This window comes from Betaproteobacteria bacterium (assembly GCA_016713305.1).
Classification (GTDB): domain Bacteria; phylum Pseudomonadota; class Gammaproteobacteria; order Burkholderiales.
Map to the genome: position 1 here is coordinate 1 of JADJPK010000031.1, position 57,671 is coordinate 57,671.

The 57,671-nt window shown below is 68.6% G+C and carries 47 protein-coding genes and 8 pseudogenes (1 of these 55 running past the window's edge); 30 read left to right on the forward strand and 25 right to left on the reverse strand.

Annotation, left to right across the window (positions count from 1 at the left end; all coding sequences use genetic code 11):
* Window positions 1-166: 166 nt before the first annotated feature.
* On the forward strand, window positions 167-2,080 hold the full coding sequence (locus IPK20_22100) for a cytochrome c/FTR1 family iron permease (GenBank protein MBK8019109.1): 1,914 nt from the start codon (window positions 167-169) through the stop codon (window positions 2,078-2,080).
* A gap of 216 nt (window positions 2,081-2,296) precedes the next feature.
* A pseudogene (locus IPK20_22105) lies at window positions 2,297-3,329 on the forward strand (extracellular solute-binding protein).
* 21 nt (window positions 3,330-3,350) lie between these two features.
* Here IPK20_22105 and IPK20_22110 read toward each other — a convergent pair.
* Window positions 3,351-4,979: an iron ABC transporter permease gene (locus IPK20_22110; protein MBK8019110.1), complete on the reverse strand. Its 1,629-nt coding sequence runs from the start codon at window positions 4,977-4,979 to the stop codon at window positions 3,351-3,353.
* 100 nt (window positions 4,980-5,079) lie between these two features.
* On the opposite strand from IPK20_22110, the pseudogene IPK20_22115 reads away from it, so the two are divergent.
* Window positions 5,080-6,117 (forward strand): annotated as a pseudogene (locus IPK20_22115) (ABC transporter ATP-binding protein).
* A 1,123-nt stretch (window positions 6,118-7,240) separates the two neighbouring features.
* Here IPK20_22115 and IPK20_22120 read toward each other — a convergent pair.
* A complete protein-coding gene (locus IPK20_22120; GenBank protein MBK8019111.1) occupies window positions 7,241-8,293 on the reverse strand; it encodes an SDR family oxidoreductase in 1,053 nt (350 codons plus the stop codon).
* A 179-nt stretch (window positions 8,294-8,472) separates the two neighbouring features.
* On the opposite strand from IPK20_22120, the gene IPK20_22125 reads away from it, so the two are divergent.
* Window positions 8,473-8,862, forward strand: coding sequence for a RidA family protein (locus IPK20_22125; protein MBK8019112.1), 390 nt, complete (start codon window positions 8,473-8,475; stop codon window positions 8,860-8,862).
* 55 nt (window positions 8,863-8,917) lie between these two features.
* Here IPK20_22125 and IPK20_22130 read toward each other — a convergent pair whose 3' ends face one another.
* Window positions 8,918-9,919: a ketopantoate reductase family protein gene (locus tag IPK20_22130; GenBank protein MBK8019113.1), complete on the reverse strand. Its 1,002-nt coding sequence runs from the start codon at window positions 9,917-9,919 to the stop codon at window positions 8,918-8,920.
* 105 nt (window positions 9,920-10,024) lie between these two features.
* Entirely contained in the window at window positions 10,025-10,492 is a 468-nt protein-coding gene (locus IPK20_22135; GenBank protein MBK8019114.1) for a methylated-DNA--[protein]-cysteine S-methyltransferase, read from the reverse strand.
* Between the two features lie 124 nt (window positions 10,493-10,616).
* Between IPK20_22135 and IPK20_22140 the strand changes: the two are divergent.
* A pseudogene (locus tag IPK20_22140) lies at window positions 10,617-12,225 on the forward strand (FAD-binding oxidoreductase).
* Between the two features lie 152 nt (window positions 12,226-12,377).
* Here the strand turns inward: IPK20_22140 and IPK20_22145 are convergent.
* Genes IPK20_22145 through IPK20_22155 form a run of 3 tightly spaced genes read right to left on the reverse strand, consistent with a single transcriptional unit; the run spans window position 12,378 to window position 14,725 of the window.
* The gene (locus IPK20_22145; GenBank protein MBK8019115.1) at window positions 12,378-12,749 is read right to left on the reverse strand and encodes a DUF4124 domain-containing protein; all 372 of its coding nucleotides are present in this window, start codon (window positions 12,747-12,749) and stop codon (window positions 12,378-12,380) included.
* Between the two features lie 9 nt (window positions 12,750-12,758).
* Entirely contained in the window at window positions 12,759-13,061 is a 303-nt protein-coding gene (locus IPK20_22150) for a DUF4124 domain-containing protein (protein MBK8019116.1), read from the reverse strand.
* Between the two features lie 41 nt (window positions 13,062-13,102).
* Window positions 13,103-14,725: a fatty-acid--CoA ligase gene (locus IPK20_22155; GenBank protein ID MBK8019117.1), complete on the reverse strand. Its 1,623-nt coding sequence runs from the start codon at window positions 14,723-14,725 to the stop codon at window positions 13,103-13,105.
* Window positions 14,726-15,072: 347 nt separating this feature from the next.
* On the opposite strand from IPK20_22155, the gene IPK20_22160 reads away from it, so the two are divergent.
* The 6 genes from IPK20_22160 (at window position 15,073) to IPK20_22185 (ending at window position 20,525) form a co-directional block, all read left to right on the forward strand.
* Entirely contained in the window at window positions 15,073-16,326 is a 1,254-nt protein-coding gene (locus IPK20_22160) for a branched-chain amino acid ABC transporter substrate-binding protein (protein MBK8019118.1), read from the forward strand.
* 77 nt (window positions 16,327-16,403) lie between these two features.
* Window positions 16,404-17,351, forward strand: coding sequence for a branched-chain amino acid ABC transporter permease (locus tag IPK20_22165; GenBank protein MBK8019119.1), 948 nt, complete (start codon window positions 16,404-16,406; stop codon window positions 17,349-17,351).
* Between the two features lie 19 nt (window positions 17,352-17,370).
* Window positions 17,371-18,645 carry a branched-chain amino acid ABC transporter permease gene (locus IPK20_22170; GenBank protein ID MBK8019120.1) on the forward strand — a complete coding sequence of 425 codons (1,275 nt, stop codon included), beginning with the start codon at window positions 17,371-17,373 and terminating at the stop codon, window positions 18,643-18,645.
* Window positions 18,642-19,400: an ABC transporter ATP-binding protein gene (locus IPK20_22175; GenBank protein ID MBK8019121.1), complete on the forward strand. Its 759-nt coding sequence runs from the start codon at window positions 18,642-18,644 to the stop codon at window positions 19,398-19,400. Before IPK20_22170 ends, IPK20_22175 begins: the two co-directional genes overlap by 4 nt.
* Window positions 19,401-19,405: 5 nt before the next feature.
* Window positions 19,406-20,101 carry an ABC transporter ATP-binding protein gene (locus IPK20_22180; protein ID MBK8019122.1) on the forward strand — a complete coding sequence of 232 codons (696 nt, stop codon included), beginning with the start codon at window positions 19,406-19,408 and terminating at the stop codon, window positions 20,099-20,101.
* 79 nt (window positions 20,102-20,180) lie between these two features.
* On the forward strand, window positions 20,181-20,525 hold the full coding sequence (locus IPK20_22185) for an FKBP-type peptidyl-prolyl cis-trans isomerase (protein MBK8019123.1): 345 nt from the start codon (window positions 20,181-20,183) through the stop codon (window positions 20,523-20,525).
* Window positions 20,526-20,579: 54 nt separating this feature from the next.
* Here IPK20_22185 and IPK20_22190 read toward each other — a convergent pair whose 3' ends face one another.
* Window positions 20,580-21,971: a DUF560 domain-containing protein gene (locus IPK20_22190; GenBank protein ID MBK8019124.1), complete on the reverse strand. Its 1,392-nt coding sequence runs from the start codon at window positions 21,969-21,971 to the stop codon at window positions 20,580-20,582.
* A 291-nt stretch (window positions 21,972-22,262) separates the two neighbouring features.
* Between IPK20_22190 and IPK20_22195 the strand changes: the two genes are divergently transcribed.
* Window positions 22,263-24,002, forward strand: coding sequence for a pyruvate decarboxylase (locus tag IPK20_22195; GenBank protein MBK8019125.1), 1,740 nt, complete (start codon window positions 22,263-22,265; stop codon window positions 24,000-24,002).
* Window positions 24,003-24,081: 79 nt separating this feature from the next.
* Window positions 24,082-24,498, forward strand: a complete 417-nt coding sequence (locus IPK20_22200) for a heme-binding protein (protein MBK8019126.1) — start codon at window positions 24,082-24,084, stop codon at window positions 24,496-24,498.
* 10 nt (window positions 24,499-24,508) lie between these two features.
* Here IPK20_22200 and IPK20_22205 read toward each other — a convergent pair whose 3' ends face one another.
* The 7 genes and pseudogenes from IPK20_22205 to IPK20_22235 form a co-directional block, all read right to left on the reverse strand.
* On the reverse strand, window positions 24,509-25,828 hold the full coding sequence (locus IPK20_22205; GenBank protein ID MBK8019127.1) for a TRAP transporter large permease subunit: 1,320 nt from the start codon (window positions 25,826-25,828) through the stop codon (window positions 24,509-24,511).
* A 3-nt stretch (window positions 25,829-25,831) separates the two neighbouring features.
* Window positions 25,832-26,326 (reverse strand): TRAP transporter small permease, encoded by a 495-nt coding sequence (locus IPK20_22210; GenBank protein MBK8019128.1) that lies wholly within the window; start codon window positions 26,324-26,326, stop codon window positions 25,832-25,834.
* Window positions 26,327-26,381: 55 nt separating this feature from the next.
* Window positions 26,382-27,353 carry a TRAP transporter substrate-binding protein DctP gene (dctP, locus tag IPK20_22215; protein ID MBK8019129.1) on the reverse strand — a complete coding sequence of 324 codons (972 nt, stop codon included), beginning with the start codon at window positions 27,351-27,353 and terminating at the stop codon, window positions 26,382-26,384.
* Between the two features lie 171 nt (window positions 27,354-27,524).
* Complete coding sequence (gene soxZ, locus IPK20_22220; GenBank protein MBK8019130.1) at window positions 27,525-27,848, reverse strand: thiosulfate oxidation carrier complex protein SoxZ; 324 nt, start codon at window positions 27,846-27,848, stop codon at window positions 27,525-27,527.
* A 1-nt stretch (window position 27,849) separates the two neighbouring features.
* Window positions 27,850-28,203 (reverse strand): thiosulfate oxidation carrier protein SoxY, encoded by a 354-nt coding sequence (locus IPK20_22225; GenBank protein ID MBK8019131.1) that lies wholly within the window; start codon window positions 28,201-28,203, stop codon window positions 27,850-27,852.
* Window positions 28,204-28,328: 125 nt separating this feature from the next.
* Window positions 28,329-30,190: pseudogene (locus IPK20_22230) on the reverse strand (xanthine dehydrogenase family protein molybdopterin-binding subunit).
* A gap of 10 nt (window positions 30,191-30,200) precedes the next feature.
* Window positions 30,201-30,650: a (2Fe-2S)-binding protein gene (locus IPK20_22235; protein MBK8019132.1), complete on the reverse strand. Its 450-nt coding sequence runs from the start codon at window positions 30,648-30,650 to the stop codon at window positions 30,201-30,203.
* A 219-nt stretch (window positions 30,651-30,869) separates the two neighbouring features.
* Between IPK20_22235 and IPK20_22240 the strand changes: the two genes are divergently transcribed.
* Window positions 30,870-31,604 (forward strand): ethyl tert-butyl ether degradation protein EthD, encoded by a 735-nt coding sequence (locus IPK20_22240; protein MBK8019133.1) that lies wholly within the window; start codon window positions 30,870-30,872, stop codon window positions 31,602-31,604.
* Window positions 31,605-32,017: 413 nt separating this feature from the next.
* Here the strand turns inward: IPK20_22240 and IPK20_22245 are convergent, their stop codons facing one another.
* The 3 genes from IPK20_22245 to IPK20_22255 form a co-directional block, all read right to left on the reverse strand.
* Window positions 32,018-32,608 (reverse strand): aldehyde dehydrogenase, encoded by a 591-nt coding sequence (locus IPK20_22245; protein ID MBK8019134.1) that lies wholly within the window; start codon window positions 32,606-32,608, stop codon window positions 32,018-32,020.
* Window positions 32,605-33,135: a phosphonopyruvate decarboxylase gene (locus IPK20_22250; GenBank protein ID MBK8019135.1), complete on the reverse strand. Its 531-nt coding sequence runs from the start codon at window positions 33,133-33,135 to the stop codon at window positions 32,605-32,607. The genes IPK20_22245 and IPK20_22250 overlap by 4 nt, the downstream gene beginning before the upstream one ends.
* Window positions 33,136-33,245: 110 nt before the next feature.
* Entirely contained in the window at window positions 33,246-35,198 is a 1,953-nt protein-coding gene (locus IPK20_22255) for a VWA domain-containing protein (GenBank protein ID MBK8019136.1), read from the reverse strand.
* A 19-nt stretch (window positions 35,199-35,217) separates the two neighbouring features.
* Here IPK20_22255 and IPK20_22260 point away from each other — a divergent pair, with 19 nt between their 5' ends.
* Complete coding sequence (locus IPK20_22260; protein ID MBK8019137.1) at window positions 35,218-35,997, forward strand: hypothetical protein; 780 nt, start codon at window positions 35,218-35,220, stop codon at window positions 35,995-35,997.
* Here the strand turns inward: IPK20_22260 and IPK20_22265 are convergent.
* The 3 genes from IPK20_22265 to IPK20_22275 are packed head-to-tail and all read right to left on the reverse strand — an operon-like array spanning window position 35,987 to window position 38,160.
* Window positions 35,987-37,288, reverse strand: coding sequence for a hypothetical protein (locus tag IPK20_22265; protein ID MBK8019138.1), 1,302 nt, complete (start codon window positions 37,286-37,288; stop codon window positions 35,987-35,989). The genes IPK20_22260 and IPK20_22265 overlap by 11 nt on opposite strands.
* Window positions 37,282-37,749 (reverse strand): hypothetical protein, encoded by a 468-nt coding sequence (locus tag IPK20_22270; protein ID MBK8019139.1) that lies wholly within the window; start codon window positions 37,747-37,749, stop codon window positions 37,282-37,284. Before IPK20_22270 ends, IPK20_22265 begins: the two co-directional genes overlap by 7 nt.
* A gap of 12 nt (window positions 37,750-37,761) precedes the next feature.
* Entirely contained in the window at window positions 37,762-38,160 is a 399-nt protein-coding gene (locus IPK20_22275; protein MBK8019140.1) for a hypothetical protein, read from the reverse strand.
* A gap of 1,223 nt (window positions 38,161-39,383) precedes the next feature.
* Between IPK20_22275 and IPK20_22280 the strand changes: the two genes are divergently transcribed.
* Window positions 39,384-40,793: an arylsulfatase gene (locus tag IPK20_22280; GenBank protein MBK8019141.1), complete on the forward strand. Its 1,410-nt coding sequence runs from the start codon at window positions 39,384-39,386 to the stop codon at window positions 40,791-40,793.
* A gap of 8 nt (window positions 40,794-40,801) precedes the next feature.
* Here IPK20_22280 and IPK20_22285 read toward each other — a convergent pair whose 3' ends face one another.
* The 3 genes from IPK20_22285 to IPK20_22295 all read right to left on the reverse strand — a co-directional run bounded on the left by IPK20_22285 (window position 40,802) and on the right by IPK20_22295 (window position 44,070).
* A complete protein-coding gene (locus tag IPK20_22285; protein MBK8019142.1) occupies window positions 40,802-41,770 on the reverse strand; it encodes a hypothetical protein in 969 nt (322 codons plus the stop codon).
* 90 nt (window positions 41,771-41,860) lie between these two features.
* Window positions 41,861-42,238, reverse strand: coding sequence for a c-type cytochrome (locus IPK20_22290; protein ID MBK8019143.1), 378 nt, complete (start codon window positions 42,236-42,238; stop codon window positions 41,861-41,863).
* A 164-nt stretch (window positions 42,239-42,402) separates the two neighbouring features.
* Window positions 42,403-44,070 (reverse strand): PQQ-dependent dehydrogenase, methanol/ethanol family, encoded by a 1,668-nt coding sequence (locus IPK20_22295; protein ID MBK8019144.1) that lies wholly within the window; start codon window positions 44,068-44,070, stop codon window positions 42,403-42,405.
* A 505-nt stretch (window positions 44,071-44,575) separates the two neighbouring features.
* Here IPK20_22295 and IPK20_22300 point away from each other — a divergent pair.
* The 13 genes and pseudogenes from IPK20_22300 (at window position 44,576) to IPK20_22360 (ending at window position 56,289) form a co-directional block, all read left to right on the forward strand.
* Window positions 44,576-45,220: pseudogene (locus IPK20_22300) on the forward strand (GntR family transcriptional regulator).
* A gap of 65 nt (window positions 45,221-45,285) precedes the next feature.
* Window positions 45,286-46,120 (forward strand): annotated as a pseudogene (locus tag IPK20_22305) (alpha/beta hydrolase).
* Complete coding sequence (locus IPK20_22310; protein ID MBK8019145.1) at window positions 46,117-46,887, forward strand: SDR family NAD(P)-dependent oxidoreductase; 771 nt, start codon at window positions 46,117-46,119, stop codon at window positions 46,885-46,887. The pseudogene IPK20_22305 and the gene IPK20_22310 overlap by 4 nt, the downstream one beginning before the upstream one ends.
* A gap of 9 nt (window positions 46,888-46,896) precedes the next feature.
* Complete coding sequence (locus tag IPK20_22315) at window positions 46,897-48,246, forward strand: hypothetical protein (GenBank protein ID MBK8019146.1); 1,350 nt, start codon at window positions 46,897-46,899, stop codon at window positions 48,244-48,246.
* An 8-nt stretch (window positions 48,247-48,254) separates the two neighbouring features.
* Window positions 48,255-49,790: an AMP-binding protein gene (locus IPK20_22320; protein MBK8019147.1), complete on the forward strand. Its 1,536-nt coding sequence runs from the start codon at window positions 48,255-48,257 to the stop codon at window positions 49,788-49,790.
* A gap of 20 nt (window positions 49,791-49,810) precedes the next feature.
* The gene (locus IPK20_22325) at window positions 49,811-50,107 is read left to right on the forward strand and encodes a nucleotidyltransferase domain-containing protein (GenBank protein MBK8019148.1); all 297 of its coding nucleotides are present in this window, start codon (window positions 49,811-49,813) and stop codon (window positions 50,105-50,107) included.
* Window positions 50,108-50,349: 242 nt separating this feature from the next.
* Window positions 50,350-51,066, forward strand: a pseudogene (locus IPK20_22330) (fumarylacetoacetate hydrolase family protein).
* Between the two features lie 153 nt (window positions 51,067-51,219).
* A pseudogene (locus tag IPK20_22335) lies at window positions 51,220-52,004 on the forward strand (fumarylacetoacetate hydrolase family protein).
* Window positions 52,001-53,464, forward strand: coding sequence for a 5-carboxymethyl-2-hydroxymuconate semialdehyde dehydrogenase (hpaE, locus tag IPK20_22340; GenBank protein MBK8019149.1), 1,464 nt, complete (start codon window positions 52,001-52,003; stop codon window positions 53,462-53,464). The pseudogene IPK20_22335 and the gene hpaE overlap by 4 nt, the downstream one beginning before the upstream one ends.
* 106 nt (window positions 53,465-53,570) lie before the next feature.
* Complete coding sequence (gene hpaD, locus IPK20_22345) at window positions 53,571-54,431, forward strand: 3,4-dihydroxyphenylacetate 2,3-dioxygenase (GenBank protein MBK8019150.1); 861 nt, start codon at window positions 53,571-53,573, stop codon at window positions 54,429-54,431.
* 4 nt (window positions 54,432-54,435) lie between these two features.
* Window positions 54,436-54,840, forward strand: coding sequence for a 5-carboxymethyl-2-hydroxymuconate Delta-isomerase (locus tag IPK20_22350; GenBank protein ID MBK8019151.1), 405 nt, complete (start codon window positions 54,436-54,438; stop codon window positions 54,838-54,840).
* 2 nt (window positions 54,841-54,842) lie between these two features.
* A complete protein-coding gene (hpaH, locus tag IPK20_22355; GenBank protein ID MBK8019152.1) occupies window positions 54,843-55,661 on the forward strand; it encodes a 2-oxo-hepta-3-ene-1,7-dioic acid hydratase in 819 nt (272 codons plus the stop codon).
* 127 nt (window positions 55,662-55,788) lie between these two features.
* The gene (locus IPK20_22360) at window positions 55,789-56,289 is read left to right on the forward strand and encodes a fasciclin domain-containing protein (GenBank protein MBK8019153.1); all 501 of its coding nucleotides are present in this window, start codon (window positions 55,789-55,791) and stop codon (window positions 56,287-56,289) included.
* A 51-nt stretch (window positions 56,290-56,340) separates the two neighbouring features.
* Here IPK20_22360 and hpaR read toward each other — a convergent pair whose 3' ends face one another.
* Complete coding sequence (hpaR, locus tag IPK20_22365; protein ID MBK8019154.1) at window positions 56,341-56,814, reverse strand: homoprotocatechuate degradation operon regulator HpaR; 474 nt, start codon at window positions 56,812-56,814, stop codon at window positions 56,341-56,343.
* Between the two features lie 180 nt (window positions 56,815-56,994).
* Here hpaR and IPK20_22370 point away from each other — a divergent pair, with 180 nt between their 5' ends.
* Window positions 56,995-57,671 carry the start of an indolepyruvate ferredoxin oxidoreductase subunit alpha gene (locus IPK20_22370; GenBank protein MBK8019155.1) on the forward strand. The gene runs 1,477 nt beyond the window's last position, so the window shows 677 of its 2,154 coding nt (coding positions 1-677); the start codon lies at window positions 56,995-56,997; its stop codon lies beyond the right edge, outside the window.

Here is a 57,671-nt window from a genome sequence, read left to right on the forward strand (position 1 = left end):
CCTCCAGACGATAATTTCGATAATGATAATCGTTCTCATTTATAATGGCAATGGACCGTTCTGACCCGCCCGGTTTGTCCCATTCCGCCGCTCCGAACTTATTCCGGCGGCGGACTGCCAGAGGAAAGTCCTGTTTCACCACCCGCCGATTCGCGATGCCATCTCCATGTTGAACATCCGCACGCTGCTTTTCTCCTGCCTTCTGGCGATGTCGCTCGTCTGCGTTTCCCGGGCGGACACCAGCGAGCGCAGTCCCTCCGCCGCCCTCGGTCTGCTCGACTACATCGCCGTGGAATACCCGCAGTTCGTGCGGGACGGGCAGGTACTGGATGCCAACGAGTATTCCGAGCAGGTCGAGTTCAGCGCCCGTGTCGCCTCGCTGCTGCGGGAGCTGCCGGAGAACCCGCGCAAGGCGGAACTGCTCAAGGAGTCGGATTCGCTGGCCGCGGCCATCGCGGCCAAGGTGGAAGGATCGGCGGTGACCGAACAGGCCGGACGCATCAAGGCGGCACTGATCTCGGCGTACGGGATCACGGTGGCACCATCCGTTGCACCGGACCTGTCCCGCGCGAAGTCGCTCTTCAGCCAGCGCTGCGCGGCCTGTCACGGCGAGGAAGGCCGCGGCGACGGCCCTTCTGCCGCGCAACTCGACCCCCGCCCGACCAACTTTCACGACGCCGCCCGCCACGGACGGCGCAGCGTTCGGGGACTGTATTCCACGATCACGCAGGGAGTTGACGGAACGTCGATGCCTGCCTTCACGGATCTCCCGGAACCGGACCGGTGGGCACTGGCGTTCCATGCGAGCCGTCTCCTCTACCCGGCGCCCGTCATTGCGCAGGGCAAGTCACTATGGGAACGCGGCATCGGCAAGGCGCGCTTCACCGATCTCGACACGCTCGTCCTGGCCACACCCGACTCGATCCGGACGGCGGCCGGCGAAGACGGCTACGCGGTGCTGGCGTTCCTGCGCAGCGAACCTCGCGCACTCACACCGCCTGCGGCGTCCTCCCCTCTTGAACGCACGCGGGCACATCTCCAGCGAAGCCTCGCCGCATACGGCGAAGGCAACGCCTCGCAGGCCTACGAATTCGCGATCTCGGCCTATCTGGACGGATTCGAGCTGGCGGAAGCCCAGATCGACAGCATCGACCCGCCGGCGCGAACCCGGCTCGAGGGAGAGATGCTGGCATTCCGCAACGCCATCCGCGCGGGCGATCCCATCGACACGTTGCGCCAGCGGCACGACCGCATCGCCGATGGCCTCGCGCAGGTGGAGCGGCAGCTGCAGGCAGCGACTCCCTCGGCACGCGGGCAGTTCTTCTCTTCGTTCGTGATCATCGTCCGCGAAGGCCTCGAAGCGCTGCTAGTGCTCGCAGGCATGGCGGCCTTCCTGGTGCGAACCGGACGCCGGGATGGCCTGCGTTACCTGCATGGCGGCTGGATCGCGGCCATCGCGCTGGGCGTGCTCACGTGGTGGGTGGCCAGCCGCATCATCGACGTGAGCGGCGCCCAGCGTGAAGTCACCGAAGGCGTGACCGCCCTGCTGGCCTCGGTGGTGCTGCTGTACGTGGGCTTCTGGCTCCACTCGAAGAGCCACGGCCAGCGGTGGTCCGCCTTCATACGCAGCCAGGTCTCCGGAGCGCTGGGGCGCGGCACGCTGTGGGGCCTCGCCGTCATCTCGTTCCTGGCGGTGTACCGCGAAGTCTTCGAGACGGTGCTCTTCTATCAGGCGCTGCTCACCCAGGGCGATACCACGCCGGTGCTGACCGGCTTTGCCGCCGGTTGCGCGGTCCTGTTCGCCCTGGCCTTCATCATCGTGCGCACCAGTGCCAGGTTGCCCCTGGGGATCGTGTTCGGCGCCAGTTCCTTCCTGCTCGCCGCCTTCGCCGTGGTCTTCGCCGGCCGGGGCGTGGCCGCCCTCCAGGCGGCCGGAAAGCTTCCCGTCGATCCCTTGAGCGTGCCTGCCATACCCTGGCTCGGGATCTATCCGAACATCCAGAGCATCGGCTTGCAGGTGATCCTGGTGGCGCTCATCATCGCGATCTTTTTCAACAACGCCAGAGGCAGATCCGCCTGATGCGCGCGATCGCCACGGAGGCTTGCGCGGAAACGGAGGGCGCGAAGATCCCGACCGTCGCATCGCATGCCGGCGCGTTCGGAACCGTGGCCGGCATCATCGGGCGCCTTCCGTGGACCGTTCGTGCCGCTGCCCGGACGTGCGGAGCGACTCTCGCATCGGCATCACCCTGTCCACCCTTGTCGACCGACGACGATTTCCCGAACCGGAACACACATGACCCGATCTTCCATTGCCGCGGCACTGCTCGCCGCCCTGTCCTGTCTTGCTTCTCCGCTGCACGCCCAGGACAGCAAGGTGCTCAATCTCTACTCGGCACGTCACTACGATACCGACGAGGCGCTCTACGCCAATTTCACCAAGGCGACCGGCATCCGGATCAACCGGATCGAGGCAGGAGACGAAGCGCTCCTCGAGCGGTTGCGCAACGAAGGTGCGAACAGCCCGGCGGATGTCCTTCTGATCGTCGACGCGTCCCGCCTGCAGGCGGCAGAGAGCGCCGGCCTGTTCGAACCGCTCAAGTCGCCCGTGCTTTCCGCGAAGATCCCGGCCGAACTGCGCAGCCCTGCCAACGCCTGGTTCGCGTTCTCCACGCGCGCCCGGATCATCGTCTACAACAAGGCGCAGGTCTTCCCGCAGGACGTGCAGACGTACGAGGATCTGGCCTCGCCACGCAACAAGGGTCGCGTCTGCACTCGCCCGGGCAGCCATCCCTACATGCTCTCGCTCGTGGCCTCGGTCATCGCCCACGACGGCGAGCAGAAGGCGGAACAGTGGGCGCGCGAGCGCGGTGGCGAACATGGCGCGGCCGCCGCGCGGCGGCGACACGGATCAGATCAAGGCGGTGGCCTCCGGCGAATGCGCGGTTGCGCTCACCAACTCCTACTACTTCGTGCGGCTCATGCGCTCGAAGAAGCCGGAAGATCGCGCTGTCGTCGACAAGGTGGGGGTCGTGTGGCCCAATCAGGCCAACTGGGGCACCCACATCAATGTGTCCGGTGGCGGCGTTCTCAAGAATGCGCCGAACAAGGAAGCCGCGCGCAAGTTCCTCGAATACCTCGCGAGCGACGAGGCGCAGGCCTACTTCGCCAACGGCAACAACGAATGGCCCGTCGTGAAGACGGCCGTGGCCCGAAACCCCGAACTCGAGTCGCTCGGCACCTTCAAGGCCGACAAGCTCACCATCGCGGAGATCGCTGCGCGCACCCCGCTCGCACAGAAGCTGGTCGAACGCGCCGGCTGGCGCTGACGCCGATCCGGTCCGGGAAGATCACCTCGACGAGGTGATCCGCGTCACGAGCATCGCGGGCAATACGGCGATGGCCACGATCACCAGGGAAGGAACGGCTGCCTCCGCGAGCCGTTCGTCCTTGGCGAGGTGGTAGGCCTGGGTGGCGAGCGTGTCGAAGTTGAATGGCCGCAGCGCGAGCGTGGCGGGCAGTTCCTTCAGCGTATCCACGAACACGAGCAGCGCCGCCATGGCCAGCACGCGCCAGACCAGCGGCAGGTGCACTCGCGCCAGCAGCCGCGCGCCGCTTGTGCCGAGCGATCGCGCGGCGTCGTCCATGTGCGGCGTGACGCGCTCGAATCCGGCCCCGACGTTCCCCAGGCCGATCGCGAGGAAACGCACGACGTACGCGTAGATCAGCGCCGCTGCGCTGCCGGTGAGCAGCAGGCCGGTGTCGACGCCCAGTGCACGTTCCGCCCAGGCGTCCAGCCAGTTGTCGAACCGCGCGAGCGGAATGAGGATGCCGATGGCGAGCACGGCGCCCGGCACGGCATACCCCATCGACGCGAACCGGTTGAGCAGGGCCACCCGCCCGCTGCGTCCGGCACGCTGTGCGTACACGAGCACGAGCGCCACGAGCACGACCACCAGCGACGTGATCCCCGCCGTGGCGAAACTCGTTCGTGCGGCCCGGAGGTAGCGGGGCCAGGCCTCCGGGTCGAACTCGTTCCATGCGAGATATCCGAGCGCACCCACCGGCAGCACGAAGCCCAGCACCACGGGAATGACACAGACGGCCACGCATGCCGCCGCAACCGGCCCCTTTGCCACGCTGGGCACCACGATGGCACCGGGGGAGCGCCGGTTCGTGAAGGCCCGGCGGCCCCGCAGTTTCGCGTCCGCGGCGAGCAGCACGGCCACCGCAATCAGCAGGACCAGCGCCAAGCGCACCGCGGCAGCACGATCGCCGTATCCCAGCCACGCCTTGTAGATGCCCACCGTGAAGGTGTCCACCGCGAAGTGCGACACGGCCCCGTAGTCCGCGAGCGTCTCCATGACGGTGAGCAAGGCCCCCGCCGCGATCGCCGGCCAGGCAAGCGGCAGGGTCACGCGGCGAAACAGCGCGGCCCCCGACACGCCCGACAGCAGCGACACCTCCACGAGGCTGCGGGGCATGCTCTGGAATGCGGCGCGCGCGGGCAGATACACGTAGGGAAAGAGCACGAGCGAGAACACCGCGATGGCACCGCCCAGGCTGCGCACTTCGGGAAACCAGTATTGCCGGGGCTGCAGCCCCCAGGTCTCCCGCATCCAGGTCTGCACCGGACCGGAGAACTGCAGCAGATCGGCGTAGGCGTAGGCCACCACGTAGCCGGGCACGGCAATGGGCAGCACCAGCAGCCAGGAGAGAACCCGGCTTCCGGGAAAGACAAAATGCGCGCAGACCCAGCCGGTGAGCGTGCCGATGACGACCGTTCCGGCCACCACGCCCAGAGCGAGCTGGCCGCTGACGAGGGCATAGCGCGACAAGCCGAGTTCGCCGATGCCTGCGGACGGTCCGCCGGCTGTTCCCGTCATTGCCGTGACGACGAGCCTCAGCAGGGGCACGGCAACCAGAAGGGCAATGACCCAGGGCAGGGCCCTTGCCTGCACACCGGCGGTTCGGAACACGGGGAGCCCGATGGAAAACGGAGGAGCGCGATTGTAGGTCCCGCCCGCGCGATCGCAACCGGCGACCCAATCCCGTCCACCCGGTCCCTATAATCGCGCCGTGTTCTCCGCCACCGCTTCCGCTCCTGCCAAGTCCGGCACACCCGCATTGCTCGCCGTGGAGAACGTGTCTCACGCTTTCGGCGCCCAGCACGTTCTTCACGACGTTTCGCTCTCGTTCCCCGCGGGTGCCATCACGGCGCTGCTGGGCCCTTCGGGCTGCGGCAAGACGACGCTCCTGCGACTGATCGCCGGATTCGAAATGGCACAGCGGGGCCGCATCGCCCTCGAAGGGACACCGGTCTCGGCGTCCGGGATCCACGTGCCCCCGGAGCATCGCCGTCTGGGGATGGTCTTCCAGGATTTCGCGTTGTTTCCGCATCTGACGGTTGCGGGCAACGTGGCGTTCGGCCTGGCGCGCCATCGTTCGCCCGAAGCGGCAGGCCGCGTGGCGTCGCTGCTGTCTCTCGTGGGACTCGAGGGACTCCAGAGCCGCTATCCGCACGAACTGTCCGGTGGACAGCAGCAGCGGGTCGCCCTCGCCCGCGCCCTGCCCCCCCGGCCTCGCCTGGTTCTGCTGGACGAGCCCTTCTCCAGTCTGGACATCTCGCTGCGGGAACATCTGGCGGGCGAGCTTCGCCGCGTGCTGTTGCACGAGGGTGCCGCCGCCATCCTGGTGACGCACGATCAGCTCGAGGCCTTCGCGTTCGCCGACACCATCGGCGTCATGCATGAAGGACAGCTCGTTCAGTGGGACAGCGCGGTCCGTCTCTACGATGCTCCGGCCACCCGATTCGTCGCGGATTTCATCGGCGAAGGCAGCTTCCTTCGCGGGCGGTGCGACGATCGCGGCGTGCACACCTGCATCGGGCGGGTCGACACCGCCAGCGGCGCACCCGCATCTCCGGAGGTGGACATCCTGGTGCGCCCCGAGGATGTGGAACTGGAGGCCGCGAGCGAGCACCGCGGGGTGATCATCGCCACGGCGTTCCGCGGCGGATCCCTGCTGGCGAGCGTGAAGCTGTCCAGCGGCGAGACCGTGCTGGCCCGGCTGCCCCGTTCCCGGATCTGCGAGCCGGGCCAGCAAGTCGGCGTCCGTCTCTGCGCCGGCCCCGCGGGGGGTTGCGGCGGCGGCGAGACCCGGGGAAGGGGGGGGGCGGGGGGCGGGGGGCGGCCCGGGGCCTGGCGGGGGGGGGGGGGGGGGGGGGGGGGGGGGGGGGGGGGGCGGGGGGGGGGGGGGAAGGGGGGGGGGGGCCGAGGGCGGGGGGGGGGGGGCCGCGGGGGGGGGGGGGAAGAAGGGGGGGGGGGGGGGGGGGGGGGGGGGGCGGGGGGGGGGGGGGGGGGGGGGGCGGGGGGGGGGGGGGGGGGGGGGGGGGGGGGGGGGGGGGGGGGGGGGGGGGGGGGGGGGGGGGGGGGGGGGGGGGGGGGGGGGGGGGGGGGGCCGGGGGGCGGCCAAGGGCAAGGGGGGGGGGAAAGGGGGGGGGGGGGAAGGGGGGGGGGGGGGGCGCCCGGGGGGGGGGGGGGGGGGAAGGGGGGGGGAAAAAGGGGGGGGGGGGGAGGGGGAAAGCGGGGGGGGGGGGAAGGGGGGGGGGGGGGGGGGGAAGGGGGGGGGGGGGGGGGGGGGGGGGGGGGGGGGGGGGGGGGGGGGGGGGGGGGGGGGGGGGGGGGGGGGGGGGGGGGGAAGGGAAAAGGGGGGGGGGGGGGGGGGGAAAAAAAAGCCCGGGGGGGGAACACCCCCAAAAAGGGGAAAGGGGGGGGAAACCCGGGGGGGGGGGGGAAGGGGAGGGGGGGGGGAGGGGGGGGGGGGCAAGGGGGGGGGGGGGGGGGGGGGGGGGGGGGGGGGGGGGGGGGGGGGGGGGGGGGGGGGGGGGGGGGGGGAAAGCGGGGGGGGGGCGGGGCGGGGGGGGGGGGGGGGGGGGGGGGGGGGGGGGGAGGAAAGGGGGGGGGGGGGGGGGGGGGGGGGGGGGGGGGGGGGGGGGGGGGGGAAAAAGGGGGGGGGGGGGGGGGGGGGGGGGGGGGGGGGGGGGGGGGGGGGGGGGGGGGGGAGGGGGGGGGGGGGGGGGGGGGGGGGGGGGGGGGGGGGGGGGGGGGGGGGGGGGGGGGGGGGGGGGGGGGGGGGAAGGGGAAAAAGGGGGGGGGGGGGGGGGGGGGGGGGGGGGGGGGGGCCGGCCGGCCGCGCCGACCGCCGGACCGGTTCGGCCTCCGCCGGCTCACCGCCCCGGTCACGGAATCACGCGGCTGCTGCGGAACTCCTGCAGCAGCCGCAGCAGCATCTCCTCCGAATCCACGGACTCGCAGAACCCGTGTCGGCGGGCCTTGCCCGTATCGGACACGATGTCCCAGGTCGACCCGAACACGAAATCGGCGAAGCCCCAGCCGGCAATGGACTCGTAGCGCAACGGCTGCAAGGCATGCGCCGCCACGATCGAGTCCCACACGGCCGACTTGTCCCCGAACCGTTCACGCAGGCTGAACTGCTGCTGCGGTCCGGGTTCCACTCCGAAGAAGTCCGCGAGCCGCGGCCACAGATTGGACCACCGGATGAGATCGCCGTTGGTCACGTTGAATGCCTGATTGGCGCACCGCTCCTCCGTCGCCATCCACGTCATCGCCCGAGCAAGCAAGCCGGAGTCGGTCAGCTGGTAGAGCCTGGAGAAGTTCTCTGCCGGACCCGGATGGGAGAACGGCAGCCCGAGTTCGTGGCACAGCGTGCCGTAGACGGCGATCGCCAGGGCGATGTTCATGGGGCTGCCCAGCGAGAATCCGCAGACCGCATGGGGACGCACGGCAGACCATGTCCACCCGTTGCCGCGCTGCGCGGAGTCGAGCCAGTCCTGCTGGTCGAAGTAGAAGTTCCGGCCGGCGTGACGCGGGTGCCCTTCCTTCGCCGGCGTCGTGAACGGACCGAGATGGCTCCCGTACCACTTCGTCCCCTCCACCAGGTGCACGTGCTCGAGCGGGGCTCCGCTGCCCTGCACTGCCTGCACGAGGTTCGCGAGCATCGCGCTGTTCCGCGCCACGAGCCGTTCCGGATCGGGATCCTGCACGAACGCGCAGTAGAACACGTGCGTGGCAGCCGAAAGCAGGGAAGCGTGACGCCCGCAGTCTTGCGCGTCGGAAAGATCCATCGGCACGTGCCGGACACGCGGTGCGTTCTCCGGCGGCCTGCGGGACACGGCGATCACGTTCCAGCCGGGCTGCGACTGCAGATGCGAGACCAGGGTCCGGCCCACCACGCCGGTCGCGCCGGCCACCACCGCGGTGCGCTTCGTCATCGGACCACTCCCGGCCCGGGGCGGGCGTGGCGCACCGCGATCGCAGCGGACCGCGGCTCAGGCAGCCGGTGAGACAGAACACTTCGTCCGCCGGACTGCGCCGGGCGCCTACAATGCCTGCCACCGAACGGACACGCAATCCACGGTCCGCTCCCTGCCACCGACGAACGGAGACTGTCATGCAACGAAGCATCCAGGCGGGAATCGCAGCACGCATCGGCAAGTACAGCGACGCCGTGGAGGTCACCGATAGCCAGGGCATGCGAACCCTGTACGTGTCGGGCACGCCGGGCCTCGATGCGCAGACGGGACACGTGCCCGAGGACTTCGCGGCCCAGGCCGACCTCGCCTGGCGGAACCTCGAAGCGATCCTCGCCGCGGCGGACATGTCCGTGGACGACATCGTGAAGCTCACCCAGACCCTCACGCGCCGCGATGACGTGGCGGCCTACCGCGACATCCGCGAGCGGCACCTGGGCGCTCATCGACCCGCCTCCATGCTGTCGTTCGTCTCGGGCCTCGTGTGGCCGCAGATGCTCATCGAACTGGAAGCGGTCGCCGTCCGCTGAGTTCCGGCGGCGGGCCGATCCCCGCCGCCTTGAAGACCGGACATCCCTCGTCCCTTCAATGCGGCTTCCCCCCCTCGGCCCTGAATTCCGCTTCGGCCTGCGCCTCGCGCTCCGCGTAGTCGATGGGCGGTTCGTGCAACTGCTGACGGCGGCTCTTCTCGAGCCCCTTCACCACCGCCACGACCGCCTCGTTGTACGGCACCGGAATGCCCAGCGCACGCGCCTCCCGGACCAGCGCGCCGTTGATCGCGTCGATCTCCGTGCGGCGGCCCTGCTCGATGTGCTGCATCATGGACGGCTTGTTGAAGCGGATGCGGCAGTGGTCGCGGATCGTGCCGCGCGGATCTTCGTCGGGCAGACGGATTCCCTTGCGATTCACGACGGTCAGGATCTCGTCGATCACGTGCTGCTGCAGCTCGTTCATTTCCGGAACCCGGTACATGTCGCCGCTGCGCAGCTGCGTCACCGCGGTCAGCGCGTTGACGCCGCAGTTGAGAACGAACTTGCCCCAGACGTACGCCATGGGATCCGGGACGATTTCCGCCGGGATCTGCGCGTCGTTCAGCATGCGGCAGACGTCCCGGATGCGCTTCGTATCCTGGCCGTCCAGCTCGCCGATCGACGTCATTCCCTGGTTGGTGTAGGCCGAGCAACCGGGCGCCGGGCACGCCGCGCTGTTCATGCTCACGCCGGCCACCACACGCGCAGTGCCCAGCACCGCCACGAGCGCCTCGACATTGCCGATGCCGTTTTGCAGCGTCATGGCGAAACCCTCGGGCTTCAACACGGCCTGGGCCGTGCGCGCGGCATCGGCCGTCGCGTTCGCGTCGGTGAAGACGATGGCCATGTCCATCGGCGCGAGTCCTTCCGCCGACGACACGGCAGGAAGCCGGACTACGTGCTCCCCGCGTATGCCCACCAGTTTGAGTCCGTCGCGTTCGATGGCCGCGACGTGATCTGCGCGAATATCCAGCAGGGTCACGTCGCAACCGGTTCTTGCCAGCAGGCCGCCGTAGACGCCTCCCATGGCGCCGGCGCCGATCATGCAGATCTTCATGTGCTCCTCCGAGTTTTCGAAAGGGTCCTGCCGATTCGCCTCACCGGCCGGAGCCCGTTGACCCCATGATGCCGGATCTCCGGCAGGCATCCCCGTGGCGAAAGATCAGGCGAAGAGATCCCCCGTCCGCGTGCCCCATGCCTGCTCCAGTTCCAGCAGCGCCTTTTTCCGTTCGAGCCCTCCGGCATAGCCGGTGAGGGACCCGTCGGCCCCGATGGCCCTGTGGCATGGCACGAGGATGGAGATCGGGTTGCGGCCGTTCGCCGCCCCCACGGCGCGCGTCGCCGTCGGCTGTCCCAGCCGCCGGGCCATGCGGCCGTAGGTGGTGGTCGTGCCGTAAGGAATCCCCGTCAGGACGGTCCAGACGCGCTGCTGGAAGGGCGTGCCCCGCGGCTCCATCGGCACGTCGAATTCCCGCCGCGTTCCCGCGAAGTACTCGGCGAGCTGATACCGCGTGCGCTCGATCACGGCATCGCCGGAGTCCCGCGTCCAGGCCTGCTCCAGCATCGGCTGATGGCGGTCCTCGCGAAAGTGCAGGCCGACCAGACGGCCCGCGTCGCTCATGACCAGCATTCGCCCCAGGGGCGTCTCCACATAGTCGTACCGCACCGTCCATCGCCTCCTGCGCCACGCCGAGTGCGCGGGCTCATACTACAGGCCGCATTGTCACCCATGACGAACCCGGGGGAGGACCCGCATGGCCGCGCGCAGATACAAGTTCTGGGGCTGGGGCACGGTGGACGGAGTCGGTCACGCAGGAGGAACGCGATGCGCTCGTGCGCTTCATGGCGGACAGACTGGCAGTCCCCGGCTTCGAAGGCGAAGTGGCCCCGCCGCGGGCGGACGAGATCGTGCTGCGTCCTTCCCGGCTCAAGGCACCGGCAGCCCTCTCGGCCATCACCTCGAACGACCTCGAGGACCGCCTGATCCACACCTACGGCAAGTCCTATCCCGACAGCGTCCGGGCCTTCGCCCGTCACTTCCCCGCGCCGCCGGATCTCGTAGCCCGTCCGCGCGACGAGGCCGACATCGTCGCCCTCCTGGACTACGCGGATGCCGTCGACGCGGCCGTGATTCCGTTCGGCGGTGGATCCTCGGTGGTGGGAGGCGTCAAGTGCGACGTCGGCGGCCGCTACGCGGGCGTGATCAGCCTCGACATGCAGGCGCTCGACCGGGTGCTGGAAGTCGACCCCGTCTCCCGCGCCGCGCGCATTCAGGCGGGTGCGCTCGGGCCCGGCCTCGAGGAGCAACTGAAGCCGCACGGGCTCACGCTGCGCCACTTCCCCCAGTCGTTCCAGTACTCGACGCTCGGGGGCTGGATCGCCACCCGCTCCGGCGGGCACTTCGCCACGATCCACACGCACATCGACGACCTCGTGGAATCGGTCCGCGTGATCACCCCCGCCGGTGCCGGAGAATCGCGCCGTCTGCCGGGTTCCGGCGCCGGCCCCAGCCCGGATCGGATGTTCATCGGTTCCGAAGGCATTCTGGGTGTCATCACCGAGGCGTGGATGCGCCTTCAGCCCCGGCCGCTGTACCGGGCCGGAACGGCCGTGCGCTTCTCGGACTGGTGGAAGGCCGTGGAGGCCGTGCGCGCGATTGCGCAGTCGGGATTGAATCCTTCGAACTGCCGCCTGGTGGATGCGGAGGAAGCCGGCATGACGCGCGCCGGCGACGGCACGCGTCACATTCTCGTGCTGGCGTTCGAGAACGCCGATCACTCCGTGGACGCACCCATGCGCCGCGTGCTGGAGATCGCAGCGGACCACGGCGGCGAATGGGACGCGGATGCAGGCGTCCCGTCCGACGGACATCGCGCGGGCGAAAGCGGCGCCTGGCGCAACGCATTCCTGCGCGCGCCCTACTACCGCGAAGTGCTCACGGGGCTGGGCGTGATGTACGACACCTTCGAGACTTCCATCACGTGGGAGCGCTTCGCCTCGCTCTACGGCGACGTCACCTCATCGGTCAGGCAGGCGATCCGCGACGCCACCGGACGTGAAGGCCGTGTGAGCTGCCGCTTCACTCACGTGTATCCCGACGGTCCGGCGCCGTACTTCAGCTTCTATGCCCTGGCGCGGCGCGGCGATGAACTCTCGCAGTGGAAGCACATCAAGACGGCCGCGTCGGATGCGCTGATGCGTGCCGGAGGAACGATCACCCATCATCACGCCGTGGGGCGCGATCACCGGCCCTGGTACGACCGTCAGCGGCCGGACGTCTTCGCGACTGCATTGCGCGCCGCCAAACGCGCGCTCGATCCCAAGGGGCTGCTCAATCCAGGGGTACTGATCGATCCGGAGTGAAGAGAGGGATCCGCCCCTTGCCGGTCACCGCGAGGGTGACGCGCCGATGCGGACGTCGGCAGACCATATCGGATGGGGGCATGAGCCGCCGGTTTGCCGGAAGGACCGCAGCAGGAAGGGGAGCGGCCGGGGAACGGCGACATGCCGTACCGCTACTTCCTGCCCGTCAGCTTCTCGAGCACGGGGTGGCGCACACCGCCCTTCGGATGCGCGTCCGGATCGCCTTCCCGGATGAGCTGTTCGGCATCCATGGGCTTTTGGCGCAACGATCCAATGAGACCCCCGGGCCCGTCGGATTTCTCCTTCTCCGGCGGCGGCGCCTTGGGCATCTTCATGCTGTTGGGCTTGAGCTCCGACTTCTTGAAGGTCTTGGCGGTCTTCGCGCTCTGCGTCTCGCAGGGCGAATTGGAATAGAGCGTCTGGCCGGTCGCGTCGGTGCAGCGGTACACGCCGGCGCCAGCGGCATTCGCCGCCAGCAGCAAGGCCGCGCCGGACACCGTCGACACGAGGCTGCGCGTCGTCATGGCCGCGCGTCAGTCCTGGTCCTTACGCGGGTCGCCCGCGCCGCCCTTGGAAGGCGCCGCGCCCTGGTAGCTGGACCCCGATCCGAATTCCGGCGCCGAACCGTCGCCTTGGGCGGGGCGCGGACGCATGCGCATCTGGTTACCTTGCAGCACCGCCTTGTTGAGCGCCTTGTCCTTCTTCGCGCCCACGTTCTCGCAGGGTTCGTTGGAATAGATCACGTTGCCCGCGGGCCCCTTGCACTTGAACACGCCGGCCTGCGCCGGCAGGGTCACGATCAGCATCGCGGCCAGCGCGATGGGGCGCAAAAGCATGTCGACCTCCGTGGTCTTGAGCGCTTCGCGAAGGATCGCTCTCACGCGGTCGGCAGCTTGTATCCGCGGAAGTCCTCGCGCAGCCTGGTCTTGGACAATTTCCCGGTCGCGGTGTGGGGAAGACTTTCCACGAAAACCACGTCATCGGGGATCCACCACTTAGCGACACGGCCTTCGAAGAACTTGAGCAGCTCCTCCCGGGACACTTCGGCGCCCGGCCGCCTGATCACGACCAGCAGCGGCCGCTCGTCCCACTTGGGGTGCGTCACGCCGAACACGGCCGCCTCGGCCACTGCCGGGTGCGCCATCGCGGTGTTCTCCAGGTCGATAGAGCTGATCCACTCGCCGCCCGACTTGATGACGTCCTTGGACCGGTCGGTGATCTGCACGAAACCGTCCCGATCGAGCGTGGCCACGTCCCCCGTGGGAAACCAGCCGTCGACCAGGGGATCTCCGCCTTCGCCCTTGAAATACTCCCGGCACACCCACGGACCGCGAACGTGCAGATCGCCGAATGCCTTGCCGTCGCGGGGGAGTTCCTTGCCCTCGTCGTCGACGATGCGCAGGTCGACGCCGTAGACCACGCGTCCCTGCTTGTTGAGGAGCGACAGCCTGTCCTCGTGCGACCAGTCCGCATGCCGGCTCTTGAGCGTGCTGACCGTACCGAGCGGGCTCATCTCCGTCATTCCCCACGCGTGCAGCACGCGCACGCCGAACTCGTCCTCGAACGTGCGGATCATCGCCGGCGGGCAGGCCGAGCCGCCGATCACGGTGCGCTTCAACGTGCTGAATCGCAGGCCGTTCGACTTCACGTGATTCAGCAGTCCGAGCCAGATGGTCGGAACGCCGGCGGAGCACGTCACCTTCTCGGATTCGAACAACTCCATCAGGCTCGCACCATCCAGCTGCGCTCCGGGAAACACCAGCTTCGCGCCGCACATCGGCGCGGTGTAGGGCAGGCCCCACGCGTTCACGTGGAACATGGGCACCACGGGCAGCACGACATCAAGTGCGGAGAGTCCCAGCGCATCGGGCAGGCACTCGCCGTAGGCATGCAGGATCGTCGAACGATGGCTGTACAGCACGCCCTTGGGATTGCCGGTGGTCCCCGAGGTGTAGCAGAGCGACGATGCGCAGCGTTCGTCGAGTTCGGGCCACTCGAACTGATCGGAGTGCGAATTGAGCAGATCCTCGTAGCACAGCAGATCGAGAGAGGAGGCGGGCATGTGCGCCTTGTCCGTCATCGCGACCCAGCCACGCACCGCCTTGCACAGCGGCGCGAGCTTCTCCACCAGCGGCAGGAACGTGAGATCGAAGAACACGCAGGTGTCTTCGGAGTGGTTGACGATGTAGGTGAGCTGCTCGGGAAACAGGCGCGGATTGATGGTGTGGCACACCGCACCGCTGCCGGAAGTCGCGTAGTAGATCTCGAAGTGGCGGAACCCGTTCCAGGCCAGCGTTCCCACCCGGTCGCCCGGCTTCACGCCCAGCGCGTGCAATGCATTGGCCAATTGCCGCGCGCGGCGGTGCGCATCACGGTAGGTGTACCGGTGAATGCCTCCCTCGATCATGCGCGACACGATCTCCGTATCGCCGTGGTACCGATCCGCGTGGCGGATCAGCGTACTGATGTTGAGGGGCAGGTCCATCATCTGACCGAACATCGCGAATCTCCCATGCTGCAATGCGAACGTGAATGCCCGCAGTTTATCAGTCGCATATGCGCTCCCGGCGTGCTGCATCGCAGCATCCGTTATCGCATTTACATCGCGGAATCGATCCTGCAAAATCCGGCGCTCTTTTGCCCGGGCTGCGGCGTGTGCGCAGCATCGGGATGAATGCACCAAGGTCGGGTCCACGCTGGCGAAGTCGATGCGATCGATGCCCGCCACCTCAGAGACCCCTCAGGAATGCGTGTCAGCGCGGATCCGAAGGCGCCGTTGAGTGCATGGTCCGGCAGGTCCGCCGGGCACCATTCGTGTAGCGACCAGACTCTGGAGGGGGAGGTTCAATGCTGAAGCAAGTCATCCGAGCCACGGCTATCGGCGCGGCGGTTTTTGCACTCTGTTCCGGCGCAGCCCAGGCGCAGACGCTCAAGATCGCCTATCTCGAAGGCCTGTCCGGTCCGTTCGCCAACGTGGGCGAAGTGGGCCTTCGCCATCTGCAGTTCGCGGCCGATCGCGTGAACGCGAAAGGCGGCGTGATGGGACAGAAGATCGAAGTCGTTCCCTTCGACACCAAGACGAGCCCGCAGGAAGCGCAACTCGTGTTCAAGCAGCTCGTCGATCAGGGCATCCGCTACATGATGCAGGGCAACGGCTCCTCGGTGGCCATTGCGCTGTCCGAAGCCCTGGGCAAGCACAATTCCCGCGAGCCCGAGAAAACCGTGCTGTACATGAACTACGGGGCCGTCGACCCGAGCCTCACCAACGACAAGTGCAACTTCTATCACTTCCGCTTCGACGCGGACGTCGACATGAAGATGCAGGCGCTGACCAACTACATGGCGCAGCAGAAGGACATCAAGAAGGTCTACCTGATCAATCAGGACTACGCCTTCGGCCAGTCCGTCGCCAAGGCCGGGCGCGCCATGCTCACCAAGAAGCGTCCCGACATCGAGATCGTCGGCGACGACCTCCACCCGCTGGGCAAGGTGAAGGACTTCGCGCCCTACGTGGCCAAGATCAAGGCCTCCGGCGCCGACGCCGTGATCTCCGGCAACTGGGGCAACGACATCGCCCTGCTCATCAAGGCCGCGAAGGATGCCGGTCTGCATGCCAAGTTCTTCACGTACTACGCAGGCGGCCTGGGCACTCCGCCCGTCATCGGCGAAGCCGGCGTGGGCAACCTCAAGCAGGTCACGGTGTTCCACTCCAACATCGGCGGCAGCCGCACCAACGCCGAGGTGGAGGCCTACCGCAAGCGCTTCCCCGACTCGAAGGATGATTTCTACTGGACGTCCATCATGACTGCCGTGGACATGCTCACGCGCTCGATCGAGCAGTCCAAGTCCACCGATCCCACCAAGGTGGCGCTGGCGATGGAGAACATGAAGGCGGATCAGGTGACGGGCGAGGTCTACATGCGGCCCGAGAATCACCAGCTCATCCAGCCCATCTTCATTTCGACCTTCAGCAAGGCGAACGGCAAGGACGTGAAGTTCGACGTCGAGCGTACCGGCTTCGGCTTCAAGACCGACGCCCGCATCGAGGCGAAGGACACCGTGCTCCCCACGACCTGCAAGTTCCAGCGTCCGAAGGGCTGATGAGTTAGCACGCAAGGGAAGGGGCGTCGAGGCAGACGCCCCTTTGTTTTGACCAGCATCACTGTCGGACCGATAGCGTGGAATTCTTTCTTGTCACCCTGCTGAACAGCCTGTCCTACGGACTGCTCCTGTTCATGCTGTCGAGCGGGCTCACGCTGATCTTCAGCATGATGGGCGTGCTCAATTTCGCGCACGCGAGCTTCTACATGCTGGGCGCGTACTTCGCCTACCAGACGAGTCTCTACGTCGGATTCTGGCCGGCACTCGTCATCGCGCCAGCGGCAGTGGCCGCGCTGGGCGCGCTCACCGAGCGCTACGGTCTGCGCACCGTCCACAAGTACGGCCACGTGGCGGAACTGCTGTTTACCTTCGGCCTCGCCTACATCATCGAGGAGATCGTCCACCTCATCTGGGGGCGCGCGCCGGTCGAGTACAAGATCCCGGCCGTGCTGGACTTCTCCGCATTCTCGATCTTCTCCACCCAGTATCCCGCCTACCGCGTGTTCATGATGCTCGTGTCGGTGGCCATGCTGATCGGCCTGTACCTCGCGCTCACCCGCACACGGATCGGCCTCATCATCCAGGCCTCTCTCACCCATCCGGACATGGTGGAAGCGCTGGGACACAACGTGCCGCGGGTGTTCATGTCCGTCTTCGCGGGAGGCGCCGCGCTCGCCGGTCTTGCGGGCGTGATCGGCGGCAATGCGTTCGTCACCGAACCGGGCATGGCGGCGAGCGTCGGCACCATCGTGTTCGTCGTCGTGGTGTTCGGGGGCATGGGCTCGCTCGCCGGCGCGTTCGTCGCTTCGCTCATCATCGGCGCAGTGCAGACCTTTTCCGTGGGCTTCGACTATTCGCTGCTCACGGTCTTCGGCAAGCTGGGCATAGAGGCCAATCCGGAGTCCGGGTGGTACGACCTGTGGAAGGTCACCATCTCCCAGGCCGGACCGGTGCTGCCCTACATCCTGATGGTCCTCATGCTCATCTTCCGGCCCAAGGGCCTCATGGGCACCCGCGAGGGCTGAGGCGAGCGAGAAGAACGACATGGCAAATCCCCGCCCCCTCCTTCACGGCAAGCGTCTGCTGACCTGGTTCCTCGCGGCCGCCGTGATGATCGTCATGCCGATGGTGTTCAAGCAGAGCTTCGCCATCTCCATGATGTCCCAGATGGGCATCGCGATCATCTTCGCGCTGTCCTACAACATGCTGCTGGGCCAGACCGGCATGCTGAGCTTCGGCCACGCCGTGTACTTCGGTCTCGGCGCGTTCTTCTCGGTGCACGCGCTGAACGGCATCGGCGCCGGAACGTTCCACTGGCCCGTCACGCTGATCCCGCTGATCGGCGGCGCCGCCGGCCTGTTCTTCGGCGTCATCTTCGGTTACGTCACCACCAAGCATTCGGGCACGCCCTTCGCGATGATCTCGCTGGGCATCGCCGAGATGGTGGCCGCCTGTTCGCTGATGTTCCCCACGTTCTTCGGTGGCGAAGGCGGCATCTCCACCGACCGCGCCGCGGGCGAGCCCTTCATGGGAATCACCTACGGCCCGGGCATCCAGGTCTACTACCTCATTGCCGGCTGGTGCTTCGTCAGCATGGTGGCCATGTTCGCGCTGACGCAGACGCCGCTGGGCCGCATGGCCAACGCGGTACGCGACAACGCCGAGCGGGCGCGCTTCGTCGGCTACAACCCGACGCGCATCCGCTATCTCATGCTGATGCTCTCGTCGTTCTTCGCCGGCATCGCAGGCGCTCTGGCGGCCATGAACTACGAGCTGGTGACGGCCGAGAACGTCGGTGTCGTGGCTTCAGGCAACGTGCTGCTGATGGCGTTCATCGGCGGCGTGGGACACTTCTTCGGCCCTGTCATCGGCGCCATGCTGGTCACGTTCATCCAGTCGGCCCTGTCGAACTACACGCTCGCCTGGCTCCTCTACTTCGGCCTGTTCTTCCTCGTGATGATCCTGTTCGCGCCGGGCGGCATCGCCAGCCTGATCACGCTGCACAAGGGCGCGTGGGAGGTCTCCCAGGTACGCCGGCTCATTCCTTCGTACATCGCGGCCGCCATCGCAGGACTGGTGGTGCTGGCCGGCGTGGTGGGGCTGGTCGAGATGATCTACCAGATCGAGACCAAGGCCGAGCAGTCCGGCACCGGGATGTCACTCTTCGGCATCACCTTCGATGCGGCGACGGCGACACCCTGGATCGTCAGCATCGGCATCCTGATCGCCGGCGGGCTCCTGCTGTGGGCTGCCAGCCGCTACGTGAAATCCAGCTGGCACGCCGTCGCTGCCGTGATCAACGCCCGCAGGAGCGCCTGAGCATGCCCGCCGCCCTCGAACTGCGCGCCGTGCGCAAGAGCTTCGGCAAGACCGCCATCATCAACGGCGTCGATCTCGCCATCGAGAAAGGCGAACGCCACGCCGTCATCGGCCCCAACGGCGCCGGCAAATCGACGCTGTTCAACCTGGTCAGCGGCCGTTTTCCCGTGTCCAGCGGGCAGGTCTTCCTGAACGAGCAGGACATCACCGGCCTGCCGCCGAACGAGATCAACCGCCGCGGTCTCGCCCGCAGCTTCCAGATCACCAACATCTTTCCCAAGATGTCGGTGTACGAGAACATCCGGTGCGGCGTCCTCTGGTCGCTCGGCTATCGTTATTCGTTCTGGCAGCGCGTGGGCGCGCTCAAGGACGCCGCCGAGCGCAGCGAGTCGATCGTCGACATGATCAACCTGCGCAAACGCCGCGACACGCTTGCAGGCGTTCTGTCCTACGCAGAGCAGCGCGCGCTGGAAATCGGCATCACCATCGCCGGCGGCGCAGAGGTGATCCTGCTGGACGAGCCCACGGCCGGCATGAGCAACACCGAGACCGCGGACGCCGTGGCGCTGATCCGCAACGTCACTCAGGGCAAGACCCTGGTGATGGTGGAGCACGACATGAGCGTGGTATTCGGCCTCGCCGACCGGATCTCGGTGCTGGTGTACGGCCAGGTCATCGCCACGGGCACTCCCGAAGAAATCCGCGCGAACAAGGCTGTCCAGGAAGCGTACCTGGGCACCGAACAACACGAGTGACGGCCATGCTGGAAGTCAAGGATCTGCACGCGTACTACGGCAAGAGCCACATCCTGCACGGCGTTCACCTGAACGTGAGGCAGGGAGAGATCGTGAGCCTGCTGGGCCGCAACGGCGTCGGCCGTTCCACCACCATCAAGGCGATCATGGGCCAGGTCCAGGGTTCCGGATCCGTGGTGTTCAAGGGCGAGCAGATGATGGGCCTGAAGGCCTACATGGTCTCCCGCAAAGGGCTCGGCTACGTGCCCGAGAACCGCGACATCTTCCCGTCCCTCACCGTGCGGCAGAACCTGCTGCTGGGCCAGAAGGGCCGCAAGGAATCCGGACGCTGGAAGATGGAGGACATGTTCAACATCTTCCCGCGGCTGCGCGAGCGCGCCGAGGCGCCCGCCGGCGTGATGTCCGGGGGCGAGCAGCAGATGCTCACGCTGTGCCGCACGCTCATGGGCGACCCCGATCTCGTCATGATCGACGAGCCGACCGAAGGTCTGGCTCCCAAGATCGTCGAGCAGGTGGCGAATCTGTTCGACGAGATCAAGAACCGCGGCATTTCCATCCTGCTGGTGGAGCAGAAGCTCACCATCGCGCTCAAGATCTCCCAGCGCGTCTACGTGATGGGCCACGGCCAGATCGTGTTCGAAGGAACGCCCGACGACCTCCGGGCGAACGAGTCCGTCCGCAAGGAGTGGCTCGAGGTCTGACGTTCCGCCCGGGGGCCGGATCCGCACCGCGGACCCTCACCGCCCCCGCCTGCCTCTCCCCAAGAAACGGAGCATTTCCATGGCCGCCATCACCACCTCCACCGGCTTGATCATCGAGGACATCACGGAAGGCGACGGTCCGGCCGCCGAAGCGGGCCAGCACGTCACCGTGCACTACACCGGCTGGCTCACCAACGGTTCCAAGTTCGACTCCAGCAAGGATCGCAACGAGCCCTTCGATTTTCCGCTGGGCCACCGTCACGTCATCTCGGGCTGGGACGAAGGTGTCCAGGGCATGAAGGTGGGCGGCGTGCGCAAGCTGACGATTCCGCCGGAGCTCGGTTACGGTGCGCGTGGCGCGGGCGGCGTCATTCCTCCCAACGCGACTCTCGTCTTCGAGGTGGAACTGCTGGGCATCGAATAGATAGCTCCGGCAGGTACAGGCGCGGACGCTCGCGCGGAGCGTCCGTGACTTCCGTCACAACCGCCGGTTGAATCCCAGCAGCACCTGCCAGCGCTGGAACGAGTAGAAATCGATGGACGACCGGTTGTCGTAGTAGGTCACCGACAACGTCGGCACGAATTCGAACAGCGCCCAGTCCCGCTTGGTCGCGCTCGTGGCCCACGTCGTGAATCGCTCGTTGCGGTATTCGCCGAACAGCGGCTGCAGCCCCTCGAACTGCGTGTCCGCCAGGCGCAGGGTCAGCGAGGTGGATACCCCCCGCGGCCAGTCGCGAAAGTGCCCCAGCGTCCAGCCCGTGGACTCGTTGCGGAACGCCGCGTCGCGTGCCGCGTCCCGGTAGTAGTCCAGCCCCAGCATCACGTTGGATTCCGGGCTCAGCAGGTAGCGGACGCCGGCAAACGCCCAGGTCACCCCGCCGTCCCGGTTCGGAAGGTTCGGATAACTGATGCGCTGGTACTCGAATGCCCCTTCGGTGATCCAGCGCGCGCCGGTCTGCCACGTGCCGTCGAATCGCAGGCCGTCCGACCGGTTGAGCAGATCGTTGCCGAAGCGCCGCTCCGCGTAGAACGGGGCGAAGCCGCCCTCGCCGTTGCCGAACAGCCACCGCGGACCTGCCCCCGCCCGGACGATCATGTCGTCGAAGCGGCTGTCGGTGTAGTCGCGGCGCAGGACGCTGCCGAACGCCCGCAGCCGGACACGCGGCGAAACCTGCAAGGTTCGCGAGGCGTAGACGGACGCCAGCAGTCCCACGCCGGACTTTTCCCGCGCTTCCGTGGAAAGAGTGAACGGCAACCCCGCGATGGTGACGTATTGCTGGTTCGTTCCCGTGTTGATGTTGCTGTCGGGCAGCAGGCCCACGCCGACATCCAGGGCCCACAGCCGGCGGCGGCGCAGTTCGTCGAGATAGCGCCTTACGTTGACCTGCACGGACTCCGGCAACCCGCCACCCAGCGCACGCTCGAAGTGGTACTTCGCGGCGGCATCCTGTTTCGTCTGGAACAGGACCCGCGCCAGCTCGAGCCGCACCCGGATCAGATCCGGCCGCTGGTCGAGAATGCGGCGGAACGCGTCGATGGCGCGTTCGGGCTGCTGTTTTCCCAGGGCCAGCATGCCCGTGAGGAACAGCACGTCGATGGTGTCGACGTCGATCCGTCCGCGCACCGAGGCCAGTTCGGTTTCGGCATCGTCCCAGCGTTCCTCCTGGATCGCCCGGCGCAGCGGTTCCACGCGCGAGTCCGCTTCCTGCGCCATGGCGGCGCCGAAAGTCGCGGCCGCGGCGGCACAGGCGAGCCATGTCCGCACGCGAAGGCGGATCATGGACACGGCGGGTGAGGCATCGAATTCAGGCAAACGGCAGAAACCCTGTTCACTGTCCTGGCCATCGGCGATGGGGTTGAGAGTCTTCATCCGGTCGGGCAAGGCTCGAAGCCGTCGTCCCTTCCATCCGGCGCGCGTCACTTGAACGAGGACGCAGCCGCGCGCATGCACGCGCGGACATCGCGACCGCCCGGACGGGAGCACGGACCTTGCCAGTACCGCCCACGCGGTCCGTTCCTGTCGATTCCTCGAGCGCGCCCCTGCGCAGAACCGCGAGCGCAACCGCCGGCCTCCGCCACGTTCGGGACACGGCTTTCCTGCGCTCCCACGCATTCGCGCGTCCCCGCGGCAACCGGAATCGGCCCGGAGCCGCGCCGAGGCATGCGACGCCCACGTTCCTCTTGCGCTGCGCATCGCATCGCAGAATCATCCCTTCCCTCGTCCACCGCGTTCCTTCGGAGTCCCGCGTTGCGCACCGTCAGCCACTGCCTCGTCGACACCCTCGCCGCCCACGGCATCTCCCGCGTCTTCTGCGTTCCGGGCGAAAGCTACCTCGGCCTGCTCGACGCGCTGCATGGACGCGACGACGTCGACACCGTCGTCTGCCGGCACGAGTCCGGCGCGGGCTTCATGGCGCTGGCGGATGCGCGCCTCACGGAACGTCCGGGCGTCGCCCTGGTCAGCCGCGGCCCCGGAGCCAGCAACGCGTCCATCGCCGTGCACACGGCCCAGCAGGATGGCGTCCCGTTCATCCTGATCGTCGGCCAGGTGCCGGTGTCGTGCGTGCGCCGCGATGCCTTCCAGGAGATCGACTACGGCCGCATGTTCGGCGGCATCGCCAAGTGGGTGGCGGAAGTCACCGAACCCGAGCGTATCGCGGAAACGATGCTGCGGGCCCTGCGCGTGGCGACCACCGGTGTGCCGGGACCGGTCGTGATCGCGATTCCCGAAGACATCCTCACGGCACCGTGCGCAGCGGCCGCCGTGGCACCCCAGCCGCCTGTTCGCGCGGCCCCGGCGCCCTCGGATCTGGTGGCGCTGGGCGAATGGCTGCGCGATGCCCAGCGCCCGCTCGTCATCGCCGGCAGCGGTCTGGAACGAACCGGGGGCCGCGAGACCTTGTGCGCATTTGCCGAACGCTGGCAGGTTCCCGTGATGGTGTCCTTCCGCCGGCACGATCTGTTTCCCAACGCCCATCCGCTCTACGCCGGCGACCTCGGGCTGGCAAATCCCGAGCGGCAGCTTTCGGTGCTGCGCGAAGCTGACCTGCTGCTGGTGCTGGGAGCGCGTCTTTCGGACATCACGACCCAGGGCTACACATTCCCGCGGCTCGTGCGGCCCGAGATGCGCGTCGTGCACGTGCACGCGGACCCCGCCGTGATCGGCACGCATTTCAGCGCGGATCTCGGGATCGGCTGCGACCCGGTGATGCTGATGAACGCGCTTGCCGCGCCTTCGCCCTGGGCCGGCCCGGTTCGCGAAACGTGGATTGGCCGGCTGCGCGAGGAACGGGACCGCATCCGCGCGCCACGCCACTTCGACGTGGACGACGGCGTGCCGTTCGAGCGGGTGGTCATCGCGGTCGGCGAGCATCTCGAGTCCGACGGGATCGTCACGCTCGATGCCGGAACCTTCGGCGCCCCCGCCTACCGCGTGATTCCCTTCGCGCCGCCGCAACGGATGCTGGCCCCCATCGCCGGGGCCATGGGTTTCGGCGTTCCGGCCGCCGTCGCCGCATCGTTGCGCCATCCGCAACGCCAGGTGGTGTGCCTCGTCGGCGACGGCGGCTTTCTCATGACCGGCAGCGAACTGGCCGTGGCCATCGAGCGCCGGCTCCCGCTCAAGGTGATCGTCTCGGAGAACCGCATGTACGGGTCCATCCGCATCCACCAGGAGCGCGACTATCCGGGCCGCGTGAACGGGACGACATTCGCGAATCCGGATCTCGCCGCCATCGGCGCCGCCTACGGATTCGCCGTCACGCGCATCCGCACGATGGACGAACTGGACCGGCTACCCGCTGCCCTGGCTGCGGAAGGTCCGCAGTTCATTCTCGTCGAATCGAGCGTCGCGGCCGTGCTCCCGCGCCGGCCGGCCGAACCGGTGGAGCGCTCGCAGTAGACTTCGCCGCCTGTACTCCGCGCCGTCATCGACGGCACGCCACTGCAACCCTTCGTCCTACCTTCACACGGAGCACCCCATGCAGGAACTCACCCTCGCCCAGGCCCACGCACTGACCGCCCGCGCCATCGCCAAGGCCACGCAGGACTTTGGCCGCCCCATCTGCGTCGCGCTGTGCGATTCGAAGGGCTTTCTCGTGTCGTTCGCGCGCATGGAAGGCGCGCCCGTGCGCAGCATCCAGATCTCCCAGGGCAAGGGCTACACCGCTGCGCGGATGGGCGTGACGACGGAAGCGCTGCTGGCGCGCCTGCACCGCGAGCAGATCGAGGTCGGTTACTTCTGCGATCCGCTGCTGACCGCGCTGCCCGGGGGCTCGCCCTTGCGCGACGAGGCCGGCAATCTCATCGGCGCCGCCGGCGTGAGCGGCCTGACCTCCGCTGAAGATCAGACCATCACGGACTACCTGGCCTCGCTGTGCAAGGAAGGCGGCGTCTGAGGCCGCCGGCTCAGCGGCTCGTCAGCAGCGCAGGCAGCCAGGTCGCGAGCGGCGGCACCGACGCGACCAGGCCCAGCATCGCAAGGCCCATGAGCACGTAGGGCATCACGGCGCGGAAGATGTCGCCCATCGCGATGCTGGGCGGGGCGACGCCCCGCATGGTGAAGAGCAGCATGCCGAAGGGCGGCGTGAGCAGCCCGAGCTGCATGCAGATGAGGAACATCACGCCGAACCACAGCGGATCGAAGCCGTAGTGCTGCACGAGCGGCATGTAGAACGGCAGCGTGACCAGCATCATGCTCACCTGGTCGATGAAACAGCCGAGGAACAGCAGGATGCCCATCATCACCGCCAGCACGGCCCACGGCGGCAGTGCGGCGTCCTGCACCATCGAGACGAGACCATTCGTGGCGCCCGAGAACGACAGCACCTGCGAGAACGTCGTGGCCCCCACGATGATGAAGAGGATCACGCCGGAAATCGCCGCCGTGCCTTTCAGCGCCTGCATGAGATTCGCCAGGGTGAGCGACCGGTAGGCCAGCGCCACCGCGATCGTCGCGGCGGCACCGATGGCCGCCGATTCGGTCGGGGTGGCCCAGCCGGCGGACATGGCCGTGATGACCGCGGCGAAGATCAACACGAGCGGCGTCACGTACACCGCGAGGGGGCGCCAGCGCGCCCAGCCGGCCACCGGGGCGTGCTCGAAGGCGGGCGCCAGTTCGGGATGCAGCTTGGCGCGGGCCACGATGAACACCACGAACGCGGAGGCGAGCAGCAGGCCCGGAAGCACGCCCGCGATGAGCAGTCCGGAGATCGAGATGCCGGCCAGGCTGCCCAGCAGCACGGTGAGCGCCGAGGGCGGGATCAGCATGTCCACGCCGCCGATGGCCATGATCGGCCCCATCGCCATCTTGCGATCGTAGCCGCGGCGCAGCATTTCCGGCAGGAGCAGCCCGCCCAGCAGCGCGGTGGTGGCGATCGTCGAGCCCGAGATCGCGGAGAACACCGTGCCCGCCACCACCGCGATCACCGAGAGCCGGCCCGGCACCCGCCAGATCACGTTGTCGAAGGCGTCGATGGCCTTCATCGCCACGCCGGTGTGGAACAGGACCTCCCCCATCAGCACGAAGAACGGAATGGGCGTGAGCGAGAAATTGGTGATGGCGGCGAGCCCGTTGCGCACCACCTGCATGAGTCCCGGTTCCCCGCCGAGATAGACGATGGCGCCGATCATGTTGACCGCCAGGAACGCGAAGCCGGCCGGCATGCCCAGCAGCAGCAGCACGCTGACGGCACCGAACAGCAGCAGGAGCGTCTCACCCCAGCTCATCGATCAGGCGCCCCCGGCAGGTTCGTGGTCGCCAGGGGCGGGCGGCGGCCCCTTGAAGACGCGCCGCGCGAATTCCACCGCCATCAATCCGAACGACAGCGGCAGCGGCACGAACAGCCACCACTCGGGGAACACGAAGCTCTTCATCACCAGCGCGCCGATGGACCGCGTGTCGGCGATGACCGCCAGGGAATACCAGACGACGGCCGCGCAAACGGCGAGCTCCAGCAGGGACGCCATGCGGTCGAGACGGCGCAGGTGACGGGCGGGCAGCACGTTCTGGAGCAGATCCAGCCGCACGTGTTCGTTCCGGTGCAACAGCCAGGGCGCGGCCAGCAAGGTGGCCAGCGGCAGGGCCATCTCGGTCACTTCCACGATCCAGGGCAGGTTCGCGAACCCGAGATTGCGTCCGGCGACGTCGGCGCACACGAGCAGGACCATCGCACCGATCACCAGACCGGACGCGATGCCGCAAATGTCGAACAGACGGGAGTACACGTTCGGACCGGGGACCGGCGCCGGGCGCAAGCCCGCCGCGTTCGTCCCCCCGCGATCAGTTCTTCGGCGCCATCAGCTCGCGCAGCTTCGGACCGTTGACCGGGCTGGCCGCCACCAGCGCATTCCAGGCGGCATCGTAGGCGGTCTTGAGGAAGAGCTTCGCCTGCGCGTCGTCCAGCTTCACCACGTGGATGCCGGCCTCCTGCTGGCGCTTGAGTTCCGCCGGCGCGTCCTTCGCCGCCATGTCCGCGTTCTGCGCTTCGAGCCACGCACCCTGCTTCTCGAGAAACTGCCGCTGCTGCGCGGTGAGCTTGCGCCAGGTGTTCAGGTTGAAGACCGCACCCAGTTCGATGTCGTAGAAGCCCGGCTCGAGGCGGAATTTCGTCTTCTCCTGCCAGCCGAAGTCGAAGATGCCGATGAGCGGCCAGCCGTAGCCTTCCACCACGCCGCGCTCGAGCGCCGTGTACACCTCGCCCGGGGCAATCTGCACCACGCCCGCGTTGAGCTTCTGGAAGAACTCGCGGTAGATGGGATTGCTGCGCAGCTTGATGCCGGCCAGGTCCGCGCGGTCGATGCGCCGGGTGGAGTAGATGTAGTAGCGCACCCCCTCGCCGGTCCGCGCGAAGTAGTGCAGGCCCTTGTCCTGGTACAGCTTGTCGTAGACGTCGAAGACGCCGCTGCGGCGCATCTCCGCCATGGTCATGTGCGTGTAGTTGATCGCGATGGCCTCGGGCACCACGCTGGTGGTGAACGCCGCCGCCGTGTTGGCGACATCGACGACACCGCTGCGCAGGGCGTTGGCCAGCTCGAAGGTCGGGATCGCCTTCGGTCCGCCCACGTAGTTGATCTGGACGAGCCCCTTGCCCTCCTCGTTCACCTTCTTGATGAACCGTTCGAAGTTGCGGGCGAAATAGGTGCCTTCCTGGAAGGCGTTGGCGGCTCGCAAGGTGATTTCCTGGGCGCTCGCGAAAAAGCTCGCGGCCAGGGCGACGGCCCCGAAACCCAGGGCGGTCAGGCGTTTCGACATGGTGGACTCGCTCCCTCTGTGGTGCGGCGGCGTCGGCCGGGACTGCGCACGGGCCCCCGATCCCGCCGCCGGCCCCGATCATCGAAGAACGGTCCCGGCGGCGCAAGGGGCGCGTGCCGGACCCGGCGGCCGCGAGGCAGGCCCCGCCCTGCTCCCGCCTGCGGCCTCGATCTACCCCGCCACCTCGATCCTCGCCGTGGCCCGGATCACCGCGCCGCGGTCGTCCGTCCAGGTGAAGTTCATGTCGCCGGAGTCCACGGCACGCACGTAGAAGAGGAAGTACGGGTTGGTGGTGATGCCCGAGCCCATCTGCACGCGGAACACCTCCCGCCCGCCGTACTCGCAGACGAACTCCTCGATCACGTGCCGGGGAATCCGCTTGCCGACGTTGTCGTGGCGGAAGCCGCTTTCCATCGGGTGGCGCACCACCGCACGCACCGGGAACACCTCGCCCGGCGCCACCTTCGGAGGAACGCGGATGCTGGCGTCGGCCATGTCAGTCTCCGCAGGCCGTGATCGTCACCTCCACCTGCACGGTGGCGGACCACAGCGAACCGTCGCTCATCTCGGCGATGGCCATCACGCGCTGCGACTTGGCGAGCCGGATGCGTGTGGCGACCTCGGGCCGAGGGTAGTGCGGACCGAGATGGAACTGCGCGATGACGGGCATGGGATTCTGTTCGGAGAACACGTGGATGGCCCGGACGTGATCCTCGCTGCTCATGGGACTGTCCACCTTCACCGTCATGGACACCACGTTGCCGTCGTCCGCGATGCGGGGCAGTTCCAGCTTGACCCGGCCCTCCTGCACCGCGCGCGAGCCCGTGATCCCTCGCATCGCTTCGGCCATGGTGTCCGGCGTGGCGCCCGCCGGACGGACCGCCCACGCCAGCACCCAGGCGCCGCCCGCCTTCAGCACACGGCGGCGCGCCTCGACGGCCCGAGGCCGCCGCGAACGCGCCGTCGCCTGCGTCTTCACGCGTACGAGTACCCGAGATGCCGCAGCGGCATGGACCGCGCCCGCTTGCCGGTGGCCGCGAAGATCGCGTTCAACAGCGCCGGGGTCACCGCGGCAATGGGCGGCTCGCCCACCCCGCCCCAGAAACCGCCGGTGGGAACGAGCACCGCTTCCACCTTGGGCGGCATCTCGGACAGACGCAGCACCGGGTAATCGCCCCCAGATCCTTCACCTTCTTTTCCAGCAGCGGCCGGCGGAACTGGTACGGATCCTTGCCCGCCGCGTGGCACACCTCGTCGATGAAGCACTCGCGGAACACCGGGTTGTGCGTGTGGGCCACGGCGCGCCAGAAGCCCGGCGGCACATGGGTGTTGCGCATGGCGTATTCGTTCGTGAAGTTGGGCACGCCATAGGGGCTGTCGCCGAACACGCGGATGCCCACCGGGTCGATGCCGTCCTTGATGTCCCCTGGCCGCACCGACACGAAGATGGACTGGTCGGCCTGCCGCACGTGCCACGCCGTCCAGTTTCCGTTGCGGTCCAGCCCCGCCCGCATGCGCACCAGCGCCACGGGACGGTAGCGGCCCTGCTGCATGTCTTCCTCGCGCGACCACTGCAGGCGCACGGGCACGCCGGGCATGGTCATGGCGATCTGCGCCGCCTGCTTCGTGTATTCCTGGTGCGGGCCGCGGCGTCCGAAGCCGCCGCCGGCGTGCATCTTGTGCACGATCACGTTCTCGAGCGGGATGCCGGAGGCCTCCGACGCCGCGGCGATGGTCGCCTCGCCGTTCTGCGTCCCGACCCAGACTTCCAGCCGGTCGTCGGTGTACAGCGCCGTCGCCGTCTGCGGTTCCATGGTCGCGTGGTTGAGGTACGGCGCGTAGTACTCGGCTTCCACCACTTTCGCGGCACCCTTGATCGCCGTGTCGAAGTCGCCGTCCTTGCGCGCCACCGGTACGTCCTTGGCGTCGATGCCGGTGCGGAGGAACGCCTTGATGGACTCCGAGGTCACGTCGCCGTTGTCGCCCACGTCCCAGTCGATGGGCAGCGCCTTCATCGCCTCGTTGGCGCGCCACCAGTTGTCCGCCACCACGGCCACCCAGTCCAGGCCCGCGACCACCTTCTTCACGCCGCGCATGCCCAGCACCTTGTCCTCTTCGTAGGTGCGCACTTTTCCGCCGAAGACGGGGCACTGGCGGATCGACGCGTGCAGCATGCCCGGCAGCTGGACGTCCGCCGCGTAGATCTGCTTGCCGGTCGTCTTGTCGGGGATGTCGAAGCGCTTCGGCGAGGTGCCGATGAGCTTCCAGTCCTTCGGGTCCTTGAGCTTGGGGTTCTGCGGCACATCCATCGCCGCGGCGGCCGCCGCCACCTGGCCGAAGGAAACGGTGCGTCCCGTCGGCTTGTGCGTGATCACGCCCTTCGCCGCGACGCACTCCGCCGGGTCCACGTCCCACTGGCGAGCAGCCGCCGCCACGAGCATCTCGCGTGCCGCCGCGCCTGCCTTGCGCAGGACCTCCTGGGATTCGCGGATCGACCGGCTGCCGCCGGTGGACATGGCGCCCCACGCGCGATTGCGGCGCACGTGCTCGTTCACGTCGGCATACTCGGACCGCACGTGGTTCCAGTCGCATTCCAGTTCCTCGGCCACGAGCTGCGCGAGGCCGGTGAAGCTGCCCTGCCCCAGTTCCGAGCGGGCGATGCGGATGATCACGGTCTCGTCGGGCTCGATGACGACCCACGGCGTGACTTCGCCGGAGGCCGCGTCCGCGGCTGCGCCTGCGTCCGGGTGAAACTGCACGCCGATGGCCAGTGCACCGCCCAGGGCGGTGCCGCGGATGAGGAATTCACGGCGGGAGAGGAGTGTGGGATGTGTCATGGCGGTCTCCTCAGCGGGCCTTGGCGGCGGCGTGGATGGCATCGCGCACGCGGACGTAGGTGCCGCAGCGGCAGATGTTGGTCATGGCGGTGTCGATGTCCGCATCCGAGGGATTGGGCTTGTCGCGCAGCAGCGCAGCCGCGGCCATGATCATGCCGCTCTGGCAATAGCCGCATTGGGGAACCTGCCGCTCCACCCACGCGGTCTGCACCGGATGCCGGCCGTCCGCCGACAGGCCCTCGATGGTGACGACCGACTTGCCTGCCACGGCCGAGACCGGCATCGCGCACGAACGCAGGGCCGTGCCGTCCAGATGCACCGTACAGGCGCCGCACAGCGCCACGCCGCAACCGTACTTGGTTCCGGTGAGGCCCAGCTCGTCCCTGAGCACCCACAGCAGGGGCATGTCGGGTTCGGTGTCGACCTCGACCGGCTTTCCGTTCACGTTGAACTGGATCATGTTCTCTCCAAGTGACACCGCGGCTGCGGAGTGACGCAGTGCGGAGGGTTCAGGGATTCGGCGGACCGGCGGCGGCGCGCTGCGGAGAGCGCGCCTCGCGCGAACGGACCGTGGAGGAATTCTGCCACGCGACCCACGCGTGTATAGTGAACGCGCATTGCAAAAAAGTTCTCGGGTGCGCGCATTTTTCCTGCGTAGCGCGAGGAGACGAGGAGAAACGTGAACACCCTGCCCTCTGCCGCGCCGGCCGCGGCGTGCATTTGCTGGTTCGCCCTGTTCCGCCGCCACGGCAGCGAGGGCACCACGCTCGACGCAGCCGAATCCCGGCGCCTTGCCGGCGCGCTCGAAGGTTCGGTCGGGATGATCCTCGCGCTCGAGCACTGCGCCCAGGTTCCCGAGGAGTTCCCCGGCGAGGAAACGCCCCTGTGGCTCGTGCTGCAGTGCTACTTCGCGACGCTCCCTGCACTGGAGCAGTCGCTGGCGTCCGGCGGGGCTCTCGCCTCCCTCTCCGATCCGGCGGCTTTTCCGTCGCTGGCCCAGGCGGAGGCCTCGGAGCAGGCAATGGAGGTGCTGCCCTTTCCCATACCGGAAGCCCCGCCCGGTCCCAAGAGCGCCTGCTGCACCTACCTCGTGGGCTTCGAGGGTCCGGCGCAGGACTCCGACACCTGGCTGTCGTACTACCTTTCCACCCAGGCGACGCAGCTGACGCAACTACCCCGCGTCCGCGAGGTGGAGGTGTACACCCCCCTGCAGTGGCGCAGCGCCCTGCCCTGGAAGCGGGCCTCGCACCTGCAGCGCAACAAGGCTGTCTTCGACGATCCCAAGTCGCTCGTGGGCGCGCTGCACTCGCCCGTGCGCCATCGCATGCGCCACGACCTGAGCCGCTTTCCGCCCTTCTCCGGCCGCGTCACCCACCACCCCATGCATACGCGGGAGCTGTATCGAGCGTCGTAGGAGGCCGCGAGCCGCATCCCACGCCGTTGGAGGTCGCCAGTACGGCAGGCTCCCTCTCCTGGAGCCAGAGACAGGGAATACGGCAGTCTTCCGGTGCGGAACAGAGGGACACGGCGACAACGGTGCAAATCGCTCTGAACAAGCACGAGCCAAGCGCCGCCAATCGCTCACCGAGGCCACGCTGCCACGCCCATCCTCACCCTGTCCCTCTCCTTGAAGGAGAGGGGACCTTCTGCGGAGAGGACGGATTAGTGTCGGCAAGGGACCTTCGAACGAAACCACTCCGCCGGCGAACGTCTCGAAAACCGGATCAGCAGGTCCCTTCTCCTTCAAGGAGAGGGACAGGATGAGGATGGGCTACCGGGTTGCGCCCTCCATTCTCTTCGCGCACAGGCCCGCCCTGCCCCGCGACCTCAAAGATGGCAACCCTCCCCTAGCAGGGCCGTGCGGAACCTGCTGCGCAGATAGGGTCCGTCCCGCGCCGGCAGTTCCAGGATGCTCGCGACCGAGGGTACCTTGACGGCCGCGAACACCGGTCCGGGCGCCGTGTAGAGGCGCCGCTCGAACGCGTCGAGCTCTTCCTGCGTCTGCACGGTCTCGCCCGCGATGCCGCAGGCGCGCGCGACAGCCGCGAGATCCACTCCCCGGCTCGTGTGGGCGTCCTGCAACCCCGTCTCCGCATACAGGCCGTTGTCGATCACCACGATCGACAGATTCGCCGGACGCTTGACGCCGATCGTGGCGAGCGCGCCCATGCCCATCAGCATCTCGCCGTCGCCGGTCAGCACCACCACGCGCCGCGACGGCTGGGCGAGCGCGAGCCCCAGGCCCACCATCGCCGCACCCCCCATGACGCCCCAGAGATAGAACGTGAAGGGATGGTCGCCGATGCCATAGACGTCCGACGTGAGTCCGCCCAATCCCGTCACGAGCAGCGCGTCGCCGCGCCCCCGCAGGAGCTGGCCGACCATCGCCCGGCGGTCCAGGATGCGCGGTGCGCTCATTTCGTCTCTCCCTTCTTGAAGAGCTTGGTGCCGATCACCCTCTGGCCGATCAGCACGGCCACGGCGCGGTTCGTGTGGTGGGCGAGCGCCAGGCACGCCTTCACCGTCGGCACCACGTCCTCGGCCGCATCGGCCCGGTAGACCTGCACGCCCACGGCCTCCAGCGCCTGCTGCGTGCCCCGGCCCATGGTGATCTGCCACGGGTTGAACTCCCCCCACTCGCCGCGCATGGTGACGATCATCACCAGCGGCATGCGGCACTCGGCCTGCAGCGACAGCATGTTGATGCAGTTGCCCACGCCGCTCGACTGCAGCAGCAGCACGCCGCGCTGTCCTCCCAGGAATGCGCCCGCGAGCATGGCCACGCCTTCCTCCTCGGTGGTGAGCGACACCGCGTGCATCTGCGGGTCCGAGATGCAACGCTCGATGAGGCGCTTGTGGCCTGCATCGGGTACGTACGCGACCTGGCGGACGCCGGCCGCCACCAGTTCTTCGTAGAGCGAGTCCGGCCACGCAGGCTGGCTCATGGATGTCCTCCCTTGGGGTTCGTCGCGAGAGTTCTTCGCGGGGCTCCCGATCATAGCGCCGCCGGCCGGTGTCCCGGTCTGCCGGGAGCGCATAGGTGGAACCGCGGCCCTCACTTGGACGCCGCCTCCCCACGTCCCGGGACGGTTTCACGTCTTCGCCCGCCCGCCCGGCGCCAGTAGACATCGAGCAGGAACATGACCAATGCCGCCGCGACCAGCACCGGCCACAGCGCGCGGCGGATCGCGCTGCCATCGCCGTGGCGGCGGAAGATCTCGGCGGTGGACGCGGACACCGCGCCGCCGGTGCGCTCGGCGAGCGCCTGCAGCGTGACGGTGTCCGCCGCCTGGGTGCGGTCCTCGTCGGGCCAGGGATGAAAGAGCGTCCTCGTCCCGACGCGCCGCACCTCCTCCCCGGTCAGCCCGCCGCTGCCGAGCAGTTCGAACCGGTAGGGACGGGCACTGCCCGAGGCGACGGGCCGGCGTGCCGCGTAGGTTCCCGGCGAGACGGGACGCAGGGGAACGGAGGCGGACTCGCCATCGGGAGACGTCATCCGCGCGACCGGTGCCAGGCCGTTCCGGTGAAACCCTTCGCGGGTCTCGGCACGCAGAGACAGCACGGCCTCGGTTCCCGACCGGTGCACCGCGAAGGCCAGCATCTGTGACGGCACGCGAGCGACGTGACGGACCACCTGCGCCCACAACCGCGCATACCCGTCCCACCCCACCCAATCGGCCGACCAGCGGTTGTTGACGTCCGACAGGAACGCGACGCTGCGCCCCAGGCCGTAGTGAGTCGTGGCGAGCAGCGGGCCGGCCTTCGGACCCTGGAGCAGCACGTCGGCGAATCGCTTCGGACGCGCGACCACGATGCCGCGCAGCGGTGGCCCCTTCGTGAAATCCACGCCGTCGAGCACCGTCGCGGGGCGTGACACGACGGGACGGAAGGGTTCCTCGATCATCGATTCGCCCAGGAGCTGCCGCGCCTCCTTCACGAACAGCCCGGGGATCTCCGCATCGGCCCGCGCCACCTGCGTGCGTCCGTGCCCGAGGATGGCGATGTCACGCATGAGGGCGAGATTGGGCTTGTCTCCGACCACCACGGTCGAGACGGTGACGCCCGCCGCGGCGAGTTCCGCGACCACGGCCTCGATCGCGCCCGGCGCGGGCGGCGGCTCCGGCGCATCCGGCACGACGACCGCGATGCCGTCGCGCCGCAGCGCCTCGGCCCGGCCCTTGATGATCTCGGCCAGGATCGCCTGGCCGTCGTCGGAAGTCGAAGCCGTCGACGGGGGCTGCGCGGTGATGCCATCGGACAGGAGGATCACGTGCTTGATCTGCGCGGTGGAGTTCGCGAGCAGCCGCCGCGCTTCTGCAAGCGCCGGGTAGAGGCTGGTCTGCCCCTTCGCCGTCATGGACGCGATGAGATCTTCCGCCCGCCGCCTGGTACCGACAGGGGCGAGCGGCACGACCTCGTGCGGCTTGGAGTCGAATGCGACCACGGCGAGACGGTGGCGCGGCTCGAGCAGGTCCAGGGTCGACAGCGCGGCGGTCTTGGCGAGTTCCAGCTTGCGGCCGCGCATGCTGTGCGACCGGTCGATGAGCAGCACGAGGTCCACCTCGCTCTTCTTCCGCTTGCCCTCGAAACGCACGGGCAGGAGCCGTTCCATCGCACTGCCGGCATAGCCTTCGTGACCGTACGTGCTGTCGCCCGAAGAAAACAGGAGCCCGCCGCCGTCGTCGCGCACGAACGCTTCGATTGCTGCAGCCGTACGGGCGTCGATGTTCTGCACCAGCAGATCGCTCAGGATCAGCGCGTCGAAGCCGCGCAGCGCCTGCGGATCCTGGACGAAGGGCTCCGGCCCCATGGACGCGACCTCGATGTGATGCGCACGCAGCGCGTCGGCCAGGAAGTGCGCACGCTCGGTCGCGCCTTCCACATACAGCACGCGGGGCGCGGGGCGGACCGTCACTCCGGCCGACGCCCGGTCGTTGTCCGCGAACGCATCGCCCTCGGCGCGCACCGCCGCCGAGACGGTCTGCTCGCCGGGCGCCGGAAACCGCACGTCGAACCCGAACCGGTTGGTGGCCGGGTTGCAGCTCGACGCTCATGGCATCGATGCGCCGGCCCGGAACGGCGAGCTGCAGTTTCGCGCGTGCGGCGTGCGATGCATGGACGTTCACCTGCACGGTGACCGGCTCGTGCACACGCGGTGCGAGCGGCACCTCCACGGTGTCGATCCACGCATCGGACGCGACCGCCGCCGGAGCAGGCATGGCAAAGACGCGAACACCCTCTTCCTGCAGCCGCGGCAGCGCGCGCCACAGATCGCCATGCGTCTGACGTCCGTCCGAAACCAGCACCAACCGGCGCTCGAGCCCGGGCGCGAACGCGTAGGTCGCCGCGCGCAGGGCCGCCTCCACGTTCGTGCTGCCCTGTCCCAGCGCCGCCTTGCTGCGCGAACGCTCTTCGGGCGAGACCGCGATCGCGCCGATGTCGTCGACCGAATCGACCACGCGCGCGCGGTCGGCGAACACGACATGGCGCGCCTGGGCGGGGCGGTGCTGCGCCTGGGCGGTCCTGATCCATTCGACCGTGCGCTTCAGGTGACCGGGCGCCACGCTGCGCGAGACATCCAGCACGTAGACGACCGAGATTCCCCGCACGCGTTCGAGCCACTGCGGCCCCGCGGCCGCGATCACCACGAGAACGAGCACCACACTCCGAAGCACGGTCGCGCCGAGAAGGCGCCGCCGCAGATGCCGGGCCCTGTCGAGGTAGGCGAGTGCCCACAGGACCGGTACGAGCGGCAGACACCACAGCACGGCGGGATGATCGAAGCTCATGCCGGCCTCACCGCGTGATCCGGCGCGTGTGGAGGAACCAGTCCAGGACGAGCACCCCGATGACGAACAGCAGCAGCACCTGCCATGGCTCCCGCGCCCCCGCGCCACCCGGCTCCACCTGCCGGTCGGTTTCGCGAAACCGGGTGCGGTTCACATCGGAGAACGACTCGTCCGTGGACGACACGACGACAGGGAGCCGGGCTTCACCGCTGCGGGCGATATAGATGTCGGGCCGGAGCGCATCGAACAGCGTGGCCCCGGGGACCGGACGCGCGGTCACGGGCTGACCGCTGCCGTCGGTGATGCGGGCATTGCTCAGGGGAACACTCACGGCTCCGAGCGATCCGGACATGGGCGCGGACGCGTCCGTGAGCCGCGCGACGGCGTGACCCAGAAAGACCGGCAGCGCCGGCTCGAAGACGAGCGTCGACTCGGCCGGCAGGAATCCGGCCGCGATCCATGGCGCCCGGGCGCGACCCGCGACGACGAGCGCACCTTCCCTTCCACCGGCGAACGCGAGCGTGCCTTCGGGCAGCCGGTTCCAGGCGAGCGCACGGCGAATCTCCAGACCGTTCCATGGCACATCGTCGGACAGGGGATCGCCCGGAAGCTTGCCCTCGGCCCGGATGCGCCCCGTGCGGACATCCGCAGCGGGCAGCCATGGCACGGGGGGCGGGCGGAACAGCAGCGCGGGGACTTCGGGGGGCTCATGCGGGGCGGAACCTTCGTACACCAGCAGATCCGCATCGCCGCCACCGCGGCCGCCGCGCGCGGCCGCCGAGACGACGCGAACGCCGGGCAGCGAACGCAGCGAATCGGCGAGTGCATCGTCGCGCACCCCCACGAGCAGGATCCGTCTCGGGCGATGTTCCGGGACGACGGCGTAGGCGACATCGTCCAGTGCGAGCGCGTCGCCTTCCGTGCGGACGTCGGCCGCGAGCGGCCCGGCGCCGAAGGCGGACACGTCGAAGGTGGCATCGATGCGCTCGCCCGCGGCGATCCGCAGCGACTGGCGGACCGTCGTGCCTTCCGCACCGCGCAGGCTCACCCGGACATTCTTCTCCGCCACGGAGCCGTTGAAGACCTGCACGAGGGCATCGACCCGCAGGGGATCCACCGGCGAAGCTCCCACGGCCACGCGCATCACCGCCACGTTGTCGGCAGGCTCGTAGACCGAGTGCACGACCGCGCCGGCGGGAAGGTCGAACCGGTCCACGCCATCGCTCACCACATGCACGCGCAGGCTCGCCATGGCGGGAAGAGCAGGCACGGCGCCGGACCGGACGGGTGAAGGACGCAGGCTCAGCACGCGAGCCTCGCGTCCCGCCCGGCGAGAAACGTTCCCGAGGGCAGCGTGCCTCCAGTGTCGAGCACCAGCACCGGGCCCGGTGCATCGCGGATCACGTCCAGCGCCGCGTCCACCGCGTGGGCCCAGCGCGTTCGGCCGTCCCGGGTGCGGGTCCCCATGGTGGGGCTCACGTCGAGCAGCAGCACGATGCGCTCCGTGCCCGCGGCCGCGCCTTGCAGGCCGGGACGGAACAGGAGCGCGGTGAGGGTGGCGCCTGCGGCCAGGGAGAGCAGCAGGCCGAGCCACCACCGCCACGGCGAGCGCAGCACACCCGCGCGGCGTGCTGCCGCCTGCCACAGCAGCGTCGACGACGTGGTCCGCGCGTTCGCAGGCGGACGCAACCGGTGCATCGCGACGATCGCCGCGGCCACGCCCGCCAGGAGCAGCCAGCCGAGGACGGGAGTCGCGATCAGCATGTCCAAGGCCGGCCCGCCTCAGCGCTCGCGCGCGCTCGCCGCGGAGTCGCGCTCCCGCCGGTGCCGGGCGAGCGTGTAGCGCTTGCCCGCCTCGCGATACGCCGCGGAACCGAAGGACGAAGCGCGTTGCGCCGATTCGACATCCCTGCGGGATGCGGCCGTGTCGGCACCCATGGCGGCAGTGGCGGCTTGCGCGCGTGTCGCTGTGTAGAAGTCCTCTTCGGCTGCGGAGCTGGCTGGAGCGGAGTCGTCGCCGTCCTTCGATTCCGGCTTGACCTCCACGGCGCGCAGCGCGACCTCCAACCGCTTCGTCTTCTCGCCCAGGACGGACTCGCTCTCGGGAACGGGCGTGGGCACGCCGTCCGGGCTGTCGCCTTCGCCGCTGCCCGATGTGCTGGACTGGATGCGCCGGCCCATCGCGCCGCCCACCGCCGCGCGGCCCGCGCCGTCGGCCGATTCCGCTGCCGTGCACCGAATCGCGCCCGCCGCTGCTGGTGCGCGAGACGGCGCGCAACGCAGTGTTCAGGACCTCCTCCGCCGCGCTCTGTTCGCGGTGCGCGCTCTGCTGCGCGTCCTCGCGGTCGGCCGTCATGGCGCGGTCGAACTGGGCGGTGGGCCGGTCTTCGTTCGAGGGAGCGCGCTGCGGCGCCTCGCCGCGCTCGTTGCGCTGGATCTCCGCCAGGCGGGCGAGGATCTCCTGGGCGAGGGTGTCGGACATCTGGCCGTCGTCCTCGGCGCGGATGGGCGCGGCAGCATCGTCCTTCGCCGGCATCTTGCGGGCCGCCATGAGCGCACGGGCCGCTGCGCGCGCGTCGCGGGCCGCCAGGGCATCCGCGAGAGACTGCGCGATCCCGGGATCGGTGACCTGCGTCGCGAGCCGGTTCACCTGGGACCAGAGCGAATCCTCGCGGCGGCCGCGCTCCGCCGTCTCACCGTCCTGCGCGGGCGAACGGGCGGGCGCGTCCTTCGCCTTCGCGGTCGCCGGTGCCACGTCGCGAACCTGCGGCTCGCCGGAACCGGCAGGCGCGATCGGCCACCACGCAACCGCCGCCGCCACCGAGGCGCCGAGAGCAACGCTTGCCCACGCAGCAGGCGATTGACGCAGCGGAAACAGGCGAGGAATCGACAGCTGCACGGTCCGCGCACCGGCAGCCGCGACGTGCCGCGCAACGGCCGCATCGGCAGGACCCCGTCTGCAGAACCACAGCGCGCTCAGCAGTTCGTCGTTCAGTCCGGCTCGGCGGTCCGTGTCGCCGGCAGCCTGCTCCGGCGTCGGACGCCGGCCGAGCCACACCGCGAACCCGAGGGCGGCAACGCACGCAAGCGCGAGGAGCGCCGCATCGATGTTCGCCAGCACGGCCGGCGCCACGAGCGTCCGATGCGCCGCGAGATGTCCGGCCCACAGTACGATGACCGTCGCGAGCAACCACGGCGTCCGGCGTACCGCCCGTTGCCCAGCGCGCATCCGCGAACGCGCCGCGCCCAGCCAGGCGACAGATCTTCCGCACCCGCTGTCATGCGATGTGCGCTCGAGGACCACGGTCCCGTGCCCGGACATGCCGGGCACGGTCGTTGTGGGCGTGGCATCCGCCCCCGTATGATCGGACCACTTTCACCGAGCAAGGATCGGGACGCCCGCCATGACCGCCCCGCGCAGGATTTCCACGGCGATTCGCCGTCTTCTCGGCGCACTGGCCGCTGCGCTCGCCGCCTGTTCCGTGCATGCCGCCGAACGGCCGAACGTCGTGCTCGTGATCGCGGACGACCTGGGATGGCGCGACGTGGGGTTTCACGGTGCGCAGGTGAAGACGCCGAACCTCGACCGGCTCGCGTCCGGCGGCGCGGTTCTCAATGCGATGTACGTCCAGCCCTACTCCAGCCAGACGCGCGCCGCGTTGCTCACGGGCCGCTACCCCATGCGCTACGGGCTGCAGTCCCTGTCCATCGGACGCAATGCCGCGTACGGCCTGCCGAAGGAAGAGCGCACCGTGGCGCAAGCCCTTCGCGACAAGGGCTACCGGACCGCCTTCGTCGGCGACTGGCGCCTGGGCCACGCGCAGCCGGAGTTCTGGCCGACGCGGCGAGGCTTCGAGACCTTCTACGGATCTCTCGCAGGGTCGTCCGAATCCGTGGTGCGCAAGGGCGCGAAGACCGACTGGCGGCGCGGAGAGAAGCCCGCGGTCGACGCCGGATACGTCACCGACCTCGTGGCGGCGGAGACGGTCGCGGTGATCCGCAAGCACGACGCCTCGGCGCCCCTGTTCGTGGTGGCGTCCTTCAACGCCCCGGCGCACTACGAGGACGTGCCACGCGAGCTGCGCGAATCGCTCAAGACCGTGGAAGACGACACGCGCCGCAGCTACCTGGCCGCCGTCGCGGGCTTCGACCGCGCCCTGGGCGCCATCCTGGCGGAACTGGAACGCAGACAGATGAGCGGCAGCACGCTGGTCGTCGTGCTGAGCGACAACGGGGGCGCGGTGCCGCTGCGTTTCGCCACGGGCGATGCGGACGTGCGCCGGCCGGCCGCCGACAACGGCACGTATCGCGAAGGCAAGGGGTCGCTCTACGAAGGCGGCGTGAGAGCCGTCGCCGTGGCGTCCTGGCCAGGACGCATCCCGCCGGGGACCGTCGTGACCGAGCCGCTCCACGCCACCGATCTGGGTGCGACCGTCATGGCGCTGGGCGACGGGCAGCCCGACGCGCAGCGGCCGCTCGACGGCGCGGACGTCTGGCCCGTCATCGCGCAACGCAAGCAGACGCCGCACAAGGAACTGCTGCTGCACGTGGACGATTTCCAGGGGGCGATCCGCATCGGCGAGTGGAAGCTGATCGTGCGCGCCACCCTGCCCACCCGCACGGAGCTGTACGACATCGCGAACGATCCGGAAGAAGCGGAGAACGCCGTGGCGACCTATCCCGACCGCGCCAAGGCGATGCTGGACCGGCTCAATGCCTTCGCTTACGACATGGCCCCGTCGCTGTATTTCGAGGCCCTGGGGGCAGCGGCCAGTCCCGCGCTGTGGCGCGCCAATCCTCCGCGCCGGGACTGACGCCGCGATCATTTCGCCGCGTCGTACTGATCCAGGTATTCGCGCGCGCTGTCGGCGAGCAGCTTCACCTTGACGCCCGACTTCTCCAGCGCGGCCGTCCGGGTCTGCACGGAACTGCGGCCCGCAAGCTGCCAGCGGTCGAACTCCTCCACGGTCAATGTGTGCTGGGGGTCGCCGCGCGACGCCGCGGCCTGCCGCGCGGCGGCCGCGGCCTCGTCGTGCACGCGCCCGAGCCACGCGGACGTTGCGCTGCCTGCGTTCGCATTGAACACGGCCTTGAGATCGTCCGGCAACCCGCGGTACATGTCCGGGTTCATCACGAGCGCCCCCACCGAAGCCACGATGCCCGGCCGGGACTCGCCCCCGCTCACGTGCATCGTGGCGGCGCGGTCGACCCCTCGCAGCGCTGCGCGTTCCCAGGAGAGCAGCGCGCCTTCGACTTCGCCCTTCTGCAGCGCCTCCGCCATGCGCGCTTCGTCCATGGCCACGACCACGGCCCCGGCGGATCTCAGCACGTCGCCTTCGGCGTCCGTGCGCGCCGCGATCCGCCGCCCGGTCAACGCCGCCGGCGAATCCGGCCTCGCCCAGTGAAGAACGGCAGGGTCGGTCGCATGGATGCCGAGCAGGCGCACGCCATCGAACGCGCGGTCCTCCAGGTCGTTCACGCGCACGAACTCGGACAGCGCGCGGCTCGCGCCTTCGGCCCGTCGCACCGAGAACGGAAACTCGAACACGCCAAGAGCCGCCATGCGGCCGGCCGCGGGCGAGACGGGAACCCACGCCAGGTCCACGGTGCCTTCCTGCACCTGCGCGAGCAGGGCTTCCGGCGACTGGGCGGCGGACGACGCAGGATTCAGGTGCATGCGCAGGCGTGCGCCGGACGCTTCCTCGAGCGCCTGGGTCCACGGGCAGGAGGAATCGCGCGTGCAGCGCGGAGTTCTCCGGCAGGCCGTGATGCACGTGCAGAGTGACGCCATGAGCACGGGCGGGGATGGAAGCGCCGCTGCCGACCAGCGCGATGCCGGCCAGCAGCGCGCGCCTCACGGCATCCGGTGCGCGCGCCACGCTCACTCCTCCGACTGTACGGTCATGAGAAAGGTGAAGATCTTCCAGAGCGTGTCGTCGGGCAGCACGCCTTTCCACACGGGCATGCCCTTGTCCATGCGGCCGTTGCTCACGGTCGTGTAGAACATCGCGATGGCGTCGTCGCCATAGCGAAGATTGAGCCGCCGCAGATCGCGCGGCCGTTCGCCCTGTTCGGCCCAGGGGCCGTGACAGTGCGAGCAGAACTGGTTGAACAGGCTGCCGCCCTCGACCGCCACCTGGGCGTTGCCGGCATACGGATTGACCGGCCGCGGGGCATCTTCACCGGTCGCGTTCAGGGACGCCATTGCGAGCGATGCGGCGATCGCCACGCCGAGCGCCGGCTGCTTGTGGAACTTCACGTCGAAGTACTCCTCGTCTTGCTGACGCGGAACCGGCGGTGCCCCGACGGCACCGCCTGCCCGCGCTCTTGCGGATGTCGACCCGGTGCGGTGGAGCGCACGCTCCACCGCGCCGGAGCACTGCGAAAGGCTCTTACAGGCCGAACACCATGAGCATGCCGCCTTCAGGGCTCACGTCCATCATCTTCTGGCCGATCTTGCCGAAGAAGGAAGGCGGTCCCTTGAGCCGGCCGGCCACGATGGCGACGTACTGCTTGCCGTCGATGGTGTAGGTCATGGGGCTCTGCGTGATGCCCGTTCCCATGCGGAACTGCCACAGCACCTCGCCCGTCTTGGCATTCACCGCGCGCAGCACGCCATCCAGGTTGCCGTAGAACACCAGCCCGCCCGCCGTGGTCATGGCACCGCCGGCCCACATGTTGGGCTCCTCGATGCTCCAGACCTGCTTCTTCGCGACCGGATCCCAGGCCATGAACTCTGCCAGGTGCGAGCCCGTGGCGCCCGGCATGCCGAGGTTGAACTCGGAGGCGAGATAGAACTTGCCTGGCGAGTACTCCTCTTCGCGGTTGGCGATGTCCATGCACATGTTGAACGCGGGCAGATACACGTACCCGGTCTGCTTTGCTGTAGGACATGGGCGACCAGTTCTTGCCGCCGATCAGGTTCGGGCAGACGTTGCGGGCCCACTTGCCGAGCTGCGGACGCTTCTCGTTGTTCGCCGCCTCCACCGGACGGCCCGATTCCAGGTCCACGTGGGTGGCCCAGTTCACGGTCACGAACGGCTCGGCCGACACGACCTTGCCGGTCTCCCGGTTCAGCACGTAGAAGAAGCCGTTGCGGTCGGCGTGCATCAGGGCGGGCACCTTCTTGCCGCCGATGTCGAGATCGGTCAGCACGCCCTCGTTGATGCCGTCGTAGTCCCACGCGTCGTGCGGCGTGTACTGATAGCCCCACTTGATCGCGCCCGTGTCGGCATCGAACGCGAGCTGCGATGCGGTCCACTGGTTGGAGTACGGGCCGTAGTCGCTCGAATCGGTGCCGCGTGTCTGCGCGCCCCACGGGCCCGCATTGCTCGTGGACCAATAGACCGTGTTGCGTCCCGCGTCGTAGGAACCCACGCCCCAGGTGGAGCCGCCACCGGTCTTCCACGAGTCACCCTTCCACGACTCGTGGCCGGGCTCGCCCGGGCCGGGGATGGTGTAGGTCTTCCACACCTGCTCGCCGGTGGACTGCTTGTAGGCGGTGACGAAGCCGCGGATGCCGTACTCGCCGCCCGCGATGCCGGTGATCACGAGGTCCTTCACGATCAACGGTGCGGAGGTGATGGCGTGGCCACGCTTGTAGTCGGCCACGGTGACGGTCCACAGGCGCTTGCCGGTCTTGGCGTCCAGCGCCTCGAGCTTGGCATCGAGCCGGCCGTAGAACACCTTGCCGTTGGCCACCGCCACACCGCGGTTGTCCAGGCCGCAGCAGACGGTCGACATGTAGTCGGCGGGCATTTCCGGCTGGTAGGTCCACTTGCGCGCGCCGGTCTTGGCATCCAGCGCGAACACGTAGCGCGGACCGGTGGAACTGGTCACGTACATCGTGCCGTCGACCACGACCGGCGTGGATTCCTGGCTCTCGAGCGTGCCCATCGAGTGGGCCCAGAGGACCTTCAGATTCTTGACGTTGCCGGTGTTGATCTGGTTGAGGGAACTGAAGCGCGTGTTCGACGCATCGGCGCCGTACTGGCTCCATTCATTGCCCGCCTGGGCCAGGGCCGTGCCCGCCGCTGCCGCCGTGATGGCGGCAACACCGGCACACAGCAGACCTCGCTGCATGCTTCTCATGACCTACCTCCCGAATCGATATGTAATGTGCACTGCCCTTCAGCCATTCGTCGCATCGCGGCATGCCTGCCGCGCGCACCACGCCTGGATTGAAGACTGTCGCCGCACCGGCCCCCGCTATTCCTGCGGGAGTCCGCGAACGGAGCCTGACGTACATCGACATCGACCCGTGTGATCCGGGCTGCAAGCCGGTCACGCGAACCGGGGCGTCACCGAGGCGCCCCGCGCGTGCCACTGCCAACTTCCGCGGCGCGACGCGCGCCGCTCACTCGCGGTATCGCGCCTCTCATCGATTCCGCGCTGCCGCCTCATGTTGTTCCTGCCGTGACTGTCTCCCTCCTTCCATCACCCGGCCGAGCGGGGAATCGTTTGCCCGGATAACACAAATTTGCATACAATTTAGCCGGTGAGCAAAGCCTTGTCCAGAACCCGAACACCGCGGCGCGAGGCCGCTGCCGCCCCCGCGGAAAACGCGTCCCCGGCCGGAGCGCGCGACCCCGGCACCGCCCTCTACGAGTGGGTGGTGAGCGAGCTGCGCGAACGCATCTACCGCTACGAAATGAGTCCGGGCGACTGGATCGACGAGCAGCGGCTCGCCCAGGAACTGGGCGTGAGCCGCACCCCGCTGCGGGAAGGGCTCAAGCTGCTCGCCGCGGAAGGGCTCGTCACCGTCAAGCCGCGCCGCGGCTGCTACGTCACCAAGCTCACCGACGAGGATGTCGACCAGATCTTCGAACTCATGGCCCGTCTGGAAGGCTGGTGCGCGCAGCAGGCCGCATCCCGGCTGACCGACGCGGACATGCGCAGGCTGGAAGATATGCACGCATCGCTGGAAAAGCACGCTGCAGCGCACGATGCGGGGCGCTACCACGAGAAGAACGTGGAGTTCCACGCCGAGATCCAGCGTTTGTCCGGCAACCGCTGGCTGGCGGATGTGGTGGCGGACCTGCGCATCGTCATGCGGCTCGCCCGTGTGCAGACGCTGCGCTACCCGGGCCGCTTCGAGACCTCCATCGAGGAGCACCGCGCGCTCATGGATGCGCTGCACGAACGCAACCCCCGCCGCGCCGAGACCACCATGCGCACCCATCTCATGAATCAGCTCGACGTGCTGCACCGCCTGGGCGGGCGGTCCCGGGGGAAGGCCTGACCAATGCGCGCGATCGTGACGGGAGCTGCCTGGGCGCAGCTCCGACCCGAGGAGGCATCCGCACCATGCAAGTGACGTCCGACGGCGTGAAGCTGTACGTGGAAGATTCCGGCACGGGCATTCCGGTCGTGTTCGTGCACGAACTGGCGGGCGATACCCGATGCTGGGAACAGCAGGTCCGGTTCCTGGGCCGCCGCTACCGCTGCGTCACGTACAACGCCCGCGGTTACCCTCCCTCCGAAGTGCCGGAGGACCCGGACGCCTACAGCCAGCGCCAGGCCGTGGACGACATCGCCAACGTGATGCGCGGCTGCGGCATCGACCGGGCGCACGTCGTCGGCCTTTCCATGGGCGGTTACGCCACGCTCAACTTCGGCATCGCCCATCCGGAGATGGCCCGCTCGCTGGTGATCGCCGGAGCGGGGCACGGCTCGGACCCCGACAAGCGCGAGGCATTCTTCCAGGATTGCATGGACCTCTCCGAACGCATCCAGCGCCTGGGCATGGCGGAGGGCATCCGGCACTACGCCAACAGCGCCGTGCGCGCCCGCTACCGCGAAAAGGACCCGCGCGGGTTCGAGGAGTTCAACCGCTACTTCGGCGAGCACTCGCCGCTGGGCACGGCACTCACGATCCGGGGGTGCCAGATGAAGCGGCCCACGGTCTACGAACTGGGGCCGGCGATGGCGAAGCTGCCCATGCCCGTGCTGGTCATCTCCGGCGACGACGACGCCCCTTGCCTGGAGCCCGCGCTCTTCATGAAGCGCACCATTCCCGATGCGCAGGCTGTGGGTCGTGCCGCGCACGAGTCATCCCATCAACCTCGAAGAGCCGGACGCCTTCAACCGCGCCCTGCTCGACTTCTTCACCGCCGTGGACGGCAGGAGCGCACAGCCATGAATCTCGAACTCTCGGGCAAGCGGGTCCTCATCACCGGCGGTTCGCGCGGCATCGGCTTTTCCTGCGCGCAGGCGTTCCTGCGTGAAGGCTGCAGCGTCCAGCTCGTGGCCGCGTCGGCCGTCAATGTCGACAAGGCCGTCTCCACGCTCCGGGGCCTGGGGCTCGGGCAGGTGTCCGGCGTCGTCGCGGACCTCTCGCGTCCGGAAGGCATCGAGACGGTCCGTCCGCTGGCAGGCGGCGTGGACATCCTGGTGAACAACGCGGGTGCCATCCCGGGCGGCGGGCTGGATCTCGTCGACGCGAAGCGCTGGCGCGACAGCTGGGAACTGAAGGTCTTCGGTTACGTCGATCTCACGCGCATGACGCTCTTGCCCATGATGGAGCGGGGCCACGGCGTGATCGTCAACGTGATCGGCATCGCCGGCGCGGCGCCGCGCAACGACTACCTCTGCGGTTCCACCGCGAACGCGGGGCTCATCGCGTTCACCAAGGCGGCCGGAGCCCACAGTTCCCGCAAAGGGGTGCGCGTCGTGGGCGTCAATCCCGGTCCGACCGAGACGGACCGGCTCATCCAGCTCTACCGCACCCGCGCGCAGGCGAGCCTCAACGATCCCGAGCGCTGGCGCGAGCTGCTGGCCGATCTGCCCTTCGGGCGGCCGGCACTGGCGGAAGAAATGGCGGACATCGTCGTGTACCTCGCCTCGGCCCGGGCCTCGTACCTGAGCGGAGTGGTGATCGACGCCGACGGCGGCGCGATGTACCGCTGATCGATCGCCGTGTTCGCCGACCTGCCGATCGCCGACCAGCTCGAGGCGCTCTTCGACGAGTTCTCGACGCCCGGGCCCCTCATGACGGGTTCCGGCGACGTGGTCCTGGGCGAGGCGGTTCTGCGGTCGCACCGCCTGACGGTCGTCGCGTTCGACTACGCGAAGCAGCACGGCTCCATCGGCCGGGTGGAAGCGCGCCAGATCACCGATGCCGTGTGGTACGCAGTCCAGACGCGGCTTCCCCTGGTGTTCGTCGTCAACACGAGCGGCATGCGGGTCACCGACGGCATGCACACGGTGGCCGCCCTGCGCTCCCTGCTGCGTGCCCTGCTCGATGCGCGACTCGGCGGGCTGCGCATGTTCGCCCTCGTGACCCGGCACGCATTCGGCGGCGCCAGCATGATTTCCGCCCTGTGCGAGAAGCGCATCGTGAACGCGGACTCGCTCATCGCCATGTCCGGGCCCAAGCTCATCGAGAGCATCGCCGGCAAGGCATCGTTCGATGCCTCCCACCGCGCGGCCGTGAGATCTCTCATCGGCGGCGCCGCGCGGGCCGAGGCGGACGAAGGCACGCTGCTTTGCGAGGACTCCGAAGACGCGTACCGCCGCGCGCTGCTGCAATGCCTCGCGGAGCGGACGAACCCGCTGCGCTCCGCGGACATCGCGGGCGACACGCTCGACTCCCTCTGGCAGCGGCTCGGCCCGCGCATTCAGCCCCCGCCCACGCTGGTCTCGCCCGGCGCTTTCGACGCGCCTGTGGCGCGCGTGCTCCGGGCGGTCCTCCCGGCGGGCTGCATTGCCATGCGCAGCGGCCAGACCGTCTTCGCGTTCGATGCGCATTGCCGCGACGGCGATGCCCTGACCGGATGGCGTGGCCTGGGCGCGCGCAGCAGTCCGGCGAACGATCTTCCGGGTGCTCGAACGCTCGTCGCGGGGTTCGTGGACGGCCACCCCGCGACCGCTCCGGGCGCCGCCGCGCTGGCGAAGGGTCTGAAGCTCATCGCGGAAGGGAACGGGCCGCGCACCCTGACGATCCTCGCGGACACGGAAAACCACTCGGCCGATCCCGACGACGAGCGGGTCTTCCTCAGCCGCTACATGGCCATGCTGGCCCTGGTGCTGCGTTCGTTCCACCGTGCCGGATACCAGGTGCACCTCATCGTCACCGGAGTATCCGGCGGCGGCATCTTCGCCGCGCTCGCCGCGGGCGCCTCGCGCGTAAGCATGCTGCCCGGCGCCCGCATCCAGGTCCTGTCGCCCGCTGCCCTCGCCGCCATCGGCAAGGCGTCCGACCCCGCTACGGAGACGCTGGCGGCGGCGCTCGCCGCCGGTGCGGTCGACGCCTCCTTCGATTGCTGACCCGGACCATGTCCCCGCCCGTCAACTTCTACGAACGCGCCCTCTCACCCTGGCTGTCCGGGCCGGACACTCCGCTGCTGGAAACGCCGGATGGCCGCACGCTCACCTACGGCGAGATGGATCGCCTGACCGGGCGTTTCGCCTCGGCACTCGCGGCACTGGGGTGCGAGCCGGGCAGCTGGGTTGCCGTGTGCGCCGAGAAGTCGCAGGAGTCGCTCGCGCTGTACCTCGCCTGCCTGCGCGCGGGACTCGTCTATCTGCCGCTCAACACCGCGTACCAGCCGGCCGAGCTGGGTTACTTCCTGGAGGATGCGGCGCCGCGCGTGCTCGTGTGCACGCCCCGGCACGCCATGGAGATGCGCGAGGTCGCGTACCGTGCCGGAGTGCGGCATGTCTTCACGCTGGACGAATCCGGGGCCGGTACCTGGGCGGACGCCGCGCGCGAGGCTTCGCCGGAGTTCACTGCCGTTCCGCGAGGCGACAACGACCTCAATGCGGTGCTGTACACCTCGGGAACCACGGGCCGGCCCAAGGGCGCGACCATCAGCCGGCGGGCGATCGAGCACGCGGCACTGACGCTTGGTCGGATCTGGGGTTTCACGCGGGACGATGTCCTGCTGCACGCCTTGCCCATCTTCCACGGCCACGGTCTGTTCGTGGCGTGCAATGTCGCGCTGGCCGCGGGGGCCCGGATGATCTTCCAGCCCCGGTTCCAGCTCGACGCGCTGCTCGACGCCCTGCCCCGCGCCACGGTGCTGATGGGCGTGCCGACGTTCTACCACCGCATCGTCGCCGACGGGCGCTTCACCCGCGAGACGTTCGCGCACCTGCGCCTGGTGACCTGCGGGTCCGCCCCGCTCACGCCGGAGAACCAGGAACGCTTCCGCGACCGCTTCGGCGTCGACATCGTCCAGCGCTACGGCACGACCGAGACCATGATCCTCACCTCCAACCCGCTCGACGGCGAACGCCGCGCGGGTTCGGTGGGCCGCGCGCTTCCCGATGTGGAGTTGCGCATCGCCGACCGCGACGACCGCCCGCTGCCCGACGGCGAGATCGGCATGATCCAGGTCCGCGGACCGGGGCTCTTCTCGGGGTACTGGCGCATGCCCGGCAAGACGGCGGAGGACTTCACCGCAGACGGCTATTTCCGCACCGGGGATCTGGGCACGCGCGACACCGACGGTTACGTGGCGATCACCGGCCGCGCCAAGGACCTCATCATCTCCGGCGGCTACAACGTGTATCCCGCCGAAGTGGAGACTGTGCTCAACGCCTGCCCGGGCGTGGCCGAGTCCGCCGTGATCGGCATCCCCCACGCCGATTTCGGCGAAGCCGTCACCGCCGTGGTCATCCGCGCACCGAACGGCCCGGCCGTGGACGGACCGTCTCTCGTCGCACGTGCGAAGGAGCTGCTCGCCAACTACAAGGTGCCCAAGCACGTGGTGTTCGTCGACGAGTTCCCGCGCAATGCCCTGGGAAAGATCCAGAAGAACCTGCTGCGGGAACGGTACGGCAAGGCGGGCGCGCTGCCCGGGCAGTAGGCGCTCGAAGAAGCGAGGACATGCGCCGGGCCGTACTGTGGCAACGGGGGTGCTCACGTTGCCAGCAGGCAGACCTCTCCCACCGTTCGCTGTTCGGTTCGATGCTCAAAGGCACGGCCCGCGAAGATAGCGATATCGATCTTCTGGTTGAGTTCGAACCGGACGCTCGCACGACATTGCTGGACATGGCCAGAATCGAGATCGAGCTGTCCGAACTGCTGGGCGGCAGAAAGGTGGACCTTCGAACCGCACAGGACCTCAGCCGTCATTTCAGGGATGAAGTGGTGCGAACCGCGGAACCCCAGTATGTCGCCTGATGACCGCTGAAGGGTGAAGCACAAGGTCGAGGCGGCTGAACATACACTGGCCGCACTCGGAACCACTGGCCAGGACCCGACCTGACATCGCCGGCGTTCGGCTCCGGGCCGGAACGCTTCCGCGCGGTCTCGTCCCTCCGAATTCATGCCGCGGCCGCCGGACGTCCTCATTGACCTGTGGGGGCCCAGAGCGCAAGATTACCTAACATGTTAAGCAATTCACGGCTCTCGTCCCCGGCGTCATCGCCGGTCAGCGCGCGGGCTGGTCTGCAACGTCGATCCGCCGGCGCACGGCGGACAAACGGCAACGGAGGAGCAGCGTGCAGGTTTCCGGATGGCTGCGCAGCGCGTCTGACGGTGCGCAACGGCGGCTCGAACTGACGTCCGACCCGGCTTCCCTCGACCGGGACGGCTGGGCGGGCCTGCTGGGCGGCGACCGGCCTGCCGTGCCGACCCGCGGCACCGTGTATGGCGTCGCGCTCAACTCCGCCGATGAACTCGCGGCTTTGGGAGAGGCGCTGGAACAGCCCCCATACAAGGCCGCGCCCAAGGCACCCGTCCTGTACATCAAGCCGGCCAACACCTGGGTGGGCGCGTTCGACGAGTTCCGGATGCCCGAGGGGGTGGACGCCATGGAAATCTGCGCTGCCGTGGCCGTCGTCCTCGGGACCGACGCAACCCGCGTGAAGCGCGAGAATGCCTGGGCGTGCGTGTCCGGCATCACACTCGTCGCCGATCTTTCCGTCCCCACGGCGTCCTTCTTCCGTCCCCCCGTCCGGTTCAAGTGCCTGGACGGGTCGTGCGCGATCGGCCCGTGGGTTGTGGATGCCGGCAGTGTCCCGCCGCTCGAAACGCTCGTCCTCGAAGTCGTGGTGGACGGCGAGACTGCGCAGCGGGTTCCGATGAACCGCTGGGTACGCGATGCCGCGCACCTGATCGCCGACATCTCCGCCTTCCGCGACGCTGCGCGAAGGCGACGTGCTCATGCTGGGCTGTGGACCGGACCGGCCTCGCGTCAGCGCCGGTCAACGGGTGCAGGTGCGCTGCGCCGGCATCGGCATGCTGTCGCCGCGGATCGTCCGCGAGGACGCCGTGGAGCGGAGTGCGAGGCCATGAAGCGCGCTCGCGTTGCCTATCGCGGCGCCGTTCACTGGGCGTTTCCGGAGGGAGAAGCCTTGCGCCTCGCCGACGGCACGTTGGCCGCCGAAACCGAGGTGGTGTGGCTCCCGCCACTCGCGCCCACCGCGCGCCCGCGAACCGTCCTGGCGCTGGGGCTCAACTATGCCGATCACGCCAAGGAACTCGCCTTCAAGGCGCCCGACGAGCCGCTCATCTTCATGAAGAGCGAGTCCGCCCTCGTCGGCCACCGCGGCGTATCCCGCCGGCCCGCGGACGTCACGTACATGCACTACGAGTGCGAACTGGCCGTGGTCATCGGCCGCCAGGCGCGGCGCGTGGCCCGCGCGGATGCCTACGACTTCGTCGCGGGATACACCGTGGCGAACGACTACGCGTTCCGGGACTATCTCGAGAACTACTACCGGCCCAACCTGCGCGTGAAGAATCGCGACGGCTGCACGCCGCTGGGTCCGTGGCTGGTGGATGCCGGGCACATCCCGGATCCCATGAACCTGACGCTGCGGACGTTCGTGAACGGCAAGTGCACGCAGACCGGCACGACGCGCGACATGGTCTTCGACATCCCGTTCCTGATCGAGTACGTGACGCGCTTCATGACGCTCTCTCCGGGCGACATCATCCTCACCGGCACCCCGAAGGCCTCGCCGACACCCGGCCCGGGGACGAGGTCGTCACGGAGATCGAGCACGTGGGCCGCCTCGTCAACACCGTCATCGCCGACACCGGCGATGCGCACTCTCCAGGATCGGCCGCATGACGACCCTCTTGCACCTCATCGACGGCAAGCCCGTTGACAGCCCCGAGCGCTTCCGGACCGTGAACCCCGCCACGCAGGACGTGCTGGCGGAAGTCGCCGCCGGAGGCGACCGCGAGATCGACCTGGCGGTCGCAGCGGCCAAGGCCGCGTTCCCGAAATGGGCCGCGACGCCGCAGGCCACGCGCGCGAAGCTCATGCGCAACCTGGGCGAACTCATCACGAAGCACGTCCCGGAAATCTCCGACACCGAGACCCGCGACACGGGACAGGTCATCGGCCAGACGAAGAAGGCGCTGGTGCCGCGCGCCGCCGACAACTTCCACTTCTTCGCCGAAGTGTGCACGCGCATGGACGGGCACACGTATCCCGTCGATGGCGCGATGCTCAACTACACGCTGTTCCAGCCGGTGGGGGTGTGCGCGCTGATCTCGCCGTGGAACGTGCCGTTCATGACTGCCACCTGGAAGACCGCGCCATGCCTCGCCCTGGGCAACACGGCGGTGCTGAAGATGTCGGAGCTCTCGCCGCTCACGGCTTCGCGCCTGGGCGAACTGGCGCTGGAAGCGGGGATTCCCCCGGGCGTGCTGAACATCGTGCACGGCTACGGGCGCACGGCGGGCGAAGCCCTGGTGAAGCATCCGGACGTGCGCGCCATCTCGTTCACCGGCAGCACGGCCACGGGCAACCGCATCATCCGCGAGGCCGGGCTCAAGAAGTTCTCCATGGAACTGGGCGGCAAGTCGCCGTTCATCGTCTTCGAGGACGCGGACCTCGAACGTGCCATGGACGCCGCCGTGTTCATGATCTTCTCCAACAACGGCGAGCGCTGCACGGCGGGCTCGCGGATCCTCGTGCAGCGGTCGATCTACCGCGCGTTCTGCGAGACCTTCGCCCAGCGCGCGTCGCGGCTTGCCGTCGGCGATCCGCTCGACGAGAAGACCATCATCGGCCCCATGATCACGCCCGAGCACCTGGCCAAGGTACGTGGTTACATCGAGCTGGGCACCCGGGAAGGCGCGGCACTGCTCACGGGCGGGCTCGAGCCCCCCGAATTGCCGGACAGCCTGCGCGGCGGCAACTTCGTGCGCGCCACCGTCTTCGCCGACGTGGACAACCGCATGAAGATCGCGCAGGACGAAATCTTCGGTCCCGTGGCCTGCCTCATCCCCTTCGACGATGAAGCCGATGCAGTGCGCCTGGCCAACGACATCCGCTACGGCCTGTCGTCCTACGTCTGGACCGAGAATCTCGGCCGCGCCCACCGTGTCGCGGCAGGCATCGAGGCCGGCATGGTGTTCGTCAACAGCCAGAACGTGCGCGATCTGCGTCAGCCCTTTGGCGGAATCAAGGCCTCGGGCACGGGACGGGAAGGCGGCACGTGGAGCTTCGAAGTGTTCACCGAACCCAAGAACGTCTGCGTCGCGATCGGCCGCCACCCGATTCCGCGGTGGGGCGTCTGAGGGCGGGCCACCCCGATGCGCGTGGATCGCAGTGCAACGGAAAGCGCTGCCGGGCGAGGCGGCACGCGGCCGCGCCCGGCGAACGGACGTCCATAGGGAGACCACCATGGGAAAACTCGCCCTCGCCGCCAAGATCACGCACGTGCCGTCGATGTACCTCTCCGAGTTGCCCGGCCCGCACCACGGTTGCCGTCAGGCCGCCATCGACGGCCACCACGAGATCGGCCGTCGCTGCCGGGCGCTGGGCGTGGACACCATCGTGGTGTTCGACACGCACTGGCTCGTCAACGCCGGTTACCACGTGAACTGCAGCCCGCGGTTCGCCGGCAACTACACCAGCAACGAACTGCCGCACTTCATCAAGAACCTCGATTACGACTTTCCCGGCAACCGCGCGCTGGGCGAGATCATCGCCGCCACGGCTACCGAACGCGGCGTTCCCACGCGCGCGCATCACGACACCTCGCTGGACCTCGAGTACGGAACGCTCGTGCCCATGCGGTACATGAATGCCGACCGGCACTTCAAGGTGGTGTCCATTGCCGCGTGGTGCAACTGGCACACGCTGGAAGACAGCCGCCGCTTCGGCGCTGCCGTGCGCGAGGCCATCGAGAAGCGCTACGACGGCACGGCCGCGATCTTCGCGAGTGGCTCGCTGTCGCACCGCTTCAACGACAACGGCAGTCCCGAGTCGTCCATCCACGAGATCAGCGACGAGTTCTTCCGCCAGGTGGACATCCGCGTGCTGCAGCTCTGGGAGCAGGGCGACTTCGCCACCTTCACGAAGATGCTGCCAGAGTACGCGCAGCGGTGCGTGGGCGAGGGCCACATGCACGACACGGCAATGCTCCTGGGCGCGCTCGGCTGGGACCGCTACCGCGAGCCCGTCGAGATGATCACGCCCTACTTCGCAAGTTCCGGAACCGGCCAGCTCAATGCCGTGTTTCCGGTCGTGCCCCTGGAGTAATGCGATGCCCCACCTCGTCTTCGAATACACCGCCAACCTGGAAGCCGACGGCCGCCTGCAGGAGCTGGTGAACGGCGCCGCGGCCGTGCTGGTCGCGCAGCAGGAAGACGGCAAGCCCGTCTACCCCATCGGTGGCGTGCGGGTGCGCGCGATCCGCCTGGACACCTGGTGCATGGCCGATGGCGCGGACGACTACGCATTCGTCCACGGAGCGCTCAAGGTGGGCAGCGGTCGCGGCGAGGCGGTGCTCAAGCGAACGGGCGACGCCCTGTTCGATCTCATGAAGGCGCACTTCGCCGAACTGTACGAACGCCGCCTGCTCGCGCTGTCGCTGGAGATCGGCGAGTTCAGCGAGGCGGGCACCTGGAAGCACAACAACGTCCACGCGAAATTCCGCAAACCGGTCTGACCATGACGACGTCGATCACGCTTTCCGAATCCACGATCCGCGAACTGGCCACGCGGCTGGACGACGCCGAGCGCAGCCGCAGGCAGCTGCCGCATTTCTCGAAGGAGTTTCCGGGAATGACCATGGCCGACGGCTACGCGATCCAGCGCGCGTGGGTGGCCGCCAAGCTCGCTCGCGGACGCGTGATGCGCGGCCACAAGATCGGGCTCACGTCGCGCGCCATGCAGATGGCCTCGCAGATCGACGAGCCGGACTACGGCGCGCTGCTGGACGACATGTTCTTCGAGTCCGGCGGCGACATTCCGCTGGAGCGATTCATCGTGCCGCGCGTGGAGGTGGAACTCGCCTTCGTGCTGAAGCGCCGGCTGCAGGGGCCGGGCGTCACGCTCTTCCAGGTGCTGGAAGCCACGGAGTACGTCACGCCCGCCATCGAGATCATCGATGCGCGCATCGAGCAGTTCGACAGCGCCACCAAGGCGCCGCGCAAGGTGTTCGACACCATCTCCGACAACGCCGCCAACGCCGGCATCGTGCTGGGCGGACGTCCCGTGCGGCCCGACGCGCTGGATCTGCGGTGGGCCGGGGCGCTGCTTCACAAGAACGCGGTGATCGAGGAAACCGGGCTGGCCGCTGCCGTGTTGAACCACCCGGCCAACGGCATCGCGTGGCTCGCCAACCGGCTGGCGCCGCACGAGGAGTTCCTCGATGCCGGCGAGATCGTCCTGGCCGGATCGTTCACCCGCCCCACCGGTGGCGCGCGCGGCGACTGCTTCCACGCAGATTACGGCCCGCTGGGCTCCATCTCCTTCCGCTTTGTCTGACGCGGGGCCGCCGGGCATCCACCGCTACAATCGCGCGGTGCACCGGAACTCGGCCCGCGTTCCCGGGTCTGGACGTTCGGCACGACCGCCGCGTGCGCCCGATCATTCACCCAGGAGGATTCCCCCCATGCTGCGATTCATTCTGGCTGCTGCCCTCGCCGTCACTCTCACCGGCTGCGAGACCACCCGCACGGCCGTGAACGAAGCCAAGCAGGCCATCGCCCGCAAGTCCCTCGTCGAGGTGGCCGCCGAAGACGGCCAGTTCAGCAAGCTCGTCACCGCCATCAAGACCTCGGGCCTGGACCAGACGCTGGGCGCCAACGGCTCCTACACGCTGTTCGCCCCGACCGACGAGGCATTCGCCAAGCTGCCCGAAGGCACGCTGGGCAAGCTGCTGCAGGACAAGGAACAGCTCACCGAGATCCTGAAGCTGCACGTGCTGCCGAGCGAGATGACGTCCGATCGCATCGCCTCCGGCTCGTTCAAGTCGCTCCAGGGCCAGAATCTGGAGATCGCCAAGGACGGCAAGACCGTCACCGTCAACGGAGCCAAGGTCCAGCGGGCGGACATCTTCGGCCGCAACGGGGTGATCCACGCGATCGACACGGTGCTGATGCCCAAGAAGTGACGCCGTGATCCGCGCCGGGCGAAGAGTCCGGCGCGGATCGCGCGAGGCGGATCAGGACGGCACCTCGCCCGTCTCCTCGACCTGCGCATCGTCCAGCACGACCAGCAGATCCTCCAGTTCGCGGGCCAGCGCCGCCAGACGCGCGGCGCCCACCGTGTGCTCGAGTTCCGCGTACACCCGCTCGATGTCCGGCAGCGCGGCCTCGACCAGTGCCGCGCCCTGCGGCGTCAGGACGATATCCATGCGCCGCTGATCCGCGGCGGACCGGCTGCGCGACACCAACCCGCCCTGCTCCATGCGATCGAGCACGCCGGTGATGCTGGGGCCCGGCATGCAGCATTCGTCCGCCAGCGCCGTGGCCGTCATGGCGCCGTGCTCGGCCAGGGCCCTCAGGATGCGCCACTGCTGATCGGTGAGTCCGCGTTCCTTCAGCACGCCCCGGAATCGGCGCATCATGGATTCGCGCGCTCGCAGCAGGAGCAGGGGCAGATTGCGACGGGCGACTCGCTTTCGGTTCGGAGGCACGATGAGAAGGCGCGTGATGGCGTGGCGACGGTTCGAGTCTAGCCCAACCCCCGGGGCGAGAGCCGGTCCGCCTCTGCTCGCTCCCGCATATTTGTGCCCCCGCGGTTTGGCGGTAAAGTGCAAGACCGACGCAGCGCCGCATCGCATGGCCTGCGCATTTCCCCTGGATACCCGAGATCGATGGCCGAACGTTCGTTCAAGCAGGAAGTCCGCAAGCTGCGCCTGAAGGCCGGCGAAGAATTCCGCGGCGAAGGCATTCTTGCCGTCACCAAGGCGCTGCTGCAGTCTGGCGTGTCGTATGTGGCCGGCTACCAGGGTGCGCCGGTGTCGCATCTGATGGACGTGCTGGCGGACGCCAACGACATTCTCGAAGAACTTGGCGTGCACTTCGAGCACAGCGCGTCCGAGGCCGCCGCGACGGCCGCGCTGGCTGCTTCGGTCATCTACCCGCTGCGGGGCGCCGTGACCTTCAAGTCGGTCGTTGGCACCAACGTGGCGTCGGACGCCCTGTCCAACCTGGCCTCCGGCGGCGTGAAGGGCGGCGCGCTGATCATCGTGGGCGAAGACTACGGCGAGGGCTCCAGCATCATGCAGGAGCGCACCCACGCCTTCGCGATGAAGTCGCAGATCTGGCTGCTCGACCCCCGGCCCAACCTGCCGTCCATCGTGCACGCCGTGGAGAAGGGGTTCGAGCTTTCCGAGGCGACGAACACGCCGGTGATGCTGGAACTGCGCATCCGCGCCTGCCACGTGCACGGCCGCTTCACCGCGTCCGACAACGTGCGCCCCTCGTTCACGCTCGCGGACGCCATCGAGCATCCGGCGCGCGACGTGAACCGCATCGTGCTGCCGCCGGC

Bases quoted from the DNA above. Each gene is read 5' to 3' on its own strand.
- IPK20_22130 (MBK8019113.1), bottom strand. From the start codon at position 9,919: ATGAAGATCTGCATGATCGGCGCCGGCGCCATGGGAGGCGTCTACGGC.
- IPK20_22120 (MBK8019111.1), bottom strand. From the start codon at position 8,293: ATGACGAAGCGCACCGCGGTGGTGGCCGGCGCGACCGGCGTGGTGGGC.
- IPK20_22350 (MBK8019151.1), top strand. From the start codon at position 54,436: ATGCCCCACCTCGTCTTCGAATACACCGCCAACCTGGAAGCCGACGGC.
- IPK20_22205 (MBK8019127.1), bottom strand. From the start codon at position 25,828: ATGAGCTGGGGTGAGACGCTCCTGCTGCTGTTCGGTGCCGTCAGCGTG.
- IPK20_22225 (MBK8019131.1), bottom strand. From the start codon at position 28,203: ATGGCCGAAGCGATGCGAGGGATCACGGGCTCGCGCGCGGTGCAGGAG.
- IPK20_22235 (MBK8019132.1), bottom strand. From the start codon at position 30,650: ATGATCCAGTTCAACGTGAACGGAAAGCCGGTCGAGGTCGACACCGAA.
- IPK20_22155 (MBK8019117.1), bottom strand. From the start codon at position 14,725: ATGTTCGGTCAGATGATGGACCTGCCCCTCAACATCAGTACGCTGATC.
- IPK20_22125 (MBK8019112.1), top strand. From the start codon at position 8,473: ATGCAACGAAGCATCCAGGCGGGAATCGCAGCACGCATCGGCAAGTAC.
- IPK20_22325 (MBK8019148.1), top strand. From the start codon at position 49,811: ATGCGCCGGGCCGTACTGTGGCAACGGGGGTGCTCACGTTGCCAGCAG.
- IPK20_22295 (MBK8019144.1), bottom strand. From the start codon at position 44,070: ATGAGAAGCATGCAGCGAGGTCTGCTGTGTGCCGGTGTTGCCGCCATC.
- hpaE (MBK8019149.1), top strand. From the start codon at position 52,001: ATGACGACCCTCTTGCACCTCATCGACGGCAAGCCCGTTGACAGCCCC.
- IPK20_22185 (MBK8019123.1), top strand. From the start codon at position 20,181: ATGGCCGCCATCACCACCTCCACCGGCTTGATCATCGAGGACATCACG.
- IPK20_22160 (MBK8019118.1), top strand. From the start codon at position 15,073: ATGCTGAAGCAAGTCATCCGAGCCACGGCTATCGGCGCGGCGGTTTTT.
- IPK20_22310 (MBK8019145.1), top strand. From the start codon at position 46,117: ATGAATCTCGAACTCTCGGGCAAGCGGGTCCTCATCACCGGCGGTTCG.
- IPK20_22245 (MBK8019134.1), bottom strand. From the start codon at position 32,608: ATGAGCGCACCGCGCATCCTGGACCGCCGGGCGATGGTCGGCCAGCTC.
- IPK20_22275 (MBK8019140.1), bottom strand. From the start codon at position 38,160: ATGGGCCGGCGCATCCAGTCCAGCACATCGGGCAGCGGCGAAGGCGAC.
- hpaH (MBK8019152.1), top strand. From the start codon at position 54,843: ATGACGACGTCGATCACGCTTTCCGAATCCACGATCCGCGAACTGGCC.
- IPK20_22285 (MBK8019142.1), bottom strand. From the start codon at position 41,770: ATGGCGTCACTCTGCACGTGCATCACGGCCTGCCGGAGAACTCCGCGC.
- IPK20_22145 (MBK8019115.1), bottom strand. From the start codon at position 12,749: ATGACGACGCGCAGCCTCGTGTCGACGGTGTCCGGCGCGGCCTTGCTG.
- IPK20_22150 (MBK8019116.1), bottom strand. From the start codon at position 13,061: ATGCTTTTGCGCCCCATCGCGCTGGCCGCGATGCTGATCGTGACCCTG.
- IPK20_22170 (MBK8019120.1), top strand. From the start codon at position 17,371: ATGGCAAATCCCCGCCCCCTCCTTCACGGCAAGCGTCTGCTGACCTGG.
- IPK20_22180 (MBK8019122.1), top strand. From the start codon at position 19,406: ATGCTGGAAGTCAAGGATCTGCACGCGTACTACGGCAAGAGCCACATC.
- IPK20_22360 (MBK8019153.1), top strand. From the start codon at position 55,789: ATGCTGCGATTCATTCTGGCTGCTGCCCTCGCCGTCACTCTCACCGGC.
- IPK20_22250 (MBK8019135.1), bottom strand. From the start codon at position 33,135: ATGAGCCAGCCTGCGTGGCCGGACTCGCTCTACGAAGAACTGGTGGCG.
- IPK20_22135 (MBK8019114.1), bottom strand. From the start codon at position 10,492: ATGCTGGTCATGAGCGACGCGGGCCGTCTGGTCGGCCTGCACTTTCGC.
- IPK20_22100 (MBK8019109.1), top strand. From the start codon at position 167: ATGTTGAACATCCGCACGCTGCTTTTCTCCTGCCTTCTGGCGATGTCG.
- IPK20_22190 (MBK8019124.1), bottom strand. From the start codon at position 21,971: ATGAAGACTCTCAACCCCATCGCCGATGGCCAGGACAGTGAACAGGGT.
- IPK20_22195 (MBK8019125.1), top strand. From the start codon at position 22,263: ATGCGACGCCCACGTTCCTCTTGCGCTGCGCATCGCATCGCAGAATCA.
- IPK20_22280 (MBK8019141.1), top strand. From the start codon at position 39,384: ATGACCGCCCCGCGCAGGATTTCCACGGCGATTCGCCGTCTTCTCGGC.
- soxZ (MBK8019130.1), bottom strand. From the start codon at position 27,848: ATGGCCGACGCCAGCATCCGCGTTCCTCCGAAGGTGGCGCCGGGCGAG.
- hpaD (MBK8019150.1), top strand. From the start codon at position 53,571: ATGGGAAAACTCGCCCTCGCCGCCAAGATCACGCACGTGCCGTCGATG.
- dctP (MBK8019129.1), bottom strand. From the start codon at position 27,353: ATGTCGAAACGCCTGACCGCCCTGGGTTTCGGGGCCGTCGCCCTGGCC.
- IPK20_22320 (MBK8019147.1), top strand. From the start codon at position 48,255: ATGTCCCCGCCCGTCAACTTCTACGAACGCGCCCTCTCACCCTGGCTG.
- IPK20_22200 (MBK8019126.1), top strand. From the start codon at position 24,082: ATGCAGGAACTCACCCTCGCCCAGGCCCACGCACTGACCGCCCGCGCC.